The sequence below is a fragment of the Oerskovia sp. PE-21s genome, from assembly GCF_056158145.1.
On record NZ_JBUXJM010000010.1, the window covers coordinates 1 to 57,124 of the forward strand.

Annotated in this window: 50 protein-coding genes (1 of these 50 cut by a window edge); 29 read left to right on the forward strand and 21 right to left on the reverse strand. The window is 73.3% G+C overall.

Going from position 1 to position 57,124, the window contains the following annotated elements:
* Both ACZDYF_RS16935 and ACZDYF_RS16940 read right to left on the reverse strand, forming a co-directional pair.
* Window positions 1–366, reverse strand: a 366-nt coding sequence (locus ACZDYF_RS16935; protein ID WP_475060061.1) for an ATP-binding cassette domain-containing protein, incomplete at its 3' end; no start/stop codon positions are given.
* A gap of 89 nt (window positions 367–455) precedes the next feature.
* On the reverse strand, window positions 456–1,565 hold the full coding sequence (locus ACZDYF_RS16940) for an ABC transporter permease (RefSeq protein WP_475060066.1): 1,110 nt from the start codon (window positions 1,563–1,565) through the stop codon (window positions 456–458).
* Between the two features lie 174 nt (window positions 1,566–1,739).
* On the opposite strand from ACZDYF_RS16940, the gene ACZDYF_RS16945 reads away from it, so the two are divergent.
* The 7 genes from ACZDYF_RS16945 to ACZDYF_RS16975 all read left to right on the forward strand — a co-directional run bounded on the left by ACZDYF_RS16945 (window position 1,740) and on the right by ACZDYF_RS16975 (window position 9,270).
* A complete protein-coding gene (locus tag ACZDYF_RS16945) occupies window positions 1,740–3,098 on the forward strand; it encodes a sensor histidine kinase (RefSeq protein ID WP_475060069.1) in 1,359 nt (452 codons plus the stop codon).
* Window positions 3,095–3,739, forward strand: coding sequence for a response regulator transcription factor (locus ACZDYF_RS16950; RefSeq protein ID WP_475060074.1), 645 nt, complete (start codon window positions 3,095–3,097; stop codon window positions 3,737–3,739). Before ACZDYF_RS16945 ends, ACZDYF_RS16950 begins: the two co-directional genes overlap by 4 nt.
* A gap of 115 nt (window positions 3,740–3,854) precedes the next feature.
* Window positions 3,855–4,124: a 30S ribosomal protein S15 gene (gene rpsO / locus ACZDYF_RS16955; RefSeq protein ID WP_030150575.1), complete on the forward strand. Its 270-nt coding sequence runs from the start codon at window positions 3,855–3,857 to the stop codon at window positions 4,122–4,124.
* 224 nt (window positions 4,125–4,348) lie between these two features.
* A complete protein-coding gene (locus tag ACZDYF_RS16960; protein WP_475060079.1) occupies window positions 4,349–6,580 on the forward strand; it encodes a polyribonucleotide nucleotidyltransferase in 2,232 nt (743 codons plus the stop codon).
* A gap of 1 nt (window position 6,581) precedes the next feature.
* Window positions 6,582–7,907, forward strand: a complete 1,326-nt coding sequence (locus ACZDYF_RS16965; RefSeq protein ID WP_475060083.1) for a M16 family metallopeptidase — start codon at window positions 6,582–6,584, stop codon at window positions 7,905–7,907.
* Window positions 7,908–8,056: 149 nt separating this feature from the next.
* Window positions 8,057–8,809, forward strand: a complete 753-nt coding sequence (dapB, locus tag ACZDYF_RS16970) for a 4-hydroxy-tetrahydrodipicolinate reductase (protein ID WP_307824289.1) — start codon at window positions 8,057–8,059, stop codon at window positions 8,807–8,809.
* Entirely contained in the window at window positions 8,806–9,270 is a 465-nt protein-coding gene (locus ACZDYF_RS16975) for a hypothetical protein (protein ID WP_475060086.1), read from the forward strand. The genes dapB and ACZDYF_RS16975 overlap by 4 nt, the downstream gene beginning before the upstream one ends.
* Before the next feature lie 17 nt (window positions 9,271–9,287).
* On the opposite strand, the gene ACZDYF_RS16980 is transcribed toward ACZDYF_RS16975, so the two are convergent.
* The 4 genes from ACZDYF_RS16980 to ACZDYF_RS16995 are packed head-to-tail and all read right to left on the reverse strand — an operon-like array spanning window position 9,288 to window position 12,563.
* The gene (locus ACZDYF_RS16980; RefSeq protein WP_475060092.1) at window positions 9,288–9,797 is read right to left on the reverse strand and encodes an N-acetyltransferase family protein; all 510 of its coding nucleotides are present in this window, start codon (window positions 9,795–9,797) and stop codon (window positions 9,288–9,290) included.
* Between the two features lie 39 nt (window positions 9,798–9,836).
* Window positions 9,837–10,157 (reverse strand): AzlD domain-containing protein, encoded by a 321-nt coding sequence (locus tag ACZDYF_RS16985; RefSeq protein ID WP_138824775.1) that lies wholly within the window; start codon window positions 10,155–10,157, stop codon window positions 9,837–9,839.
* Complete coding sequence (locus tag ACZDYF_RS16990; protein ID WP_475060509.1) at window positions 10,157–11,047, reverse strand: AzlC family ABC transporter permease; 891 nt, start codon at window positions 11,045–11,047, stop codon at window positions 10,157–10,159. Before ACZDYF_RS16990 ends, ACZDYF_RS16985 begins: the two co-directional genes overlap by 1 nt.
* Before the next feature lie 37 nt (window positions 11,048–11,084).
* Window positions 11,085–12,563 carry an NAD-dependent succinate-semialdehyde dehydrogenase gene (locus tag ACZDYF_RS16995; protein WP_475060101.1) on the reverse strand — a complete coding sequence of 493 codons (1,479 nt, stop codon included), beginning with the start codon at window positions 12,561–12,563 and terminating at the stop codon, window positions 11,085–11,087.
* Between the two features lie 167 nt (window positions 12,564–12,730).
* On the opposite strand from ACZDYF_RS16995, the gene dapA reads away from it, so the two are divergent.
* Entirely contained in the window at window positions 12,731–13,675 is a 945-nt protein-coding gene (dapA, locus tag ACZDYF_RS17000) for a 4-hydroxy-tetrahydrodipicolinate synthase (protein WP_400275095.1), read from the forward strand.
* A 20-nt stretch (window positions 13,676–13,695) separates the two neighbouring features.
* A complete protein-coding gene (locus ACZDYF_RS17005; protein ID WP_475060108.1) occupies window positions 13,696–15,381 on the forward strand; it encodes a ribonuclease J in 1,686 nt (561 codons plus the stop codon).
* A 59-nt stretch (window positions 15,382–15,440) separates the two neighbouring features.
* Here the strand turns inward: ACZDYF_RS17005 and ACZDYF_RS17010 are convergent, their stop codons facing one another.
* Window positions 15,441–16,082, reverse strand: a complete 642-nt coding sequence (locus tag ACZDYF_RS17010) for a TetR/AcrR family transcriptional regulator (RefSeq protein ID WP_400275094.1) — start codon at window positions 16,080–16,082, stop codon at window positions 15,441–15,443.
* A gap of 111 nt (window positions 16,083–16,193) precedes the next feature.
* Here ACZDYF_RS17010 and ACZDYF_RS17015 point away from each other — a divergent pair, with 111 nt between their 5' ends.
* The 3 genes from ACZDYF_RS17015 to ACZDYF_RS17025 are packed head-to-tail and all read left to right on the forward strand — an operon-like array spanning window position 16,194 to window position 17,566.
* Window positions 16,194–16,604 (forward strand): hypothetical protein, encoded by a 411-nt coding sequence (locus tag ACZDYF_RS17015; RefSeq protein ID WP_354506331.1) that lies wholly within the window; start codon window positions 16,194–16,196, stop codon window positions 16,602–16,604.
* 48 nt (window positions 16,605–16,652) lie between these two features.
* Window positions 16,653–17,018 (forward strand): Imm51 family immunity protein, encoded by a 366-nt coding sequence (locus ACZDYF_RS17020; RefSeq protein ID WP_364073637.1) that lies wholly within the window; start codon window positions 16,653–16,655, stop codon window positions 17,016–17,018.
* An 8-nt stretch (window positions 17,019–17,026) separates the two neighbouring features.
* On the forward strand, window positions 17,027–17,566 hold the full coding sequence (locus tag ACZDYF_RS17025; RefSeq protein ID WP_475060122.1) for an SMI1/KNR4 family protein: 540 nt from the start codon (window positions 17,027–17,029) through the stop codon (window positions 17,564–17,566).
* Here ACZDYF_RS17025 and ACZDYF_RS17030 read toward each other — a convergent pair.
* Window positions 17,563–18,498 (reverse strand): MBL fold metallo-hydrolase, encoded by a 936-nt coding sequence (locus ACZDYF_RS17030; RefSeq protein ID WP_475060126.1) that lies wholly within the window; start codon window positions 18,496–18,498, stop codon window positions 17,563–17,565. The genes ACZDYF_RS17025 and ACZDYF_RS17030 overlap by 4 nt on opposite strands.
* A gap of 153 nt (window positions 18,499–18,651) precedes the next feature.
* On the opposite strand from ACZDYF_RS17030, the gene ACZDYF_RS17035 reads away from it, so the two are divergent.
* From ACZDYF_RS17035 to ACZDYF_RS17050, 4 genes are all read left to right on the forward strand, one after another.
* Window positions 18,652–21,447, forward strand: coding sequence for an FtsK/SpoIIIE family DNA translocase (locus ACZDYF_RS17035; RefSeq protein ID WP_191790626.1), 2,796 nt, complete (start codon window positions 18,652–18,654; stop codon window positions 21,445–21,447).
* Between the two features lie 476 nt (window positions 21,448–21,923).
* Window positions 21,924–22,523, forward strand: a complete 600-nt coding sequence (pgsA, locus tag ACZDYF_RS17040; RefSeq protein WP_475060137.1) for a CDP-diacylglycerol--glycerol-3-phosphate 3-phosphatidyltransferase — start codon at window positions 21,924–21,926, stop codon at window positions 22,521–22,523.
* Between the two features lie 10 nt (window positions 22,524–22,533).
* On the forward strand, window positions 22,534–23,025 hold the full coding sequence (locus ACZDYF_RS17045) for a CinA family protein (RefSeq protein WP_475060140.1): 492 nt from the start codon (window positions 22,534–22,536) through the stop codon (window positions 23,023–23,025).
* Window positions 23,026–23,350: 325 nt separating this feature from the next.
* Window positions 23,351–23,698, forward strand: a complete 348-nt coding sequence (locus ACZDYF_RS17050) for a helix-turn-helix domain-containing protein (protein ID WP_191790629.1) — start codon at window positions 23,351–23,353, stop codon at window positions 23,696–23,698.
* Window positions 23,699–23,706: 8 nt separating this feature from the next.
* Here the strand turns inward: ACZDYF_RS17050 and ACZDYF_RS17055 are convergent, their stop codons facing one another.
* Both ACZDYF_RS17055 and ACZDYF_RS17060 read right to left on the reverse strand, forming a co-directional pair.
* Window positions 23,707–24,558, reverse strand: a complete 852-nt coding sequence (locus tag ACZDYF_RS17055; protein ID WP_475060147.1) for a DNA-formamidopyrimidine glycosylase family protein — start codon at window positions 24,556–24,558, stop codon at window positions 23,707–23,709.
* A 42-nt stretch (window positions 24,559–24,600) separates the two neighbouring features.
* On the reverse strand, window positions 24,601–29,649 hold the full coding sequence (locus ACZDYF_RS17060) for an Lhr family helicase (protein WP_475060150.1): 5,049 nt from the start codon (window positions 29,647–29,649) through the stop codon (window positions 24,601–24,603).
* 174 nt (window positions 29,650–29,823) lie between these two features.
* Between ACZDYF_RS17060 and ACZDYF_RS17065 the strand changes: the two genes are divergently transcribed.
* From ACZDYF_RS17065 to ACZDYF_RS17085, 5 genes are all read left to right on the forward strand, one after another.
* Window positions 29,824–30,057, forward strand: a complete 234-nt coding sequence (locus tag ACZDYF_RS17065; RefSeq protein ID WP_204808554.1) for a DUF3046 domain-containing protein — start codon at window positions 29,824–29,826, stop codon at window positions 30,055–30,057.
* Window positions 30,058–30,146: 89 nt separating this feature from the next.
* On the forward strand, window positions 30,147–32,300 hold the full coding sequence (locus ACZDYF_RS17070) for a phage holin family protein (protein WP_475060154.1): 2,154 nt from the start codon (window positions 30,147–30,149) through the stop codon (window positions 32,298–32,300).
* Complete coding sequence (locus tag ACZDYF_RS17075) at window positions 32,297–33,190, forward strand: MBL fold metallo-hydrolase (RefSeq protein ID WP_475060157.1); 894 nt, start codon at window positions 32,297–32,299, stop codon at window positions 33,188–33,190. The genes ACZDYF_RS17070 and ACZDYF_RS17075 overlap by 4 nt, the downstream gene beginning before the upstream one ends.
* A gap of 294 nt (window positions 33,191–33,484) precedes the next feature.
* Complete coding sequence (gene recA, locus ACZDYF_RS17080; protein ID WP_204808558.1) at window positions 33,485–34,582, forward strand: recombinase RecA; 1,098 nt, start codon at window positions 33,485–33,487, stop codon at window positions 34,580–34,582.
* 23 nt (window positions 34,583–34,605) lie between these two features.
* Window positions 34,606–35,553 (forward strand): regulatory protein RecX, encoded by a 948-nt coding sequence (locus tag ACZDYF_RS17085; RefSeq protein ID WP_475060164.1) that lies wholly within the window; start codon window positions 34,606–34,608, stop codon window positions 35,551–35,553.
* Between the two features lie 125 nt (window positions 35,554–35,678).
* Here ACZDYF_RS17085 and ACZDYF_RS17090 read toward each other — a convergent pair whose 3' ends face one another.
* From ACZDYF_RS17090 to ACZDYF_RS17105, 4 genes are all read right to left on the reverse strand, one after another.
* Window positions 35,679–36,587, reverse strand: coding sequence for an amino acid ABC transporter permease (locus ACZDYF_RS17090; RefSeq protein WP_191790635.1), 909 nt, complete (start codon window positions 36,585–36,587; stop codon window positions 35,679–35,681).
* Window positions 36,584–37,273: an amino acid ABC transporter permease gene (locus ACZDYF_RS17095; protein WP_030150550.1), complete on the reverse strand. Its 690-nt coding sequence runs from the start codon at window positions 37,271–37,273 to the stop codon at window positions 36,584–36,586. The genes ACZDYF_RS17090 and ACZDYF_RS17095 overlap by 4 nt, the downstream gene beginning before the upstream one ends.
* Window positions 37,274–37,383: 110 nt before the next feature.
* A complete protein-coding gene (locus ACZDYF_RS17100; RefSeq protein ID WP_475060173.1) occupies window positions 37,384–38,244 on the reverse strand; it encodes a glutamate ABC transporter substrate-binding protein in 861 nt (286 codons plus the stop codon).
* Between the two features lie 227 nt (window positions 38,245–38,471).
* The gene (locus ACZDYF_RS17105; protein WP_191790637.1) at window positions 38,472–39,305 is read right to left on the reverse strand and encodes an amino acid ABC transporter ATP-binding protein; all 834 of its coding nucleotides are present in this window, start codon (window positions 39,303–39,305) and stop codon (window positions 38,472–38,474) included.
* A gap of 278 nt (window positions 39,306–39,583) precedes the next feature.
* On the opposite strand from ACZDYF_RS17105, the gene miaB reads away from it, so the two are divergent.
* Entirely contained in the window at window positions 39,584–41,152 is a 1,569-nt protein-coding gene (gene miaB, locus ACZDYF_RS17110; protein WP_475060514.1) for a tRNA (N6-isopentenyl adenosine(37)-C2)-methylthiotransferase MiaB, read from the forward strand.
* Window positions 41,153–41,198: 46 nt separating this feature from the next.
* On the opposite strand, the gene ACZDYF_RS17115 is transcribed toward miaB, so the two are convergent.
* On the reverse strand, window positions 41,199–41,702 hold the full coding sequence (locus ACZDYF_RS17115; protein WP_191790639.1) for a type III secretion system chaperone family protein: 504 nt from the start codon (window positions 41,700–41,702) through the stop codon (window positions 41,199–41,201).
* Complete coding sequence (locus tag ACZDYF_RS17120) at window positions 41,699–42,343, reverse strand: type III secretion system chaperone family protein (RefSeq protein WP_225227000.1); 645 nt, start codon at window positions 42,341–42,343, stop codon at window positions 41,699–41,701. The genes ACZDYF_RS17115 and ACZDYF_RS17120 overlap by 4 nt, the downstream gene beginning before the upstream one ends.
* Window positions 42,344–42,402: 59 nt before the next feature.
* Here ACZDYF_RS17120 and ACZDYF_RS17125 point away from each other — a divergent pair, with 59 nt between their 5' ends.
* Window positions 42,403–43,071: a hypothetical protein gene (locus tag ACZDYF_RS17125; RefSeq protein WP_475060185.1), complete on the forward strand. Its 669-nt coding sequence runs from the start codon at window positions 42,403–42,405 to the stop codon at window positions 43,069–43,071.
* Window positions 43,072–43,235: 164 nt separating this feature from the next.
* Here the strand turns inward: ACZDYF_RS17125 and ACZDYF_RS17130 are convergent, their stop codons facing one another.
* Genes ACZDYF_RS17130 through ACZDYF_RS17140 form a run of 3 tightly spaced genes read right to left on the reverse strand, consistent with a single transcriptional unit; the run spans window position 43,236 to window position 47,763 of the window.
* Entirely contained in the window at window positions 43,236–45,326 is a 2,091-nt protein-coding gene (locus tag ACZDYF_RS17130; RefSeq protein WP_475060192.1) for a hypothetical protein, read from the reverse strand.
* Window positions 45,323–47,272 (reverse strand): HSP90 family protein, encoded by a 1,950-nt coding sequence (locus ACZDYF_RS17135; protein ID WP_475060195.1) that lies wholly within the window; start codon window positions 47,270–47,272, stop codon window positions 45,323–45,325. Before ACZDYF_RS17135 ends, ACZDYF_RS17130 begins: the two co-directional genes overlap by 4 nt.
* Window positions 47,269–47,763: a type III secretion system chaperone family protein gene (locus ACZDYF_RS17140; protein ID WP_475060198.1), complete on the reverse strand. Its 495-nt coding sequence runs from the start codon at window positions 47,761–47,763 to the stop codon at window positions 47,269–47,271. The genes ACZDYF_RS17135 and ACZDYF_RS17140 overlap by 4 nt, the downstream gene beginning before the upstream one ends.
* A gap of 193 nt (window positions 47,764–47,956) precedes the next feature.
* Here ACZDYF_RS17140 and miaA point away from each other — a divergent pair, with 193 nt between their 5' ends.
* Window positions 47,957–48,910 carry a tRNA (adenosine(37)-N6)-dimethylallyltransferase MiaA gene (gene miaA, locus ACZDYF_RS17145; RefSeq protein ID WP_400275079.1) on the forward strand — a complete coding sequence of 318 codons (954 nt, stop codon included), beginning with the start codon at window positions 47,957–47,959 and terminating at the stop codon, window positions 48,908–48,910.
* Window positions 48,907–49,887: a diaminopimelate epimerase gene (locus ACZDYF_RS17150; protein WP_475060205.1), complete on the forward strand. Its 981-nt coding sequence runs from the start codon at window positions 48,907–48,909 to the stop codon at window positions 49,885–49,887. The genes miaA and ACZDYF_RS17150 overlap by 4 nt, the downstream gene beginning before the upstream one ends.
* A 74-nt stretch (window positions 49,888–49,961) precedes the next feature.
* Here the strand turns inward: ACZDYF_RS17150 and ACZDYF_RS17155 are convergent, their stop codons facing one another.
* Window positions 49,962–50,645, reverse strand: coding sequence for a class I SAM-dependent methyltransferase (locus ACZDYF_RS17155; protein ID WP_475060210.1), 684 nt, complete (start codon window positions 50,643–50,645; stop codon window positions 49,962–49,964).
* 235 nt (window positions 50,646–50,880) lie between these two features.
* On the opposite strand from ACZDYF_RS17155, the gene hflX reads away from it, so the two are divergent.
* The 3 genes from hflX (at window position 50,881) to ACZDYF_RS17170 (ending at window position 55,591) form a co-directional block, all read left to right on the forward strand.
* Complete coding sequence (gene hflX, locus ACZDYF_RS17160; RefSeq protein WP_191790646.1) at window positions 50,881–52,410, forward strand: GTPase HflX; 1,530 nt, start codon at window positions 50,881–50,883, stop codon at window positions 52,408–52,410.
* A gap of 91 nt (window positions 52,411–52,501) precedes the next feature.
* The gene (locus ACZDYF_RS17165) at window positions 52,502–54,559 is read left to right on the forward strand and encodes an ATP-dependent DNA helicase (RefSeq protein WP_307824049.1); all 2,058 of its coding nucleotides are present in this window, start codon (window positions 52,502–52,504) and stop codon (window positions 54,557–54,559) included.
* 78 nt (window positions 54,560–54,637) lie between these two features.
* Window positions 54,638–55,591 (forward strand): L-lactate dehydrogenase, encoded by a 954-nt coding sequence (locus ACZDYF_RS17170; RefSeq protein ID WP_318243733.1) that lies wholly within the window; start codon window positions 54,638–54,640, stop codon window positions 55,589–55,591.
* Between the two features lie 113 nt (window positions 55,592–55,704).
* Here the strand turns inward: ACZDYF_RS17170 and lexA are convergent, their stop codons facing one another.
* Window positions 55,705–56,454: a transcriptional repressor LexA gene (lexA, locus tag ACZDYF_RS17175; protein WP_475060226.1), complete on the reverse strand. Its 750-nt coding sequence runs from the start codon at window positions 56,452–56,454 to the stop codon at window positions 55,705–55,707.
* 312 nt (window positions 56,455–56,766) lie between these two features.
* Between lexA and ACZDYF_RS17180 the strand changes: the two genes are divergently transcribed.
* Window positions 56,767–57,124, forward strand: the 5' portion of a protein-coding gene (locus ACZDYF_RS17180; RefSeq protein WP_475060234.1) for a LysM peptidoglycan-binding domain-containing protein. Its footprint extends 20 nt past the window's final position; only the first 358 of its 378 coding nucleotides appear in the window; its start codon is at window positions 56,767–56,769; its stop codon lies off the right edge, out of view.

Sequence of the window (57,124 nt, forward strand, 5' to 3'; positions counted from 1 at the left end):
GCGCTCGCCGCGCAGGTGGCTCATGAGCTCGAGGTTCTCGAGCGCCGTGAGCGACGCGATGAGCTGCGGCTGCTGGAAGACGATCCCGATCCGGTCGCGCCGCAGCCGCGCCGCGTCCGCGGACACGGCCGAACCGGCCGACGACGCCGGTGCGTTGACGGCGTCGTCGCCGATGCGCACCTCCCCGGAGGTCGGGGTCGTGAGCGTGGCCGCCACGGCGAGGAGCGAGGACTTGCCCGAGCCGGACGGGCCGAGCACCGCGGTCGTGGTCCCGGCGGGGACGGTCAGGGAGACGTCGTCGACCGCGGTGACGGTCGACTCGCCGTCGGGGTAGACGAGGGTGACGTGGTCGAGGGTGAGGTCCATGGTGTGCCTTTCAGGAGCAGCTTTCAGGAGCAAGGGGGAGCGGTCGCGAGCGCCAACCCCGCCGCAGGAGCGGCGGGCAGGCCGTCGCCTCAGCGGGCCGCGAGCGCCGCGTGCGGGTCGATGCGGGTGATCCGCAGGATCGCCGCGACGGCGCCGACGGTCCCGAGCACCACGAGGATGAGCGCGGGCAGGAGCGTCGTGGCGGGGGAGACGACGACGGGCATGACCTGGGCCGCGAGGGCCCCGGCCCCGGCCGCGAGGGCGGTTCCGACGCCGACGCCGAGCACGAGCAGGACGAGCGCCTGGCCGATCGCGTCGCGCAGCAGGTAGGAGGTCGAGGCGCCGAGCGCCTTGAGCACCGCGACGTCGCCGGCCCGGTTGATGGTCCACACGGTGAAGAACGCGCCCACCACGAGGGCGGAGATCGCGAGCAGGAAGCCCTGCATCATCGTGAGGGACATGTTCTCGGCCGAGAACGAGCTGACGGCGGCGCGTGCTCCCATGGGGGTGAGCGTCGTGGTGCCGGTCTCATCAGCGGCCGCGGCGAGCGCGGAGTCGCTCGGGTCGCCGGTGATGGCGACGACGGTCGCGACCTCGTCACCGGACGCGCCGCCCCCACGGGCGCCGACGGTCTGCCAGTCGGTCAGGTCCATCCAGACGACGGGCGTGTGGGAGAAGTCGGCCTGGGTGTCGAGCACGCCCGCGACGGTCAGGGTCAGCGAACCCAGGGCGACCTCGTCGCCCTTCTGGGCGCCCAGGTCGTCGGCGGCGCCGCTCGACAGGAGCACGGTCCCGGGCGCTGCCTCGGCGCCGTCGGGCACGAGTCCTGAGCCTGCGCGCGAGCCGAACGCGGTGACGGCCGCGGTGGTGCCGGCCTCGCCGTCCGCGCCCGCGGTGACCGAGGCGCGCGTCGTCGCGATGCCCAGGGGTTCGGCGGAGTCGACGCCGTCCACGGCGGCGAACGCCTCCCACTGCGTGGCGTCGACCTGGGACTCGGTGAAGGAGGGCTTGGCGTCCCCGGTGACGGTGAACGCGAGCTGGTCGACCGGGAGGTCGGTGACACCTGACGTGCTCGCGCGGGCCAGGCCCGCGGTCAGCGAGGCCAGGAAGCCGACGAGGAACGTGATGAGGACGATGACGGTGGACATGAGGACGAAGCGTCCCCGGGCGAAGCGCAGGTCGCGCAGCGCGACGAACATCAAGAGCCTCCGGTGGTTGGCGTGGAATCGATCTGCGTCCAGCCTCCCGCCGAGGGGCCTCGCGCGGATCGGGCCCGTGGATGCTCTCCGGTGGCCGCGAGGTGGGTCCGAGGATCAACCTTTCGATGGATCGCGCGCGGCACGTCGCACCCGCCGCCTCGCTAGGGTGGCGATGTGAAGCCTCGCGCCGTGATCTCCGCCGCCCTCGGGCTCCAGATCGCGCTCGACGTGCTCCTGGTGGCCCTCGTGGGGCTCGCGGTCGGCTCCCGCTGGGCGGAGGCCCTGAGCGCCGGGGGACTGGACGCCGGGGCGTGGGCCGCGCTCGCGTGCGGCCTGGGGCTCCTGCTCGTCTACGGCGTGGGGCGCTCGCGGATCAACGTGCGCGACACCGCGGTCGACGCCCCGCGCGGCGCCTGGTGGCCCACGGGAGCGTGGGTCGCGGCGCTGATCGTGGGGTGGGCGCTGCTGCTGCTCCTGACCCCGGTCGCGCTGTGGATCGCGTTCCCCCTGATGTTCCTCGAGATGCACGTGCTCGGACCCCGCCGCGGGATCGTGGCCGTGGCGGCGACGACCGCGTGCGCGGTCGGTGGCGCCATCCTGGGCGGCCAGCAGCTCGTGGGCTCGATCCTGGGCCCGACGTTCGGCGGCCTCGTCGCGATCGCCGTCGTGCTCGGCTTCGAGACGATCGTGCGCGAGTCGCAGGGACGTCAGGAGCTCATCGACGACCTGGTCCGCACGCGCGCGGACCTCGCGGTCTCCGAGCGCGAGGCCGCGGTCGCGACCGAGCGCGAGCGCCTCGCGCGCGAGATCCACGACACGCTCGCGCAGGGCTTCTCGTCGATCGAGCTGCTGCTGCGGGCGGCGGACGCGGCGCTCGAGGAGGTCGAGGTGCCGGGAGCGTTCGCCCGGGGAGCCCCCGGCCCGACGGCGGCGCGCACCGCCCGCGGCTACGTCGCCCGGTCACGGGTCGCCGCGCAGCAGAACCTCGCCGAGGCCCGGCGCTTCGTGCGCGACCTCGCGCCCGCGGACCTCGAGTCGGCGACCCTCGTCGGTGCGCTCGAACGCGTCGCCGAGCGCACGGCTCTGGCCTCGGGCGACGACCTGCGCGTGACCGTCGAGGTGTCGGGCCGCCCGCGCCCCCTGCCCGTGCCCGTCGAGACCGCGCTGCTGCGGATCGCGCAGTCGGCGCTCGCCAACGTCGTCCAGCACGCGGGAGCCTCGCGGGCCGCGGTCACGCTCAGCTTCCTCGGGGACGCCGTCGCGCTCGACGTGGTCGACGACGGTCGCGGGTTCGACCCGCTCGCGTCCCCCGCGCCGCACCCGGGAGCGGACGGGGGCTCCGCCGTCGGGCACGAGGGCCGTGGCGACGGCGTGACGGGAGGGGCGACGCCTCCACCCCGCCCAGGGTTCGGCCTGACGGCGATGCGCTCGCGCGTCGCCGAGCTCGGCGGCACGTTCTCTCTCGAGACCGAGCCGGGCGCCGGGACGGCGCTCGCCGTCCACCTTCCGCTCGACCCCCAGGAGACTCGGTGACACAAGGACCGGCGACCATCCGCGTCGTGCTGACCGACGACCACCCCGTGGTCCGTGCGGGCCTGCGGGCCGTCGTCGACGCCGAGGGGGACATGGAGGTCGTCGACGAGCTCGCGACGGCCGAGGAGCTCGTCCGACGGGTCGGGGCCGGGCTCGAGGCCGACGTCGTGCTGCTCGACCTGCGCTTCGGCGAAGGCCGCATGGGCGGTGCGCAGGCCGCACGCGAGGTCACGCGCCTGGGCGGGCCGCCCGTCCTGATCCTCACGACCTACGACTCCGACCAGGAGATCCTCGCCGCGATCGAGGCCGGCGCCACGGGCTACCTGCTCAAGGACGCGCCGACCGACGAGCTGACCGCCGCGATCCGCGCGGCGGCGGGTGGGCAGGTCGCGCTCGGGCCGAGCGTGCAGCGGCGGCTCCTCGGTCGCATGCGGGCGCCGGGCGTCTCGCTGTCGCTGCGCGAGCTCGAGGTGCTCGGGCTCGTGGCGCGGGGGTGCTCGAACGACGAGGTCGCGCGCCGGCTGTTTCTGTCGAAGGCGACCGTGAAGTCCCACCTGGTCCACGTGTACGAGAAGCTCGGGGTCGACTCGCGCACGGCTGCGGTGGCCGAGGCACGCAGGCGGGGACTGCTGGGGGACTGAGCAACCCTGCTATACTATGGGCGCCGTCAGAACGGCCGCGGAGGCTGGCAAGCCTGCCGAAGAGCCCAGGGATCAAGCCCTGGCGCGCCGCGCAACGAACACCACAAGGAGAGCCGTGCCCCTCGACACTGCCACCAAGCAGCGCATCATGACCGAGTACGCCACGAGCGAGGGCGACACCGGTTCGCCCGAGGTCCAGATCGCGATGCTGACGCAGCGCATCAAGGACCTGACCGAGCACCTCAAGGAGCACAAGCACGACCACCACAGCCGTCGTGGCCTGCTGCTCCTCGTCGGCCAGCGTCGCCGTCTCCTCGGCTACCTGCAGAAGGTCGACATCAACCGCTACCGCAGCCTCATCGAGCGCCTCGGCCTGCGTCGCTGACACCCCCTGACTCAGCCCGGCCCCGGACGGGGCCGGGCTGGTCCGGTGTGAAGCACCCGTAAGAAAACCCACGCCGCCAGCCTTTCGTTCGGTCCTCGGTAGTGGCTCCCGGAACCCGCCTCGAGCGGGAAGACCGTGGGCCTCGATCGAAGACCGCCGAGCGTCGAGTGGATGCACCCTCGACAGGCACCGAAGGCGGCACTTCGAGAGTGAGGAGGGCACCCGTGGAGGGTCCCGAGATCGAATTCACCGAAGCAACGATCGACAACGGTCGCTTCGGAACCCGTACCGTCCGGTTCGAGACCGGACGCCTCGCGCGCCAGGCCGGTGGCTCCGCCGCCGCCTACCTGGACGGCGAGACCATGCTGCTGTCGACCACGACGGCCGGCAAGCACCCCAAGGACCAGTTCGACTTCTTCCCCCTGACGGTGGACGTCGAGGAGCGGCAGTACGCCGCCGGCAAGATCCCCGGTTCGTTCTTCCGTCGTGAGGGTCGCCCCTCGACCGAGGCGATCCTGGCCTGCCGCCTGATCGACCGCCCGCTGCGCCCCCTGTTCGTCAAGGGCCTGCGCAACGAGGTCCAGGTCGTCATCACCGTGCTCGCGATCCACCCGGACGACGCGTACGACACCCTGGCCATCAACGCCGCGTCGATCTCGACGCAGCTCTCCGGCCTGCCGTTCTCCGGCCCGATCGGCGCCGTCCGCGTCGCCCTGATCGACGGCCAGTGGGTCGCGTTCCCCAAGTACTCCGACAAGGAGCGCGCCGTCTTCGACATGGTCGTGGCGGGGCGTGTCGTGGGTGACGACGTCGCGATCACCATGGTCGAGGCCGAGGCCACCGAGGGTTCCTGGAACCTCATCAAGAACGAGGGCGTCGGCGCCCCGACCGAAGAGGTCGTCGCAGCCGGCCTCGAGGCCGCCAAGCCCTTCATCCGCACGCTCGTCGAGGCGCAGCAGGAGCTCGCGGCCAAGGCCGCCAAGCCCGTGCAGGACTTCCCGACGTTCCCGGACTACCAGGACGACGTCTACGCCGCGGTCGAGGCCGCTGCGACGGCCCGCCTGGGCGAGGCCCTGAGCATCGCCGACAAGCAGGACCGCGAGAACCGTCTCGACGAGATCAAGGCCGAGATCCAGGCCGAGCTCGCCGGCGACTTCGCGGGCCGCGAGAAGGAGATCTCCGCCGCGTACCGCTCGGTGCAGAAGAAGCTCATCCGCGCGCGCATCCTCACGGACGGCTTCCGCATCGACGGTCGTGGGCTCGCGGACATCCGCACCCTGTCGGCCGAGGTCGAGGTCCTGCCCCGCGTGCACGGCTCGGCGATCTTCGAGCGCGGCGAGACCCAGATCCTGGGTGTCACCACGCTCAACATGCTCCGCATGGAGCAGCAGCTCGACACGCTCTCCCCGGAGACGCGCAAGCGCTACATGCACAACTACAACTTCCCGCCCTACTCGACCGGCGAGACCGGCCGCGTGGGCAGCCCGAAGCGTCGCGAGATCGGGCACGGCGCCCTCGCCGAGCGCGCGATCGTGCCGGTGCTGCCGAGCCGCGAGGAGTTCCCCTACGCGATCCGTCAGGTCTCCGAGGCCCTCGGGTCCAACGGCTCGACCTCGATGGGCTCCGTGTGCGCCTCGACCCTCTCGCTCCTCAACGCCGGTGTGCCGCTGCGCGCAGCGGTCGCGGGCATCGCGATGGGTCTCGTCTCCGACACCGTCGACGGCGAGACGCGCTACGCGGCGCTGACCGACATCCTCGGTGCCGAGGACGCCTTCGGCGACATGGACTTCAAGGTCGCCGGTACGCGTGAGTTCATCACGGCCATCCAGCTCGACACCAAGCTCGACGGCATCCCCGCCTCGGTCCTGGCCGGCGCGCTGACCCAGGCCCGCGACGCGCGCCTGACCATCCTGGACGTCCTCAACGAGGCCATCGACGTGCCGGACGAGATGAGCCCCAACGCTCCTCGCGTCATCGCGGTCAAGGTCCCCGTGGACAAGATCGGCGAGGTCATCGGCCCGAAGGGCAAGATGATCAACCAGATCCAGGAGGAGACGGGCGCGGACATCTCCATCGAGGACGACGGCACCGTGTACATCGGTGCCACCGACGGCCCCTCCGCAGAGGCCGCCCGCGCGGCGATCAACGCGATCGCCAACCCGCACGTCCCCGAGATCGGCGAGCGCTTCGTCGGCACGGTCGTCAAGACCACGTCGTTCGGTGCCTTCGTCTCGCTGTCCCCGGGCAAGGACGGTCTGCTGCACATCAGCCAGATCCGCAAGCTCGTCGGTGGCAAGCGCGTCGAGAACGTCGAGGACGTCCTGTCGATCGGCCAGAAGGTCCAGGTCGAGATCGGCGAGATCGACCCGCGCGGCAAGCTCTCGCTGCACGCGGTCGTCGAGGGCTCGGACGACGCTCCGGCCGACGCCGAGGCACCTGCCGGGGACGACGCCTGACGTGCCCTGGAACCTTCCGCTCGTCCCCTCGGGTTCGCCCGAGGGTGAGCTGACCGCCGGGCAGGACGGGGCGACCATTCGTCGCTCGGTCCTGCCCGGCGGGGTTCGGGTCCTCACCGAGTCGATGCCGGGCCTGCGCTCGGCGACCGTCGGAGCATGGGTCGGCGTCGGCTCGCGCGACGAGACCGACGGTCACTTCGGCTCCACGCACTTCCTGGAGCACCTGCTCTTCAAGGGAACTGCCCGCCGGTCCGCGATGGACATCGCCGAGGCGTTCGACGCCGTCGGCGGTGAGGCCAACGCCGCGACCGGCAAGGAGCACACCTGCTACTACGCTCGCGTGCTCGACTCCGACCTGCCCATGGCGGTCGACGTCATCACCGACATGGTCACCTCGGCCCGTCTCGACGAGGACGAGCTCGAGACCGAGCGCGGCGTGATCCTCGAAGAGCTCGCGATGAACGACGACGACCCTTCGGACGTCGTGCACGAGGAGTTCGCGCAGGCCGTCCTGGCCGGGCACCCGCTAGGGCGACCGATCGGCGGTACGCCGGACACCATCAACGCCGTGCCGCGCAGCGCCGTCTGGGAGCACTACCAGTGGCACTACCGTCCGGAGACGCTCGTCGTCGCCGCGGCCGGTGGGGTCGACCACGACACGCTGTGCGAGCAGGTCGCGTCCGCGCTCACGACCGGTGGCTGGGACCTCGACCCGGCGGGCACGCCTCGCGCCCGCCGCGACAACGCGGACGTGCAGGGCGTGGGGATCGAGGGCGTCGAGCTCACGATCCGCCGTACCGTCGAGCAGGCCAACGTCATCATCGGTGGCACGGGCCTGTCCGCGACGGACGACCGCCGCTTCGTGCTCTCGGTGCTCAGCGCCGTCCTCGGTGGCGGCATGAGCTCGCGGCTCTTCCAGGAGATCCGCGAGAAGCGGGGCCTGGCGTACTCGACGTACTCGTTCGCGTCGGGCCACGGCGGCATCGGGACGTTCGGCCTGTACGCGGGCTGCGCGCCCTCGAAGGTCGACCAGGTCACCGAGCTCATGACGAGCGAGCTCGAGAAGCTCGCCGAGTCGGGCATCACGGCGGCCGAGCTGGACCGGAGCATCGGTCAGCTCTCGGGCGGGCTGGTGCTGGGCCTCGAGGACTCGGGCTCGCGCATGAGCCGCCTGGGCAAGTCGGAGCTCGTGTTCGGCGAGCTGCTGAGCGTCGCCGAGTCGCTCGAACGGATCCGTTCGGTGACGTCCGACGACGTGCGCAAGCTCGCGGAGGAGCTCGCCTCCCGCCCGCGCTCGACCGTGCGTGTGGGTCCTTTCGGGGACTGAGTCTCACAGCGTGAACGAGGAGGGCCGGTGCGCGTCACGCGCACCGGCCCTCCTCGCGTTGCGGCTAGGGTTGTCGGGTGACCTCGAACGACGTGAACCCCGGCCAGAGCGCCCCCCAGCCGTCCCGCGAGCCCGCTGCCCCGACGCCGATCAAGGTCGCCGTCCTCGGCGCGGCCGGGCGCATGGGCGCCACGGTGTGCGCGGCGGTCGAGGCCGCCGGTGACATGGAGCTGGTCGCCCGGATCGACGCGGGGGACGACCTCGCGCAGGTCGCCGCCGCGGGCGCCCAGGTCGCGGTCGACTTCACGGTCCCCGCAGTCACCGAGGACAACGTGCACGCGCTCATCGACCTCGGCGTGCACGCGGTCGTGGGCACCACGGGCTGGACGGACGTGAGCCGTGGGCGCCTCGTCGCGCACCTGGGGCGCAAGGCGGCCGAGGGCACGAGCGTCGGCGTGCTGATCGCCCCGAACTTCGGCCTGTCCGCGGTGCTCGCCATGACGTTCGCGGCCAAGGCGGCACGCTACTTCGAGTCGGCCGAGGTCATCGAGCTGCACCACCCGAACAAGGTCGACGCACCCAGCGGCACCGCGACGCACACGGCAGGGGCCATCGCCAAGGCCCGCGCGGAGGCCGGGCTGGGCGCGAGCCCCGACGCGACCGAGTCCGGCTGGGAGGCGCGCGGCGCCGACGTCGACGGGGTCCGGGTGCACGCGGTGCGCCTGCGCGGCCTGGTCGCGCACGAGGAGATCCTCTTCGGGAACGAGGGCGAGCAGCTGATCATCCGCCAGGACTCGTTCGACCGCGTGTCGTTCATGCCCGGCGTGCTGCTCGGCATCCGCGAGGTCGTCTCGCGCCCGGGCCTCACCGTCGGGCTCGAGAACGTCATGGACCTCTCGTGAGGTCACGCAAGGGCCTGGTCGGGGCCGTCGTCGTCACGGCCCTGCTCGCGATCTACGTGTGGGCGATCCTGGGCCGCGCGCAGGCGCTCGTGGGGACGGGCGAGCCCGTGGGGATCGCGATCGGGATCGGCGTCCTGCTCATCCCGCTCCTCGTGATCGGGCTCATCGCGTGGGAGTTCTGGCTCGCGGTCACGGTCCAGAAGATGGCCGACACCCTCGCCGCCGCGGGCGAGCTGCCCATCGACGACCTGCCGCGCTCGCCGGGCGGACGCATCGACCGCGCCGCGGCCGACGCGGCGTTCGAGGAGCACCGGGCCCACGCCAAGGAACGCCCCGACGACTGGCGGTCCTGGTACCACGTGGCGTTCGCGTACGACGCGTCGGGGGACCGCAAGCGGGCGCGCGCCATGCTGCGCAAGGCCGCGGGCATGTACCGGGCAGAGCGCAAGGCGTCCCGCTAGGACGGGACGCGCGGGCCTCAGATCGAGGCGCTCCACCGGTGCTCGACGACGTCGCGCACCCCGGTCGCGAGCGTCCGGGTCCGCTGGTCGGGACCCAGCCCGGCACCGCCCAGGAACTGCTCGCGCGCGGTGTCGCCGTCCAGGATCCAGGCCACGACCTCCTCGGAGCCGTCCTGGCGCAGCCGGTCGACGGCCGCGGACAGCAGCCGTGAACCGTGGCCCCCGCGCTGGTGGGCGGGCAGGACCTCGAGCGCGACGAGCTGCCCGGGCGCGACGGCCGCGAAGCCCACGACACGGTCCGCGGCGAGCGCCACGAGCACCGCGAAGCCGGGCCCCGGCGGGGAGGACACGGCCCCGGCCCACTGCTCCTGCATCCGGGGGACGTCGAGCGCGTCGAGCACGGCCGCGCCCAGCACGTCGGCGTGCGCTGCGCGCCAGGACTCGATCTGGATCGCGGTCATCGCGACCTCGTCGCCGGGGACTGCCGGACGGACGGAGACGTCCGCCGACTCGCTGAAGAGGGCCATTCGCCAGACCCTACCCGAGGCCGTGGCCCCGGCGGCCCGTCATGCGAGACCGAGCGCGCGCAGGCCCGCGGCCGTCGCGGCCGCGAGGATCACGACGACGAGGAACGGCGCCCGCAGGGCCAGCGCGACCGCCGCCACGCCGAGCGCGGGCAGGCGCGCGTCGAGCGTGATCCCCTGACCGTCCCCGACCGTCTGGACGGCCACGAGCGCGGCCAGCAGCGAGGCCGTGACGAGGGCCGCGGTGCGCGCGACGCGGTCGGACGCGAGCCAGTGCTCGGGGATCAGGTGCCCCGCGAGCTTGAGCCCGAGGCACACGAGCGAGGCCGCGATCACGGTGGCCCACAGGGCGGCGTCGGACATCAGGGCTCCTCGGTGCGGTCGGTCGTGGTGGGCGGGTCGGACGGGGTGGCCGGATCAGCGGGGCCCGCCGGATCAGCAGGGCCGGTCGGGTCAGTGGGGCCGGCCGGGCGCGCCGTGGCGGGCGGAGCCTCGGGCGAGCGAGCGGGCGAAGGGGGCGCGGCGCTGTCGGGCACGTACTCCGTGACCGTGACGGGCTGCCGCGGCTGCCGGGCGACCTGCCCGACCACGATGGCCACGGCCGCCGCCGCGAGCACGGGGACCCCGGGCGGCACGAACGGGAGCAGCGCGACCGCCACGACGACCGCGAGCGCCGCGGTGAGCTGCATGACGCGGCTCGCGAGGCGGGGCCACAGGAGCGCGAGGAACGCCGCACCCGCGGCGGCGTCGAGGCCCCACGCCTTGGGGTCGCCCATGGCGTCCCCGGCGAGCGCGCCGACGAGCGTGAGCAGGTTCCACACGACGAAGATCCCGATCCCGGTCCACCAGAACCCGGCCCGGAAGGCTGCCCTGCTGCGCTGCGCGGTCGCGACGGCCGTCGACTCGTCGATCGTGACGTGGGCCGCGAGGACGCGCCGCCAGCCGTGGAGCGCGAGCAGCGGTGAGAGCTGTGCGCCGTAGAGGGTGTTGCGCAGGCCGAGCAGGCCAGCGGTCGTGACCGCGGCGGCGGACGTCCCGCCCGACGCCACCACGCCGAGGAGCGCGAACTGCGACCCGCCCGAGAACATGAGCAGGCTCAGGACCATGGTCTGCGGCAGGTCCAGCCCGGCGACCACGGACAGCGCCCCGAACGAGATGCCGTAGAGGCCCGTGGCGATCGAGACGGACACGGCCTGCCGCACGGCGGCGCGCACCTCGGTGCGCTCGTCGGGCGCTGCGGGCACCGACGGCACGTCGGCGTCGGCCCCGGAAGAGGTCGTCACGGTGGGGTCAGAGCGCGACGTACACGGTCTCGAGGTACTCCTCGAGCCCCGCCTCGCCGCCCTCGCGCCCGAGCCCGGACTGCTTCATGCCGCCGAAGGGTGCGCTCGCGTCCGAGACCAGGCCGCGGTTGATCCCGATCATCCCGGCGTCGACCTCCTCACCCACGCGCACCGCGCGCGCGAGGTCCCGCGTGTAGGCGTAGGCCGCGAGGCCGTACTCGGTGTCGTTGGCCAGGGCGATGCCCTCGTCGTCGTCGGCGAACGCGACGATGGGGGCGACCGGGCCGAAGATCTCCTCCGTCACCACGCGCGAGCCGGCGTCGACACCGGTCAGGACCGTGGGGGAGTAGAAGTACCCGGTCGAGCGCGGTCGGTCACCGCCCGTGAGGACCTGCGCGCCCTCGTCGGACGCGACCGAGACGAGCTCGTCGACCTTGTCGACGGCCTTGGCCTCGATGAGCGGGCCCACCTGCACGCCCTCCTCGCTGCCCGGCCCGACGCGCAGCTCCCCGAACGCCCGGGCGAGACGCTGGCCGAAGTCGCGGGCGACGGCGTCGTGCACCAGGAAGCGGTTGGCCGCGACGCAGCTCTGACCCGTGTTGCGGAGCTTGGCGACGACCGCGCCCTCGACCGCGGCGTCGAGGTCGGCGTCGGCGAAGACGAGGAACGGCGCGTTGCCACCGAGCTCCATCGAGGTCCGCAGGACCTGGTCCGCAGCCCCCTTGAGGAGAGTGCGACCCACGCCCGTGGACCCCGTGAAGGAGAGCTTGCGCAGGCGCGGGTCCGCGAGCAGGGGAGTGGTCACGTCGGCCGCCGACGACGTCGGCACGACGTTGACCACGCCCGTCGGCAGGCCGCGGTCCTCCAGGTGCCCGCGGATGATCTCGGCGACCAGAGAGGTCGTGAGCGGCGTCAGGTGCGCGGGCTTGATCACGACCGTGCAGCCCGCCGCCAGCGCCGGGCCGATCTTGCGCGTGGCCATCGCGATCGGGAAGTTCCACGGCGTGATGAGCAGCGCAGGACCCACCGGGCGGCGCGAGACGAGCTGCCGGTTGGCCCCGCCCGGGGCCGTGCGGACCAGGCCGTCCGTGCGTACCGCCTGCTCGGCGTACCAGCGCAGGAACTCGGCGCCGTACACGACCTCGGCACGCGCCTCGGCGAGCGGCTTGCCGCACTCGGCCGTGATGAGCGCGGCGATGTCGTCGGCGCGGGCGGTCAGCGTCGCGAAGACCGCGCGCAGCAGCTCGGAGCGTTCGCGCGGGGCGACAGCACGCCAGGCCGGGGCCGCGTCGTGCGCGGCCGCCAGGGCGCGGAGCCCGTCCGCGGGGCTCGCGTCCGAGACGTCGAACAGGACCTCCTCGGAGGCCGGGTCGGCGACCTCGAACGTGCGGCCGCCCTCGGCGGGGCCCCACTGGCCACCGACCAGCAGCCCGGTCGGCAGGTGCGAGACCAGGGCGGGGGACAGGGAGCTCGTGGCGGGCGACATGGTTCGAGTATCACGCGCGGCGAGCAGGTTCGCATCGACGGGTCCACGTCCGCCCCCGACACGCCGGGCGCCTCCCGGCCCCGGGGAACCCGCAGGGCTGCCGCCCGAGGCCGCCGCGGCCGTGGACCGACACGCCGTTTCGGTCGCGCGCGCGGTAGTTTGTGCACATGGCACTTCCCCCCACGCAGGCCCGACCGTTCGGCGCCGTCCTGACCGCGATGGTCACCCCGATGACCCTCGCCGGCGAGATCGACCTCGACGCGGCGGTCAAGGTCGCGAAGCACCTCGTGGACAACGGGAACGACGGGATCGTCCTGAGCGGGACCACGGGGGAGTCGCCCACGACGCACGCACCGGAGAAGGCGGAGCTGGTCCGCGCGGTGGTCGACGCCGTCGGGGACCGCGCGCACGTGATCGCGGGCGCCGGCTCGAACGACACCCAGCACGCCGTCCGCATGGCCGAGCAGGCCGCGGAGGCGGGCGCCCACGGGCTCCTCGTCGTGAGCCCCTACTACTCGCGCCCCTCCCAGGAGGGGCTGTACCGCCACATCACGGCGGTCGCCGACGCCACGCCGCTGCCCGTCATGGTCTACGACGTGCCCGGCCGTGCGGGCGTCCGCATCGCCCCCTCGACGATCGAGCGCCTCGCCGCGCACGAGCGGATCGTGGCGAACAAGGACGCCTCGGGCGACGTCTACACCGCCGCCAGGCTCATCGAGTCGACCGGGCTCGCCTGGTACAGCGGCGACGACAGCATGCTGCTGTCGTTCCTCGCGCACGGCGCGGTCGGCATCGTCTCCGTGTCCGCCCACGCGGTCGGCTCGCGCTTCGCCCAGGTCGTCGCGGCGTTCGACGCCGGCGACCACGCGGGCGCGCTCGCAGCCTTCCGCACCGCGATCCCCACGATCGACGCCATCAACGGAGCGGGCTTCCAGGCCGTCATGGCCAAGGCCGCGCTCCAGCTCCTCGGAGTCACCGAGAACCGATACCTCAGGCTGCCGTACGTCGCAGCCACGGACGACGAGGTCGCCGTCGTCCGCGCCGGTCTGGAGGCCTCCGGCCTGCTGGACCCGGCGCCCCCCGCGGCCACGCTGAACATGCAGAACAGCTGAACTACAGGCCAGGAGGCCCCGTGAGCCACCCTCACCCCGAACTGTCCCTTCCCCCCGCGCTCCAGGCAGGTGCCCTGCGCATCGTCGCCCTCGGCGGGCTGGGCGAGGTCGGACGCAACATGGCCGTCCTCGAGTACGACGGGCGTCTGCTCGTCATCGACTGCGGCGTCCTCTTCCCCGAGGACAACCAGCCCGGCGTGGACCTGATCCTGCCGGACTTCGACTACATCAAGGACCGTCTCGACGACATCGAGGCGATCATCCTGACGCACGGGCACGAGGACCACATCGGTGCCGTGCCGTACCTGCTGCGCCTGCGCCGCGACATCCCCCTGGTGGGCTCGCAGCTCACGCTCGCGTTCATCTCGGCCAAGCTCAAGGAGCACCGCATCGCCCCCGTGACCCGCGTGGTCAAGGAGGACGAGACGGTCGCCTTCGGCCCCTTCAGCTGTGAGTTCGTCGCGGTCAACCACTCCATCCCCGACGCGCTCGCGGTCGCGGTCACCACGGGGGCCGGCACGGTCCTGCACACGGGCGACTTCAAGATGGACCAGCTGCCGCTCGACGGCCGCGTCACGGACCTGCGCGCTTTCGCGCGCCTGGGCGAGAAGGGCGTCGACCTGTTCATGGTCGACTCGACCAACGCCGAGGTCCCGGGCTTCGTGACCCCCGAGGTCGAGATCGGCCCCGTCCTGGACTCCGTCTTCGGATCCTCGGACAAGCGGATCATCGTCGCGTCGTTCTCCTCGCACGTGCACCGCGTCCAGCAGGTCCTCAACGCCGCGCACAACCACGGTCGCCGAGTCGCGCTCGTCGGGCGCTCGATGGTCCGGAACATGGGCATCGCGGCCGAGCTCGGCTACCTCAAGGTGCCCGACGGCGTCCTGATCGACCTCAAGAAGGTCGACTCGCTGCGCGACGACGAGATCGTGCTCATGTGCACGGGCTCGCAGGGCGAGCCCATGGCCGCCCTGTCGCGCATGGCCAACGGCGACCACAAGGTCTCCGTCGGCCACGGCGACACCGTGATCCTCGCGTCGTCGCTCATCCCGGGCAACGAGAACGCGGTCTTCCGCATCATCAACGGCCTCACGCGCCTCGGCGCGCGCGTCGTGCACGGCGGCAACGCCAAGGTGCACGTGTCGGGCCACGCGAGCGCGGGCGAGCTCATCTACTGCTACAACATCCTGCGGCCCAAGAACGTCATGCCGGTGCACGGCGAGGTCCGTCACCTCGTCGCGAACGGTGCGCTCGCGGTCAAGACGGGCGTCCCTGCGGACCGCGTGGTCCTCGCCGAGGACGGCGTGGTCGTGGACCTCGTCGACGGCAAGGCCTCGGTCGTGGGTGCGGTGCCGTGCGGCTACGTGTACGTGGACGGCTCGAGCGTCGGAGAGCTCACGGACGCCGAGCTCAAGGACCGTCAGATCCTCGGCGAGGAGGGCTTCATCTCGCTGTTCGCCGTGGTCGACTCCGCGACGGGCAAGGTCATCGCCGGCCCGCACATCCTCGCGCGCGGCTTCGCGGAGGACGACGCCGTGTTCGAGGACGTCCGCCCGCAGGTCGTCCAGGCCCTCGAGGACTCGATCGCGGGAGGTGCCACGGACGTGCACCAGCTCCAGCAGGTCATGCGCCGCGTGGTCGGGCGCTGGGTCTCCAACCGCCTGCGTCGCCGCCCGATGATCGTCCCGGTCGTCGTCGAGGCGTAGCCGACGGATCGTCCGAAGGGCCCTTCCTCCCGCTCTGCGGGAGGAAGGGCCCTTCGTCGTCAGGGACCGGCGAGAGAGGGAGCCGCCCGCAGCAGCGGGGGCCCGACGGCGAGGATCGCCTGCTCGTAGCGTCTCGCCGAAGTCTCGGGACCGCCGGGCAGCAGCCCACCGAGCTCGAGGCTCACGAGTCCGTGGACGAGGCCCCACAGGACCAACGAGGCCTCCTCGGCGGCAGCCTGCAGGGCACGCCGGGGCAGCGGGGTGCTGCTGCCCTCTCGTGAGGCGGCCTCGAGCACCCGCGCCACCGCCTGCCGCAGGACGTCGAACGTCGGCTCGGCGACGGCCGGGATCGCGCTGCCGGCCGTTGCGGGGCCCTCGAACATCACGCGGTAGAAGTGGGGGTCTGCCAGCGCGCTGGTCCGGTAGGCGAGGCCCAGGTTCAGGAGGTCCTCGGTGGGCGAGCCGGTCGTCGGTGCGGAACCCAGGTGCACCGCGAAGCGCCGGAAGCCCTCGATGCTCACCGCGGCGACCAGCTCCTCGCGGCTGCCGAAGAGCGCGTAGACCGCGGACGCGCTGGTCCCCGCAGCCTGCGCGACCCCACGGACCGTGACCGCCGACTCGCCGTGCTCGGAGATCTGTTGAGAGGCGACGTCGAGCAAGGACGCGCGCAGGGAGTCGTCGTGCAGTCGAGGTCTGGCCACGGAAGGAGTCTAGATCTCTTGACGCAGGTTTGCGAACGGTGTTCTATAACAGTGTTCATAAATTGAACGTCGTATCTGCCGAGACCGCTCGGCCGACCAGGGGAGGCCCTCGTGCTCGAGCTCACCGACGCCGTCCGCATCACCGCCGGGATCGTGCTCCTGACGATCGTCGGGATCGAGTCCGGCGGGTTCTTCCTCGTCAGGGTCGTGACCGGCAAGGTCCCGGCCACGTCGTTCCAGACGTCCTTCTTCCGGGCCGGGCACGCGCACGCCGGGGTGCTCGTGATCCTGGGCTTGTTGTGCCTCGTGCTGAGCCAGGCGACCGGGCTCACGGGCTTCTGGAGCTGGCTCGCAGGGGTAGGCGTCCTCGTCGGGGCGATCCTGCTGCCCGGCGGCTTCTTCCTGTCCGCGACAGGCGCGGGGCGTGAGGCGCCCAACCGGTGGGTCGTGCTGCTGCCGGTCGGTGCCGGGTTCGTCGCCGCAGGGGTCGTGACGCTCGGGGTGGGTCTGCTGGTCGCGTAGGTCCTCGGTTCCGTGCTCGTGTGGGTGCGGGTCGCTAGCATCGCGGGCATGGCAACCTCAGCAGACTTCGCCGACCTCGCCCCGGTCCTGCTCGTGACCCACGACGCGAGCTCGAGCATCATCTACTCGCCCGGCGGGCCCGAGTACCTCCAGCACAAGGACGCGCTCGAGCGTCACGGCGTCGAGGGCTCGGGCTACGACTTCGCGGGAGCCCTCCAGGCGGTGCTCACCGACGAGTCGCCCGCGACGCTCGACGCCGTCGGGTTCGACCCCGAGGGCGGGATGCTGAGCGTCTACGGCACGGATCTCGACGCGCTCCTGGTCGCGGCCCGGCACCTGTCGCGGATCATCGCCGACGACGCCGCCCTGGACGCCGCCCTCGCGCGGTCCGTCGCGCTCGGCCTCGACGACTGACGGTCCACGTGACCGACGCGCTCACGCTCACCGGGACGCCCGCCACCAGTGCGGTCGCGACCGATCTGCTGGACGGTTTCCGGTTCCCCGACGGGCACGGCTTCCCGCCGTCCTACCGGCGGCTCGTCCTGCGGGCGGGGTTCTGCCGCCTGTTCGGTCTCTGGCTCGTGTACCCGCCGGCCCGCGACGGGTTCGCCGACGGCTGGCAGCACCGCGCCGCGCACCTCACCGACCGCTTCCGTGCGGTCTACCAGGACGGCGAGGCCGAGGGGTTCGAGTGGATGGTCGAGCCCGACGGGGACTGGTCGATCGCCCGGCGGCTCGTCGTCTTCGCGTTCAGCGAGAACGGCGACGCGCTGCTCTGGGACACCGCGTCACGGACCGGTGACGGCGAGCTCGCGGTCTGGTCCAGCACGGGCCTCGATGCCCTGACGTACCTCGGTCGGTCGCTGACGGAGGCGCTGCCCGGGCTGCGCGGGTCGAGCGCACCGTTCGCGGAGCGCGCGGTCGCCGACCTCGAGTGCCTGACGCCCGCCCGTACCGCCTAGCGTGCACCGCGTAGGTGGTCGAGCTGCCTGCGGTGCTCGCCCACGACCCACTCACCGGTGACGCGGGGGTCGTCCGAGCCGTCAGGGCCGTCCGGGTCGCCGTCGGCAGCCGCCTCCAGGGCGTCCAGGTAGGCCCGGTCGGCGCCGAAGCGCTCCCAGATCGCGTCGCTGCCCGTGGCCACGTGCCCGTGGCCGGGGACGAGGGTGTGCACGCCGTGCTCGGAGACCGCGTGCTCGAGCGCGTCGAGGCCCGCACGGTACTCGCCCACGGGGTCGGGGGACTCGAGGTCCAGCAGGGGCACCTCGATGTCCGAGAGCATGTCTCCCACCACGATCACCCCGGCGCCCGGCAGGACGAGCGCACCGTGGCCGGGCGCGTGCGCCTGGTGCTGGACCACGAGCACGGCCGGTCCGTCGCCGGCCGCCGGCGTCGCGCCGGGTAGCGCTGCGGAGCCCGACGCCGACGCGCGGCCCCGCCCGTCCGGCCACGGCAGGTGCAGCGCGTCCCGCGGGTCGGCCTCCGGGGAGTCACCTGTCCCGGTCGGGGGAATCGGCGTGAGGCGACCGAACAGCGTGAGGTCGTGCCCCGGCGCCTCGCGCTCGACCTTCACGAGGTCCTCGGCGAGGCTCCGCTCCTGGGCGCGCACCGCCGTCGGGCAGGCCCACCGCGGGACGTCGCCCAGCGAGCGGGACCACAGGACGTGGTCCCAGTGCGGGTGGGTCGAGAACCCCGCGGTGACACGCCAGCCGCGGCGGACGATCGCGGCCGCGAGGGACTCGACCTCGGCGACCGTGATGCCCGGGTCCACGACCAGGGCTCGCCCGTCCGGGCCGACGACCACGGTCGTGAGGCTCGTCCAGATCTCGGCCGTCGCGACGTGGACGCCGGCGGCGATCTCGTGCAGCTCTCGTAGCGGGGAAGGGGTGCTCATGTCCCGATCCTGCCCCCGTTCCGCCGCCCGTCGCGACCGCTCCCGCGGGAACGCGCCCCGGGGGCGGGGCGGACGGATGCCGGATTCGTCACAGGACACGCACCCTCGAGGTGCGGGTCCGGCCTGGCGTGCACAGGTACGGTGGTGCGTACTATGGCGACCCGGACGTCCACCTCGACGAAACGGCCCGCGACCTCCCGCAAGACCACCTCGCGTGGTACGACGGGCAGATCGGGGGGATCTTCGAGCGCGTCCCGCGCTCCGCGGGGCTCGTCGGCACGCAGACCGGTCGCTCGGCCTGCACCGTGGCCCGTCCGCGCGGTGCGCGGTCTGTGGCTGGGGTGCGCGCACGCGATCGGCGCGGTCACCCGCAGCATCGGCAAGGGAGCAAGAGAGCTGGACCCCTCACATCGGCGCGACGGCGTCGCGTTCCTCCTCCTGGCACTCGCCGTGATCGTCGCGGCGCGCGAGTGGTGGGGGATCGCGGGCGCGTTCGGCACCGCCGTCCATGCGGTCTCGGCGGGCGTCTTCGGCGTCGCCGCGGTCGCCCTGCCCGTCCTGCTCATCTGGCTCGCGGTCCGGATCATGCGGCACCCCGAGCGCACCCAGGCGAACTCGCGCGTCACGATCGGGCTCTCGTTCATCGTCGTCTCGGTCTGCTCCCTGGTGCACATCGCCGAGGACCTGCCGGCCCCGCGGGACGGCTTCGAGGCCGTCCAGGACGCGGGCGGGGTGATCGGGTACCTGTTCGCGACCCCGGTCCACACGGGGCTCACCGAGTGGTTCGCCGTGCCCCTCTTCCTGCTGCTGGGCTTCTTCGGGATCCTCGTGGTCACCGCGACGCCCGTGCACGCGATCCCGAGCCGCCTGCGCGGCATCTACGACCGCCTCACGGGCAACCACCGCGAGGGCGAGGACGGCCGCGGTCCCCAGGACGACGACGGCCTGCAGCTCGCCGACGGCGTCTCGCGCCACGACGGCACCGACGAGGCGCCGCGCAAGCGCCGCGTCGGACGAGCCCGCAAGACCAAGGCCGAGCGCGAGGCCGAGGCGGCCGAGCGCGAGCGGCTCGACGGCGGCTACGTCGGCGACGAGGCCTTCGAGCGCGCCGCGATGCTTGAGGCCGAGGAGGAGGCTGCTCGCAAGAGCGCCCGCGGTCGCCGCGCGGGACCGGTCGGCCCCCCGCCGCCGCCCGACACGCACGAGGACGCGGCCGACCTGCCGACGCAGGTCATCCCGTCCGTCGGTCGGACGGCCCCCTCGCCCAGCGCGCCCCCGCCGCCGCCCAACAACCCGGTGCCCCGCGGCGTCCAGCCCATGCTCGAGGGCGACACCGTCTACGTGCTGCCCTCCGAGGACGACCTGGTCAAGGGCGCCCCGCACAAGGTGCGCTCCGCGGCGAACGACCGCGTGGTCGAGTCGCTCACGCGCGTCTTCGAGCAGTTCGAGATCGACGCCAAGGTCACGGGCTTCACGCGCGGACCGACCGTGACCCGCTACGAGGTCGAGGTCGGCCCGGCCGTCAAGGTCGAACGCATCACGAACCTGTCCAAGAACATCGCCTATGCGGTGGCCTCGGCCGACGTGCGCATCCTCTCGCCCATCCCCGGCAAGTCCGCGATCGGCATCGAGATCCCCAACACGGACCGCGAGACCGTGGTCCTGGGTGACGTGCTGCGGTCCTCCGTGGCGCGGCGCACCGAGCACCCGATGGTCATGGGCGTCGGCAAGGACGTCGAGGGCGGCTACGTCGTCGCGAACCTCGCCAAGATGCCGCACATCCTCGTCGCGGGGGCCACGGGCGCCGGCAAGTCGAGCTTCATCAACTCCATGATCGTCTCGATCCTCATGCGGGCCACGCCCGAGGAGGTGCGCATGGTCCTCGTGGACCCCAAGCGCGTCGAGCTCACGATCTACGAGGGCATCCCGCACCTCATCACGCCCATCATCACGAGCCCCAAGAAGGCCGCAGAGGCCCTCGAGTGGGTCGTGCGCGAGATGGACGCACGCTACGACGACCTCGCGATGTTCGGGTACAAGCACATCGACGACTTCAACACCGCGGTCCGGGCCGGGAAGGTCAAGCCGCTGCCGGGTTCGGAGCGCAAGATCGCGACGTACCCGTACCTGCTCGTGGTCGTCGACGAGCTCGCGGACCTCATGATGGTCGCCCCGCGAGACGTCGAGGCCTCGATCCAGCGCATCACGCAGCTCGCGCGCGCCGCGGGTATCCACCTGGTGCTCGCGACCCAGCGCCCTTCGGTCGACGTCGTGACCGGACTCATCAAGGCCAACGTGCCGTCGCGACTCGCGTTCGCGACGTCGTCGCTCGCGGACTCGCGCGTCGTCCTCGACCAGCCGGGGGCCGAGAAGCTCATCGGTCAGGGAGACGCGCTCTTCCTGCCCATGGGCGCCGCCAAGCCCATGCGTGTGCAGGGCGCGTGGGTCGCCGAGAGCGAGGTCCATGCGGTCGTCGAGCACGTCAAGTCACAGCTCAAGCCGTCCTACCGGACCGACGTCGCGGCATCGGCCGCGACGAAGAAGCAGGTCGACGAGGACATCGGCGACGACCTCGACCTGCTCCTGCAGGCCGCCGAGCTCGTCATCACCACACAGTTCGGCTCGACCTCGATGCTGCAGCGCAAGCTGCGCGTCGGCTTCGCCAAGGCCGGGCGTCTCATGGACCTGCTCGAGTCGCGCGAGATCGTCGGCCCCTCCGAGGGGTCCAAGGCTCGGGAGGTCATGCTCACGGCCGAGGACCTGCCCGCGACGCTCGCGATGCTGCGTGGCGAGCCCGGTGCCGAGGTGTTCGACGGCGAGGCCGGGGGCGGGGAGCAGTCGGCGGGGAACGGCCGGGACTACTCCGACGGCGCGGACGGGCACATGCCTCCCGTGGCCCAGGAGTACCACGACGACGCCGGCGACGAGGCGGACTGGCGCGAGCGCTGAGCCGTGAGCGCGGACCTCGCCCGCACCCGTCCCGGGACCAGCGGCTGCGCACCGCGACCCGAGGTCAGGTCCCTGCCACCGGCGTCCTGACGACGCCCCCCGCAGCCCGGGACGTGACGGTCGGTGGCGGCCCCGACGCGACCGGAGGAGCGACGCGCTCGGGGGCGGCGTCACCCACCGCAGCCCGGACCCGGTCGTAGCGAGCGGTGAGGTTGGCGGGGCTCAAGGTGCGCGTGCCGTCGCTCCACCTCTCCCGAGGCGGCGAGGGCCGTCGCGAGCCCGACCTGGTGCGGCAGGACGTCGCCTCCGCTTTCCGCGGGCGCGCGCGTGACGTTTCACGGCGCCGAGAGTAGCGCTCCGGCGAGCGCCGAGCGGCATCCTCTAACCTCCGGACGGGAGGTCTGTCCGATTGTGCCCGATCAGTCGGAATCTGGTCCTGGTCGGACGGGTGGGTGCACAGCGCCTACGCTTGTCGTGTGGTCACAGCCGTCCCGTCTCCCTGGAACTCCGCGAACGCGGTCACTCTCGCCCGGATCGCCGTGGTCCCCTTCTTCGCGTGGGCGCTGCTCGCCGACGGCGGGCACACGGTCACCTGGCGCCTGGTCGCGACGGCGCTGTTCGTCCTCGCCGCTGCGACCGACCGGGTCGACGGTTACCTGGCCAGGAAGTACGACCTGGTCACGGACCTGGGCAAGCTCCTCGACCCGATCGCCGACAAGCTGCTGATCGGGGCAGCGCTGGTGCTGCTCTCGGCCCTCGGCGACCTGCCCTGGTGGGTCACGATCGTCATCCTCGCTCGCGAGCTGGGGATTACGCTCATGCGGTTCGCGGTCCTGAAGTACACCGTGATGCCGGCCTCGCGGGGCGGCAAGCTCAAGACCGTCCTGCAGTCCGTTGCGATCTCGATCTTCCTGCTCCCGCTCGACCAGATGCCCGGCTGGATCTCGGTGGTCGGCTGGGTCGTGCTCAGCGCGGCGCTGGTCGTCACGGTGGTGACGGGCGTCGAGTACGCGTATCAGGGGTGGCGCCTGCGTCGCGACGCGCTGCGTGCGGCGAAGACGGCCGGCCAGGACTGAGCCGGTATCCGTGGCGAGCGTGGACCTGACGCCTGCGGCCGACGCTGCGGACCTCCTGGACTCGCTCGCGTCGCGGGGCTGGACGCTCGCGGTCGCCGAGTCGCTGACCGGCGGGCTCGTCACGGCCTGCCTGGTGGCCGTCCCGGGGGCTTCCGCCGTGCTGCGGGGCGGCGTCACGGCGTACGCGACCGACCTCAAGAGGAGCGTCCTGGGGGTGGACGCTGACCTGCTCGCCGAACGGGGCGCCGTCGACCCGGAGGTCGCTCGGCAGATGGCGCAGGGGGCGCGGCACCTCCTGGGTGCGGACGTCGGGGTCGCGACGACCGGGGTGGCCGGACCGGACCCGCAGGACGGCAAGGCCCCCGGGCTCGTCTACGTGGCCGTGTCGTCGCCCGAGCGGACCGAGGTGAGAGAGCTGCACCTCGCGGGGGACAGGTCCGCGGTCCGCGAGGCCGCGGTCGCGCAGGTGATCGGGCTCGCGCGACGCGTCGTCGCCGGGTGATCTCTGCGAGGTGCTGCGGCCGTCCGGACTTGCCCCGGGCTGGTCCGGACGAGGGCAAGCGCTGGTGAGTACGTGGAGAGTTCGTGAACTCCCGGCAAGGCCGTGGACGTCTCACCGGTGCGGGAACAACGCTGGGAGGAAGCGCGTTGAACAGCACGTGATCGCCAAGAGGCCATTCAACAGATCAGCGCATGAGACAACCCCGGGTGCGGGGTACGGTAGGACGATCCCCGCGCGAGGGGCGCGGGGAACGACAGGTCAGCGAACCACCACCGGAGCCAGGCAGGCTCCGACGGTCGCACGGGACACGGAAGGGGGCCGCCAGATGATTGTTCTTCGACGAGAGATCGGGGACGTGCTGCGAGACGCTCGCCAGCGACAGGGCCGCACCCTGCGAGAGGTGTCCTCGGCTGCACGCGTCTCCCTGGGATACCTCAGCGAGGTCGAGCGCGGCCAGAAGGAAGCGTCGTCCGAGCTCCTGGGCTCGATCTGCGAGGCGCTCGACATCCCCATGTCGATCGTGCTCCGTGAGGTCAGCGACCGGGTCGCCGTGGCCGAGGGTCTCATGATCCCGGACACGATCCCCGCGGACTTCGCCACGAGCCTCATGGGCCGCGGTGCTGCGGCAGAGAGCGCGCGACGCATGCGGGAGGACCTCCAGCCGGTCGGCTGACCGGGGTCTCAGGGCTTCTGACAGGTCGGACACCAGAAGATCGGTCGCTCGAACGGCGCCTCGTTCGCCCGAGCGACAGCGACGGGCGTGCCACATCGGTGGCACGCCCGTCGTGCTCTGCCGTGGACGTGGCGCCGCACGGTGCCCACGCCCTCCGCGACGCTGCGGAGCATGAGCCCTCGGGTCGTGCGCAGCAGGGCCTCCAGGTCGTGGTCGGAGACGTCGTCGACCGGGGTCCAGGGCCACATCCCCTGCGCGAACAGCCCCTCGGCCGTGTAGATGGTGCCGAGGCCCGAGACCCCCCGCTGGTCCAGCAGGGCGTCGGCGATCGGCAGCGACCGGGCAGCAGCGACCCGCGCCCTGCCGCCGCCCACCGTGACCTGCGCGGGGAACCCGCCCTCGGCCGCCGCCGCACGGAGGCGGTCCAGTGCGAGCTGCACGCCCGTCGAGGGGGCCGTGAGGAAGTCCTCCGCGAGGATGTCGGGGCCCAGGTGTCCCAGGAGCAGGTGCTCGTCGCGCGTGCGCACGACGTCGAGCATCCCGAGGCGCTCGCCCACGCACGTCCAGATCTCGTTCCCGAGGACGGCCCGCACGTCGCTTCCCCGAGCGGCCGCAGCGGCCGACCCGGTGCGGGCGATGCGCCACTGCCCTTCCATCCGCAGGTGCGTGTGCAGGGTCGTGCCGTCGTCGAGGCGCGTGAGGAGGTGCTTGGCATAGGCCAGCACCTCGGTCACCGTCCTGCCCGTCAGGTCGGTCCCGCCCGCCTCGGCCCAGCGCAGCTCGGCGCGGTCCAGCACCCGCCCGCTCAGCGCCGCGTCGAGGCGCTGAGCCGTGACCCGGACGACGTCGCCCTCAGGCACGGAGACCTCCCGTCCCGCGCGGGCGCGCGCCAACCACGGACCTCATGCGCGCAGCCCCCGCGGCGTGGGCCGGAACCCGGCCTCCAGGAGCGCGGCGGTGACCCCGAACGCTCGCGACGCGGTGCTGCCCGCTCCCGCCAGGGCGTCGATCCCGTCGATCCGCCCGATCACCGTCTTCCCGAGCAACCCGGCCCGCGAGGCGCGGGCGAGCTCTGCGCACGCCAGCGTGAGCCGACGGGCCGAGGACTCCGAGTCGTCGCCGAACGAGATGAGCGACCGTCCGCCGCGCTCGACGTACAGCACCAGGTCCCCGCCCACGAGCACGACGACGGAGCCCACCTTGCGTCCCGGGCGGTGCGTCGCCCGCGGGGCGGCTCGGGCCGTGCCCGCGGCGGGGGCGGACAGGACGGCCGTCGCGGTCGTCGCGCTCGCCGGCGCGGCGGTGGTCAGCGCAGGCGCCCTGCTCGCGGCCCCGGGCGAGCCCGGCACCCCGACACCGATCGGTGGCCCGCCCCCGGGTTCGTGCGGTACGCGGGGCTCTGGCCACGCCAGGGCTGCGCCGTACGGGTTGGCGGGGTCGGTCGCAGCGAGCAGCAGCGCGGCGAGCTCGCGGCGCCCGGGCGACTCCTCGGCGTGCTCGCGGTCCTGTGCGTCGGTGCGGAGCTGGTCGACCGCACCCGGCAGCGCGAACTGCGACCCGCCGAGGTGCTCGACGAAGTACCCGCGCCGGACCGTGCCCGTGGCCTCGAGCTCCGAGAGCACGCGGTAGACGCCGCGGAAGTAGTTGGTGACGCCCTCCGAGGGGGCCGCGCCCCGGGTCAGGACGCCGTGGCGGTCGAGCAGCACCCGGGTCAGGGCGTGCGTGCGGCGCGTGGGGTCCGGCTCGCGGGCCGGCAGGGCGGACCAGCGCCCCGAGCCGCCGCGCAGGTCGCTCTCGCCACGGGCCGCCCCGTTCGTCCCCGCCCCGAGCGAGGCGAACCGTCCCCTGGCCAACGGGCGGGCGCGGACGGGCGCACGGGGTGCGCGGTGCGCGCCACCCCCGGGGCCGAGGCGGCTGCGCAAGGCACCGAGACCGTCGTTGGTGACCCACCCCGCCCACACGAGGTCCCACAGGGCCTCGAGCGTCGCCGCCTGAGATGCCCCTGCCAGCTCGGCGATGCGCGGCAGGAAGAACCCTCCCGAGCCGGTCAGCAGGTCGACGACGGCCCGGTGCAGGTCGCTGTCGAGCGGGCCGTCCTCCTCGAGCGGTGACGCGTCGGGGAGGGTGAGGGGCGCGGCGTCCGCGAGGTGCAGGCTCACGAGCCCGTCCTTGCCGCCGGGCAGCGACGAGTGCCCGCACCACAGGACCTCGCCCGTGGTGGTCAGCTCGTCGAGCAGCGCGGGCGAGTAGTCCGTGACGCGCGAGGGCAGGACGAGCGTCTCGAGGGCCGAGGCGGGGACCGCCGCCCCGGAGAGCTGCTCGACGACACGCAGCAGCCCGTCGGTGCCCCGCAACGTGCCGATCCCGTGCCAGCGCGGCAGGAACACGCCCAGCGCCTCGGGAGCGACGGGCTCGACCTCGGCCCGCAGCGCTGCGAGCGACCGACGCCGCAGGGTCCGCAGCACCTCGGCGTCGCACCACTCCTCTCCCGTGCCGCCCAGCGACTCGGGGCGCAGCCGACCGCACACGAGCACGCGCGCGGCCTCGAGGCGGCGCAGCACCCCGGTGGCCACGGCCACCCCGATCCCGAACCGGGCTGCGACCTCGTGCGCCGAGAACGGGCCGTGCGTGCGGGCGTGGCGCCGCACCAGGTCGCCCAGCGGGTCGGGGACGGGCTCGGTGAACACCTCGGGGATCCCCGTGGGCAGGGCGACGCCCAGCGCGTCCCGCAGCCGCCCGGCATCCTCGACCACGGCCCACTGCTGCGCGGCGTCGTCGGGCACGCCGGCCAGACGCACCCCGATCACCCGGCGCGCCCCTTCCAGGGCCGTGAGCCATCCGGGCACCTCGTCGCGCACCTCCTCGCGTGTGCGGCGCGAGACCTCCGCGGCGGGGAGCGGGCCGAGCCTGCGCAGCAGGTCCCAGACGTCCTCCGCGTGCCGCGCCTGGCGGCCCGGCACCAGGGCGCCGAGCTCGGCCTCGGTCCGCTCGACCGACTCCGGGTCCAGCAGGTCCGCGAGCTGCGAGGCCCCGCCCTCGGTGCCGAGCAGCTCGGCGAGCAGCGTCGGGTCGAGGGACAGCGCGGCCGCGCGGCGCTCGGCGAGGGGAGCGTCGCCGTCGTACAGGAACTGGGCCGTGTACCCGAACAGCAGGGACTGCGCGAAGGGGGACGGGGTGGGGGTCGTGACGTCGACCAGCCGGACCCGGCCCGCGGCCAGGTCCCGCATGAGGTCGGTCAGCGCGGCGACGTCGAAGTCGTCCTGGAGGCACTCGCGCGCGGCTTCCAGGACGATCGGGAACTCGGGGTACTCGCTCGCGACCGAGAGCAGCTGCGCCGAGCGCTGACGCTGCTGCCACAGGGGCTGGCGCTTGTCGGGGCGTCGCCGGGGGAGCAGCAGGGCTCGCGCTGCGGCCTCGCGGAAGCGCGCCGCGAACATGATCGACCCCCCGAGCTCCGCGCGGACCTCGTCGAGGACCTCCTCCGGGGCGAGCAGCAGGTCCTCCGCCGTGACGACGGGCGACCCGGCGCCACCCGGCCCGGCAGCGCCGCCGGGGTCGTCGCCCCAGCCGCCGTCGCCCACGTCCGGCAGCCGGAGCACGATCCCGTCGTCGGAGTGCATCGCAGCGGCGTCCAGGCCGTAGCGGTCGCGCAGTCGCGCGCCCAGGACCAACGCCCACGGCGCATGGACCTTGGCGCCGTAGGGCGAGTGGATGACGACGCGCCAGTCGCCCAGCTCGTCGCGGAAGCGCTCGACGACGACCGTCCGGTCGTCGGGCACGCGCCCCGTGGCCTCGCGCTGGCCGGCGAGGTAGGCCATGAGGTTGTCGGTGGCCCAGGCGTCGAGTCCTGCGTCGCGCAGGCGCTCCGCGAGGGGTCCGTCGGTCGCGGCCAGCGTCTCGAGCTCGCGCACCCAGGCACCGACCGCCCGGCCGAGCTCGGCCGGGCGGCCGGGTGAGTCGCCCTTCCAGAAGGGCAGGCGTCCGGGGGCGCCCGGGGCGGGGGTCACGAGCACACGGTCCGGGGTGATGTCCTCGATGCGCCACGTGCTCGACCCGAGCGTGAACGTGTCGCCCACGCGCGACTCGTAGACCATCTCCTCGTCGAGCTCGCCCACGCGCCGCCCACCCCGCGCCCGGGAGCCCGTCGCGGCGCCCCCGGGCGGGTCGCCGACCACGCCGGCCGCGTCCTCGGGGCCTGCCGTGGCCGAGGAGTCCGTCGCGAGGAACACCCCGTACAGGCCGCGGTCCGGGATGGTCCCGCCGCTCGTGACCGCGAGCCGCAGCGCACCGGGCCGTCCGCTGAGGACCCCCGACGTGCGGTCCCACACGATCCGTGCCCGGAGCTCGCCGAAGTCCTCGCTGGGGTAACGGCCCGCGAGCATGTCCAGCACGGCGTGCAGCGTCGCGTCGCCCAGGGCGCCGTACGGCGCGCTGCGCCGCACGAGCGCCGCGAGGTCCGCGACGGTCCAGTCGTCGAGCGCGACCATGGCCACGACCTGCTGCGCGAGCACGTCGAGCGGGTTGGACAGCACGTGCAGGTGCTCGATCTGTCCGGTGCGCATCCTGTCCGCGATCACCGCGGAGGGCACCAGGTCGCCCCGGAACGTCGGGAACACCACGCCGTGGGACACCGCGCCCACCTGGTGCCCCGCGCGCCCGATGCGCTGGAGCCCGCTCGCGACCGACGGCGGCGCCCCGACCTGGACCACGAGGTCCACGGCGCCCATGTCGATGCCCAGCTCCAAGGACGACGTCGCGACCACCGCGGGCAGACGCCCGTCCTTGAGCTCGGTCTCGGTGCGGGTGCGCTCCGCCCGGCTCATGGAGCCGTGGTGGGCCCGGGCGATCACGGGCTCGGTGCCCGCGCTCGCACCGGACTGGGCCAGGACCTGCGCGGGCTGGAGCGTCCCGACGTCGGGCACGTCCTCGCCCTGCCGCTCGGCCCAGACCTCGTTCATGCGGGCCGTGAGCCGCTCGGCGCCTCGCCGCGAGTTGGTGAAGACCAGCGTCGAGCGGTGCTCCGCCACGAGGTCCACGACGCGCTCCTCGACGTGCGGCCACACCGAGGGGCGCGGCGGACGGGCCGTGGCCGGACCCGCGAGGTCGGGCTCGCCGTCGGGCAGGGGCGCGAGGTCCTCGGGGCCCGCTGCCCTGCCCGGCACCGGGGCGCTGCGCAGGTCGGCCAGGTCCGGGACGGGCACGACGATGTCGACCTCGATCCTCTTCTCCGAGGGCGGCTGCACGACCACGACCTCCCGCCCCTGGTCCTCCGGGCGGCGGTGCCCCGCGAGGAACGTCGCGACGGCCTCGACCGGCCGGACCGTCGCGGACAGGCCCACGCGCTGCGCGGGCACGGGGAGCAGGGCGTCGAGGCGTTCGAGCGAGACCGCCAGGTGCGCCCCGCGCTTGGTCCCGGCCACGGCGTGGATCTCGTCGACGATGACGGTCTGCACGCCCGCCAGGCCTGCGCGCGCCTGGGACGTCAGGACCAGGAACAGCGACTCGGGCGTCGTGATGAGGATGTCCGGGGGAGCGACCCCGAAGCGGCGCCGCTCGCTCGCAGGCGTGTCGCCCGTGCGGGTGCCGACCACGACGTCCGGGACCGTGGTCCCGAGCCGCACGGCGGCCTGCCGGATGCCTGCGAGCGGCGAGCGCAGGTTGCGCTCGACGTCCGCGGCCAGCGCCTTGAGGGGCGAGACGTAGAGGATCTTGCAGCGGTGCGCGGGGTCCGCGGGCGCCTCGTCCGCGGGAGGGGAGAGCAGCCTGTCGAGCGACCACAGGAAGGCCGCGAGGGTCTTGCCCGATCCCGTCGGGGCCACGACGAGCGCGTGCCGGTCGCTCCCGATCGCCTCCCACGCGCCGGCCTGCGCGGCTGTCGGACGCTCGAACGCGCCCTCGAACCAGGCGCGGGTCGGAGCGCTGAAACCGGCGAGAGGGTCGGGGGTCGTCACCCCGCCATTGTGGGCGCTGCCACCCACAACCGCTCCCTGCCCGGCACGCACGCGGCGCGGACCCCGGGTCGGCCGGGCACGGAGGCCTCGTCGACCGGTCGACCTCGGGGTCGACGGCGGCCGGCGAGGCTCCGTGATGACGGGCGAGGTCCCGGGACGTGGCAGGCTGTCCCCGTGCGGTATCGAGAGTTCTGGCAGCTGGTGGACGAGGTCTTCGGATCGGCCTACGGTCGCGCCCTGACCCGGGACCAGGTGCTCAACGCCCTGGACGACAGGACGGCGGTCCAGGCCCTCGAGGACGGCGTCGAGCCGCGCTACGTGTGGCACGCGCTGTGCGACGCGTTGGAGGTGCCGGACTCGCAGCGGTGGGGTACCGACAAGAACCGGCAGGCGCCGCCCGCGCGGTAGGTGCGTCGGGCCGTGGTCGGGAGGTGTGCTGCCAGGAACCGGCAGGCGCCGCCCGCGCGGTAGGTGCGTCAGCGCGGCATCATGGCCGCATGAGGCACCGTCTCCCGTTCTCCGTGCACGACCTGACGGGGGCTCTCTGGTCGCTCGTGTCGACGACGGCGGGCCTGGCGCTCGCGATCTGGATCGTCCCCGGGGTGCGGATCACGTCGTGGTGGTCGGTGTTCCTCGCGGCGTTCGTGGTCGGTGTCGGCGACGTGCTCCTGCGACCGCTGTGGCGTGTCGTCGCGGGTCGTGCCGGCGTCCTGGGGGCGCTGGTGTCGGGGCTGGCCGGTCAGGTGCTCGTGGCGTGGCTCGCCCTGACGTATCTTCCTGGCTTCGAGACCGACGACTGGGGCGCTGTGGTGGCGGTGCTGGTCCTGGCGGCGTTCTTCATGGCTGTCGGCCGGTGGGCGATCGGCGCGAGCGACAACGAGTACGTGATCGACCACCTGCTCCGGCGCGCGCGCCGTGCACAGCGTGCCGCGGCGCGTCGAGCGCGTCCTGGTGCCGGCGCGACGACCGACGGGCGTGCGTCCGGGCCCACCGACGGCCTGGCGGGCGGGCCGGGTGCACCGCGCGCGGGACTCCTGGTCGTCCAGCTCGACGGCGTCGCGCGCGAGACGTTCGACCACGCGGTCCAGGCGGGGCTGGCGCCGAACCTCGCACGCTGGCTCGGTTCCGGCTCCCACGTGCTCGAGTCGTGGTGGGCGCGCGTCCCGTCGACGACCCCGGCGAGCCAGGCAGGCCTGCTGCACGGGACGAGCGAGCACGTGCCGGCGTTCCGCTGGTGGGACCGCGCGCAGGGGCGTCTGGTCGTGACGAACCGGCCGGCGGACGCGGCCCAGGTCGAGGCGCTCATGAGCGACGGGCGGGGGCTGCTCGCGGACGGCGGGGTCGCGGTCTCGACCATGTTCTCGGGTGACGCCTCGACGAACCTGCTCGTCATGAGCCGGGCGGGTGCGGGCCTGGGGCCGGGGCAGCTCTTCGTGCACTTCTTCTCGAGCCCGTTCGTCCTGGTCCGGGCCCTCGTGGCGACGGTGGGGGAGTTCTTCAAGGAGCTCTACCAGGGGTGGCAGCAGGCCGTGCGCGACGTCGTGCCGCGCGTCTCGCGCCTGGGGGCCTACCCGGTCCTGCGTGCGGTCTCGAACGTCGTCCTGCGTGACCTCAACACCTCGCTCGTCGCCGAGCAGCTCGTGCGCGGGGCGCCCGTGGTGTTCGTCGACCTCGTCGACTACGACGAGATCGCGCACCACGCGGGGCCGCTTCGCCCCGAGGCGATGCGGGCGCTCGAGGGGCTCGACCGGGTCGTGGGCCTGTGGGAGCAGGTCGCGCAGGTCGCTGCGCGCCGCTACGAGATCGTCGTGCTGTCCGACCACGGCCAGTCGCTCGGCGCGACGTTCGAGCAGGTCGTGGGGCGTTCGTTCCTCGACGAGGTGCGCCGCCTCATGGCGGTCGTCCCCGCTGCGGGCGGGCGGCGCCGTCGGGCGGCCGGGGTGCGGTCGCCCGCCTCGGCGGACTCCGAGGCCTGGGGAGCGGTCAACACCGCGCTCAACGCGCTCGGGCGGGGTGGCGCCGAGGACGCGAGGGGCGGTCGCGTCGTGGTCGGCCCCGACCGCGAGCCCGAGCCTGCGGGGCAGGGCGACCTGCCCGAGGTCGCGGTCGTCGGCTCGGGGAACCTCGGCCTCGTGTGGTTCCCGCGTTCGCCGGCGCGGCTCGTGGGCGACGAGATCCGGGCGCGCTGGCCCGCGCTCGTGCCGGGTCTGGTCGCGAACCCGGCCGTGGGGGTCGTCGTCGTGCAGGAGAGCGGCCCCGTGCAGGGCGAGGTGCCCGACGTCGTCGCGTACGGCCCGGCGGGCAGCCACCACCTGGTCACGGGTGAGGTCCTCGGGCAGGACCCGCTCGCCCGGTACGGGCCGCGGGCCGCGCCCGACCTGCTGCGGGCGGCCTCGCTCGAGCACGCGGGGGACCTGCTGCTGGTCTCGAGCGTCGACGACGCGGGGCTGGTCCATGCGTTCGAGGGCCTCGTCGGGTCGCACGGCGGCCTGGGTGGTGCCCAGAACGAGGCCATGCTGCTGTACCCCGCGAGCCTGCGCGTCGCGGACGGTGCGCGGGAGGACGTGGGCGGGACCCGCATGCTCGTGGGTGCCGAGGCCGTGCACGGCGCGCTCGTCGGGTGGCTGCGGGAGCTGGGGGTCAGGACGTGACGGGGGTCGCGCCCGGGCTGCGGGTCACGTGGCTGGGGCACTCGAGCGTCGTGCTCGACGTCGCGACGCCCGACGGGGACGTGCGCATCGTGACCGACCCCCTGCTCCGGCGCCACGCCGGGCTGCTGCGTCGGCGCGGCGTACGACCCGCCGAGGTGTGGCGCGGCGCCGACGCGGTGCTCCTCTCGCACCTGCACCACGACCACGCGGAGCTCGGCTCCCTGCGCCTCCTGGGCGACGCCCCGATCCTGACGGCGCCCGCGAACGCGCGCTGGCTGCGTGCGAAGGGGCTCCCCGGCGTGGGCCTCAGCGCGGGTCCAGAGCACGACGACCGGCCCCTCGTGGGTCCCGTGCCGGGCCGCCCGCGCGGCCCCCTGTCGGTCGCCGCGGGCGGGGAGCACGGCACGTGGCACGACGTCGGGGCGCACGTCCGCGTCCACCTCACGCCTGCGGTGCACGGGCACCGGCCCATGCCGCACCGGCCCAACGCCGCGGTGGGGCACCTGGTGCAGACGGACCGCTGGACCCTGTGGGCCGTGGGCGACACCGAGGCCTACCCGGGCATGGCGCACCTGCCGGCGCTCGCGGGCGGGCAGGTCGACGTCGCGCTCGTGCCCGTGGCGGGCTGGGGGCCGCGGCTGTCGGGCGGGCACCTGGGGCCGGCCGAGGCCGCGCGCGTGTGCGCGGCCGTCGGGGTACGTGTCGCGATCCCCGTGCACTGGGGCACCCTGCACGCGCCGGGTGGCCAGAACCTGCCGCGCGGGTGGATGGACCACGCGGGGGCGGCGTTCGCCGCGGCGGTGCACCGGTGGGCTCCTGGGACGCGGGCGGTCGTGCTGCGGCCGGGGGAGTCGTGGGAGGGATCGTGGGAGGGATCGTGGGAGGGATAGGCGCGGGTCGCGGGGTGGGCGCCCGGGCCTGGACGTCGGGACGGCGAGGAGGGCGAGGGCAGCGAGGGCAGCGAGAGCGCGGCACGGGCGTCGGCGACACGCCGCACCGCGAGGGTTCTCTCGAACAGGTGTTCGGGTAGAGTTGTGCACAGCACGAGCTGACCGTCCGTCGTCCACAGGGGGGACCAGGGGGACGGTGGGTGTCAGTGGCGGCACGTACCGTCGGGACACGACACAGGCTTCCTGAACACACTCTCGGCACGGTTCCGTGCCCCGCACGCAAAGGTGAGCGACATGCCCGCACCCGCAGACCGCGAGAAGGCGCTCGAAGCCGCCCTCGCCCAGATCGACCGCAACTTCGGCAAGGGCTCGGTGATGCGCCTCGGCGAGGAGGGGCGTGCGCCCGTCGAGGTGATCCCCACCGGGTCGATCGCCCTGGACATCGCGCTCGGCATCGGCGGACTCCCGCGCGGTCGCGTCGTGGAGATCTACGGCCCCGAGTCCAGCGGCAAGACGACCGTCGCCCTGCACGCCGTCGCGAGCGCGCAGCGAGCCGGCGGTATCGCGGCGTTCATCGACGCCGAGCACGCGCTCGACCCCGAGTACGCGAAGAAGCTGGGCGTCGACACCGACGCGCTGCTCGTCTCGCAGCCGGACACGGGTGAGCAGGCCCTCGAGATCACGGACATGCTGATCCGCTCGGGCGCCATCGACATCATCGTCATCGACTCGGTCGCGGCCCTCGTTCCCAAGGCCGAGATCGAGGGTGAGATGGGTGACAGCCACGTCGGGCTCCAGGCGCGCCTCATGTCGCAGGCGCTGCGCAAGCTCACCGGAGCCCTGAGCCAGTCCGGCACCACCGCGATCTTCATCAACCAGCTCCGCGAGAAGATCGGCGTGTTCTTCGGCACGCCCGAGACGACGACCGGTGGCAAGGCGCTCAAGTTCTACGCGTCGATCCGCCTCGACATCCGCCGCATCGAGACGCTCAAGGAAGGTACCGACGCCGTCGGCAACCGCACGCGCGTCAAGGTCGTCAAGAACAAGATGGCCCCGCCCTTCAAGCAGGCCGAGTTCGACATCCTGTACGGCGTCGGCATCTCCCGCGAGGGTGGTCTGATCGACATGGGCGTCGAGCACGGTTTCGTGCGCAAGTCCGGGTCCTGGTTCACCTACGGCGGCGACCAGCTCGGCCAGGGCAAGGAGAACGCGCGCTCGTTCCTGCGCGACAACCCGGACCTCGCCAACGAGCTCGAGAAGCGCATCAAGGAGAAGCTCGGCGTGGGGGCCAAGGTCGACGCGCCTGCGGACCCCGCAGCCGCAGACGCACCGGCAGTGCCCGCAGCCCCGGCGGCGGCTCCGGCCGGTAAGGGCAAGAAGGCCGTCCTCTGATCGTCGACGACCCGCTGGACCGCATGCCCGAGTGGGCGCGTCCCCTTCCCGGAGAGGAGGGGGACGCGCCCGTCGGTGCTTCCGGTGCAGGGGCTGGGGGACGTGGTGCGGAGGGGAGCCCGTCGCCTGCGCGCGGTGCACGATCGCGCCGAACGGACGGCGGCCGTCCCGTCGGCGACGGGGGCGCGTCGGCTGCGTCCGGGTCCGGGGCGAGCCGGCTCGGCGCGGGCGGCTCCTCGCGGTCGCGGGACGAGAACGGCGGGTCGTCGGGGCGTGGTGGGTTCGGGCAGCGCAGCTCGTCCGGCTTCGGCAGCAGCGGGCTGAGCGGCGGGTTCGGCTCGACGTCCTCGAGACGGAGCACGGGCGGGGGGCGCCGCAAGGAGTACTCGGGGGAGCGCAAGGAGCGCAAGCCGCGGCCCACGGTCGCAGACCGCATCGAGTCGGGGGCGCTCGCCGGGGCCGAGCTCACCGAGCACGCGCGCGAGGCGATCCTGCGGACGCTGACGGCAGCCCCCAAGAGCAGGCGCCAGCTCATGGACGCCATGACCCGCAAGGGCTACCCGCCCGAGGTCCTCGAACCGATCCTCGAACGCTTCGAGGAGGTCGGCCTCGTCGACGACGCCGAGTACGCCGGGATGATCGTCCGTACGCGGCACAACGAGCGTGGGCTCTCACGCCGCGCCATCGCCCAGGAGCTGCGGCGCAAGGGCATCGACGACGACACCGCGACCGGCGCCCTCGACCAGGTCGACGAGGACGACGAGGCCGACGCCGCCCGCGACCTGGTGCGCCGGCGTCTCGCTCGCACGACCGGGCTCGACCGCGACGTCCGCACCCGACGTATCGTCGGGATGCTCGCCCGGAAGGGGTACAGCCCTTCGCTCGCGCTCGGTCTGATCCGTGAGGAGCTGGCCCGCGAGGGAGAGTCGTCGGGCGAGGACGAGCCCTTCGGCGGGTTCGACGACCTCTGAGGGTGAGCGCCGTCGTCGGGCCGCTTCCCTGAGCGCTGGGACCGAGCACACGCCCTGACGCGAGCCAGCCGTCCCGGCCGTGGTGGGCCGCGACGGCTGGCGCGCGTTCGCGCCGTGGCGGGAGCCTACTTCGGTGCAGACGGGACGACGGGAGCCGTGCCCACCGGGGCCGCACCGCGCGCCCCGACCGCGAGGCCAGGGGTCGCCGCCCGGACGGGCCCTGCGGTACGCCCCTTGAGGCGACGCGCGAGGATCTCGGCGACCTTCGACAGGACGTAGTTGATCGTGATGAACAGGATCGCCGCGACGAGCAGAGACTGCAGGATGTTGCCGTACGCCGACCCCAGCCGGCGCGACTCCTGGAGCAGCTCGGTGTACGTGATGATGTAGCCCAGCGCGGTGTCCTTGAGGACCACGACGAGCTGGGAGACGAGCGCCGGGAGCATCGCGATCAGCGCCTGCGGCACCTCGACCGACCGGAGCGACTGGCCCCGCGTGAGGCCGACCGCGAGAGCCGCCTCGCGCTGGCCCGTGGGCAGCCCGTACACGCCCGAGCGGACCAGCTCCGCGACCACCGAGCCGTTGTAGAGGATCAGGGCGATCACGACGGCCCAGAAGGGGGCGTCGGGCACCGTGAGCTGGGCCAGGAACAGCCAGAAGAAGATCATCATGAGCAGCACCGGGACGGCGCGGAAGAACTCGACGACCAGCCCCGCGAGCCATCGGACGAGCCGGACCGACGAGAGCCGCCCGATGCCGAACAGCAGGCCGAAGACGATCGCCCCCACGATCGCCACGCCCGCGGCGCGCAGGGTGTCGACGAGGCCCGGGAGATAGAAGTTCTCCCACGCGTCGGCCGTGAAGATCGGCTGCCACTTCTCGGCGGTCAGCTGTCCCTCACGACCCAGCAGGACCAGGGCGTAGGCCGCGATCCCCGCGACCACGACCGCGCCGACCACGTTGCCGACCACGATGGTCCGGCGCCCCCGGGGGCCCGGGGCGTCGAACAGGACCGTCTGCTGCTGCGCGCTCATCGCTTCACCGCCAGGCGGCGGGACAGTGCCGTCGTCGCGAGGCCCACCGGGATCACGAGGATCACGTAGCCGATCGCGAACGTCAGGAAGATCGCGATGATGACGTCGGAGTCGAACTCGATCATGGTCTTCATGAGGCTGGAGGTCTCCGTCGCGACACCGGCCGCGGCGGCCACGGTCGAGTTCTTGATGAGGGCGATGAGCACGTTGCCGAGCGGGGCGACCGACCCGCGGAACGCCTGCGGCAGGATGACGATCCTCGCGGCGGGCAGGAACGACAGGCCGATCGCGCGCGCCGCCTCGGCCTGACCGATCGGCACGGTGTTCACGCCCGAGCGGATCGCCTCGCACACGAACGCCGCGTGGTAGACCGCCAGGCCGAGCACGGCGAAGCGGAAGAAGTTCGACGGGAAGTCGTCGGCGAGCTGGATCTTGAGCTGCCCCCAGACCCCGAGGGTCAGGAAGACCATGATGATCGTCAGCGGGGTGTTGCGGAACAGCGTGACGTACGTGGCGCCCGCCCACTGCAGGCTCGGGATCGGGGAGATCCGCATGAGGGCGAGCACCGTGCCGATGACGAGCGCGAGGATCGCGGCCCAGAACGTGAGCTGGATGTTGACCCAGAACGCGCCCAGCACGTCGTAGGACTCGAAGAGTCGCAGGAACTGAGAGAGGTAGTCACCCACTACGGGTCACCCTTCGCGAGGTGCGGCGAGTGCGCCGCACAGGACCGGACAGGGACGGGTGCCGGGCCGGGCCCGCGCCTTGACGCGGACCCGGCCCGGCAGCGGACCTGTCAGGCGCAGGCGTCCGGCGTCGGCGGGTTCTCCGAGGCGTTCGGGGTGTACCCGGTGCCCTCGGTGTTGGCCGTGATGGCCTCCTCCCACGACCCGTCCTCGATCATCTCGGTGATCGCGGCGTTGATGTCCTCGCACTTGTCGCTGCTCTGCGGGATCCCGACGCCGTACCGCTCGGTCGAGAACGGCGCCCCGACGACCTTGACCTTGCCCTTGTTCGCGGGCTGCGCCGCGAGACCGGCCAGGATGATGTCGTCCGTGGTGACCGCGTCGACCTGGCCCGAGAGCAGGGCCGTGACGCACTCGGCGTAGCCCGGCTGCTCGAGGAGCTGGACTCCCGCGGCGTACTCGTCCTTGATCCGCTGGGCCGACGTCGAGCCCGTGACCGAGCAGAGGTTCTTGCCCTCGAGGTCCTCGGGTCCCTTGATGTCGGTGTTGTCCTCGGCGACGAGCAGGTCCTGCCCGGCGACGAAGTACGGGCCGGCGAACGCGACCGTCTCCTTGCGCTTGTCGGTGATCGAGTAGGTCGCGAAGATCATGTCGACCTGGTCGGTGCTCAGCAGCGTCTCGCGCTGGGCCGACGGTGCTTCCTTCCACTCGATCTGGTCCTCGGAGTAGCCGAGCTTCTCGGCGACGTAGCGAGCGACGTCGGTGTCGAACCCTGTGTAGGTGTCGCCCTCCTTGAAGCCGAGGCCGGGCTGGTCGAACTTGATGCCGATCGTGATCTTCTCTCCGCCGGCGCTGGCGGACGAGCCCTCGGTCGAGCCGCCGCCGTCGTCGCTGCCCCCGCACGCGCTCAGGGCGAGTGCGGCGGTCGCGGCGAGTGCGACGAGTCCTCCGGTACGGGTGCGTGTGCGCATGGTGTCTTCCCCTTCGTCGGTGCCGGGCCGTCACGGGAGTCCTGGTGGTCACCCGCTGCGGCCGGCGGTCGGTGCCGGTCGAGCTGTTCGGTTGCTGCAGGTGGGCCGGGCTCGTCGGTGAGCCCGGGGACCGTGGGGCGTGCGTGCTGCTGGGGACTGCTGGTCGAGAGACCGGGTAGTGGGGGCTGGTCGGGCGGACGCGTCGGTGCGTCCGCGGTGCGAGGGTGTCAGTGGGTCAGGATCTTGGACAGGAAGTCCTGGGCGCGGTGGCTCTTCGGGTTCGTGAAGAACTCCTCGGGCGGTGCCTCCTCGACGATCTGGCCGTCCGCCATGAACACCACGCGGTGGGCGGCCTTGCGGGCGAAGCCCATCTCGTGGGTCACGACGATCATGGTCATGCCCTCCTTGGCGAGGGCGACCATGACGTCCAGGACCTCGTTGATCATCTCGGGGTCCAGCGCCGAGGTCGGCTCGTCGAAGAGCATGACCTTGGGGTGCATGGCCAAGGCCCGCGCGATGGCCACGCGCTGCTGCTGCCCACCCGAGAGCTGGGCCGGCATCTTGTCGGCCTGGTTGCCGATCCCGACGCGGTCGAGCAGCGCCAGGGCCTCCTTCTTGGCCTCCGCGGGCTTGGTCCGACGGACCTTCACCGGCCCCAGCGTCACGTTGTCGAGGATGGTCTTGTGGGCGAAGAGGTTGAACGACTGGAACACCATGCCGACGTCGGCTCGGAGCCTGGCGAGGTCCTTGCCCTCCTCCGGCAGCGGCTGTCCGTCGATCGCGATCGTGCCGGTGTCGATGGTCTCGAGCCGGTTGATGGCGCGGCACAGCGTGGACTTTCCCGAGCCCGAGGGGCCGATCACGACGAGCACCTCGCCGCGCCGGACCGTGAGGTCGATGTCCTGCAGGACGTGGAGGTCCCCGAAGTGCTTGTTGACCCCGTGGAGCTCGACGAGCGGAGCTCCGAGCTCGTCGTCACGCGAGGGCGCGTCGGGTGGTGGCGAAGGTGCGGTGGGCGACGCGTCGGGAGCGTCGCTCGGGGTGGTCGGTTGCGCGTCCATTTCATGAACCTAGGGGGCTTTTGTTGCGCACGCCACTGTTTCCGGCAACAGTTCGGCAACGGACGGGCAACAGATGCCCGGCTGGCGGCGAAAGAGAGTTTCGGTCCGGTGCCCGGCGCGCCGTACCCTTGACGGTGATGTTCTCCACCGCCCTGCGCCCCGAAGACAGCCCCGCAGCGGGTCCCGCCGACGTGCTCGCGGTCGACCCGCCGGGGGTCGTCGAGCCCGCAGCCGCGGATCCCGGCGGAGAGGTGCCCGCTGCGGCGCAGCGGACCTACATGGTCCGCACGCTCGGCTGCCAGATGAACGTCCACGACTCCGAGCACATGGCGGGCATGCTCGAGCAGGCCGGGTACACGCGGGCCGAGGCTGCCGACGAGGCCGCGCACCGCGCCGACGTCGTCGTCATCAACACGTGCGCGGTCCGGGAGAACGCGGCCACGCGCCTGTACGGCAACCTGGGGCAGCTCGCGTCGATCAAGGCCAAGCGGCCGGGCATGCAGATCGCGGTCGGTGGCTGCCTCGCGCAGAAGGACCGGTCGGGGATCGTCGAGAAGGCGCCGTGGGTCGACGTCGTGTTCGGCACGCACAACCTCGACGCGCTGCCCGTGCTCCTGGAGCGCGCCCGGCACAACGAGGCCGCGCAGGTCGAGATCGCCGAGTCGCTCCAGGTCTTCCCCTCGACCCTGCCGACCAAGCGCGAGTCCGTGTACGCGGGCTGGGTGTCGATCAGCGTCGGCTGCAACAACACGTGCACGTTCTGCATCGTGCCGCACCTGCGCGGCAAGGAGCGCGACCGGCGACCGGGCCAGGTCCTGGCCGAGGTCCAGGCGCTCGTCGACCAGGGCGCGATCGAGGTGACCCTGCTCGGGCAGAACGTCAACAGCTACGGCGTCGAGTTCGGCGACCGCGGCGCGTTCGCCAAGCTCCTGCGTGCGTGCGGCGAGATCGAGGGGCTCGAGCGCGTGCGCTTCACGTCCCCGCACCCGGCCGCCTTCACGGACGACGTCATCGCGGCCATGGCCGAGACCCCCAACGTCATGCCCCAGCTCCACATGCCGCTCCAGGCCGGGTCCGACCGCGTCCTGCGGGCCATGCGCCGCTCCTACCGGTCGGAGAAGTTCCTCGGGATCCTCGACCGGGTGCGGGCTGCCATGCCCGATGCGTCGATCACCACGGACCTCATCGTGGGCTTCCCCGGGGAGACCGAGGAGGACTTCGCCGAGACCCTGCGGGTCGTCGAGGCCTCACGCTTCTCCTCGGCCTTCACGTTCCAGTACTCGCAGCGCCCGGGGACCCCCGCGGCCACGCTCCCGGACCAGCTGCCCAAGGAGGTCGTGCAGGAGCGCTACGAGCGTCTCCAGGCGCTCCAGGACCGGGTCAGCGCCGAGGAGTCGGCCCGGCAGGTCGGTCGCACGGTCGAGGTCCTCGTGGCCGAGGGCTCGGGGCGCAAGGACGGTGCGACGCACCGTCTGACGGGTCGTGCCGCGGACAACCGTCTGGTCCATCTCGCCGTCCCGGACGAGGTCGTCGCGCTCATGGCCGGACGCTCCGACGCCGACGTCACGGCCGACGACCCGCGCCTCGCCGACGACCTGGACCCTCGGCTGCCCCGCCCCGGCGACATGGTCACGGTCGAGGTCACACGCTCCGCGCCGTACCACCTCGTCGCGGACTCGGTGCTCGACGGCAGCGTCTACGCGGTGCGCCGCACGCGCTCGGGCGACGCCTGGGTCGCGCGCGAGAAGACGCGCCTCGGTGGCGGCGACGACCACGGTCACTCGCACGGAGCGCCTGCGGCGGGCGGGCCCGTGAGCCTCGGGCTGCCGAGCCTGCGCCGCCCCTGAGCCGCCCCCCAGAGCTCGCGGGGACCCGGCAGCGGCGCACCCGGGCTCAGGTGGGCGGGAGCTGGCCGCCGATCGTCCCGAAGAGCTGTACCGCGGTGCCCAGCCCGCACGACACGATCTGGCCGAGCTGGTCGTCGGTCGCGCCCTGCTCGAGGTCGACCGACACCTCGGCGTAGACCGCGAGGCCCTGGCTCTCCTCACGGACGTAGACCTTGGGCCAGATGCGCTCGCGGTTCCAGTCGTTGACGGACTGCAGGAGAGCGAGCCGGGCCGTCACGGGCACGGTCGTCGACCAGCGTCCGCGGACCTGGAGGATCTCCTGGTGGTCGCCCAGGAGCAGGAACCAGAACCGGTTCCCGTCCCACGTGCCCGTGACGTCGCCGTCGTCGTCGATGCGGAAGTGGTAGCCGCGCCGCGACAGGTAGTCGCCGATGCGGCGGGTGGACAGCGGTGAGGGCACCTCGGCGTCGACGGGCACGTCCTCGACGGGCTTGGGCCGGTGGTTGCCGAACAGGCGCGCGAGCCAGCTCGTCCGGGGGGCGGGGCTCACGGTGCCGACCTCGCGGGGTCGGGGTAGAACTCGTCGAGGGCGTCGAAGAACATCGACCCCGTCGACAGGCCGCACTGCAGGAGCTGGTCGAGCTGGTCGTCGTTCACGCCGTGCTCGAGGTCGACCGTGACCTCGGTGAACACGTGCACCATGCCGTTGTCCCGCACGCGCGTGTATGCCTTGGGCCAGATGCGGTCCGCGTTCCACTCGTTGCAGAACTCGAGGATCTCCTCGAGGCGCTCGATCGTGATGTCCCGGTTCCACTGGCCGCGGACCTGGAGGATCTCGTGGTGGGAGCCGAACAGCAGGAAGTAGAACAGCCGCCCGTGCCACAGCCCGCCCACGTCGCCCTCGGCGTCGATGAAGTAGCTGTACCCGGCGTCGGCGATCCACTCGAGGACGCGGGCGCGGTGCAGGGGGGTGGGGATCTTGTCGTGCTCGATGTCGGCGATCATGGTGCCGCCGAGCTCGCGGAGCAGGAGGCTCTCGACCGAGGCGTGCAGCGCGGCGTCGTCGAGCGGGGTGCCGGACGTCCCGCCGGCCTCGTCCCAGGCGTGCTCGTCGGGAGCGTCCTTCCTGCCCTGGTCGCCCGAGTCGTCTCGTCCTGCCTGGTGTCCCCGTCTGCCGCCGAAGAACCTCATGGGCCCACCCTACCCGCGCCCGCTGGGGATCGTCCTGCTCGCGGGGTAGCGTGGCGCGCGTGATCGTTCGCGCCGTCGCCCTGCCCGGTACCCCGTTGCTCGTCCCGGGCGTCGCGGGCGCCGCCGAGGTCCTCGCCGAGTCCCGCGCCCAGGCGCTCGACGCGCTCCGCGAGGTCGTGCAGGGCGCGCGGCGCGTCGTCGTCCTGGACTGCGGGGCTCGCCGGGCGGGGGACCGGCGAGGCGAGATGCGCCCAGGTCTGGAGGCGGCCGGGGTCGACCCGCGCTGGTGGGGCTGGGCCCCGCGAGCATCGGCCGCCGCGCTGCCCGCCGCGGGAGTCCCTGCCTCGGTCGCTCTGCTGGCCCTCGCCGCGGCGGGCTGGGAGGGCCCGGTCGAGGTCGTCGAGCTCGGCGCCGCGCCCGCCGCGGCCGCCGTCGGGCTCGTGCGCGACGTCCTGGCGGAGCCGGGCACCGGACTGGTCGTCGTCACCGGTGCGCGGCCCTCGCTGCCCGACGGCGCCGCGTACCCTGCGAGCGCCGGTGCGGCAGGCGGTTCCGCCGGGGGCGCGAGCGTGGCGGACGGCACGGCAGAGGACGCGGTGCTCCGGGCGCTCGGCGAGGCCTGGGACCGCGAGGTCCGGCATGCGACGGGGGAGTACGAGGGACGCCTCTACGAGGTCGTCGGATTCCGGGTCCCCGCGGACGAGCAGGTCGCTACCGTGCCCCGGTGACCACACCGCGGCCCGTCGTCCAGGGCGCAGCGGCGCGCCGCGCAGGCGTCCGGCCGACGTGAACGCGCCCCCGGAGGTGCACCCGTGCGACGTTCAGGTGCACCCGTGGAACGTACGGGTGTGCCGACCCGTCCGGGACGACCGGACCGGTCGGCACACCGGGGTCAGCGGCGGCTGACCGCGTCCGCCACCTGGCCTGCCTCGTCGTCACGACCCAGGCGGCGCAGGGCACCGACGAGCTCGTTGCCCACGAGCGCGCGAGAGGCCTGGTCGTGCGCGAGCCGGAAGCCGTCGAGAGCCGACTCGAGCGCGAGGACCGCGCTCTCGAGGTCGCCCGCGTCGGCACGTGTGGTCCCGGCCAGCCAGAACGCGTGCGCCGCGCCACCCAGGTCGCCCGCGCGGGCGTACTCCTCGGCGACGGCCTCGGCGGCCGAGGACGCACGGTCGTGCTCGCCGAGCGTGGCCAGGAGCCGGGCTCGCGTGTCGAGGAGCTCGCGGCGCTCGCGGGCGGCCCGCTCCTCCTCCGCCGCGGCGACCGCTCCGTCCGCAGGGCCGGTCCCGACGCCGGCGAGCGCGGTGCCCGCGACGCCCGCAGTGCCCGCAGTGCCCGCGACGCCTGCGACGCCTGAGCCCCCCGAGGTCCCGTCGACGACCGCGTCACCGGCCTCCGCAAGAGCCCTGTCGACGGCCGCGAGGCCCGCGGCCGCGGCACCCGCCCGTGCGGTGAGCCGGGCGTAGGCCCGTACGACCGGCCCCCGGTACGTGGGCCCGACGCCACCCGCACGCAGGAGCGCCACGGCGCGAGGGAAGGCCGCGAGGGCGCCCTCGACGTCCTGCTCGTCCGCCGCGAGCTGCGCGGCCTCGGCCAGCGCGAAGCCCGCCTCGTCGAGCGCGCCCTCGGCCTCGAGCAGTGCGGCGGCCTCCTGGTACAGGCCGGCGGCCCCCGCTGGGTCCTCGGACCTGACGTCCTCGGCCTGGGCCACGAGCGCCTGCGCGTCACCTGCCCGCGCGTCGTCGTCCTCGGAGGTGATCGCGGTGCTCGCGGTGAAGGCCGAGATGTCGGCGGGGCCGCCCGTCGCGGGGGCGGGCTCGGTGCTCCTCACCGGGGCCGCGGAGGTCCGGCTCGTCGCCGGGACGGGCGCGTCGGCCTGCGTGGTGCCGAGCACGCTCAGGCTCACGGGCAGGAGCGTGGGGGCGCTCGCCCACACCTCCTCGGTGCGTCGCGTCGTCGCGTCGGTGCCGTTGCGGGCGTCGAACGCGGCGGCGATCTCGCGGGCCTCCGTGCGCACCCAGGCGTCGAGCCCGGCGACCGTGGTCACCGGGACCTCGCGCAGGGCCACCCGGCGCTCGCCGTGCTCCGCCACGAGGATCGACGTCGCGGTCCCGACGCTGAGGAGGAACGACCAGCGGCCCCGCGGGGAGTCCGCCGTCACGAGGTGCTCCTGCTGCTCCACGATCCGGGTCAGGGCGCGCTCGACGTTGCCCGTCCGTGCGAGGAACTCGATGTGACGGCCCTGCGGCCCCTCCATCGAGACCCCGTTGTCGAGGTGCCGCAGGCCCCTGCGGTGGGTCGCGGCCGCCTTGTCGGCGTCACCCGTCTCGAGGTAGGCGAGCTGGAGCCGGGAGAGCATGTCCCCCGGCTCGGTCGCGCACTCGGGCGAGCCCGCGAGGACGTGCTCCAGGAGACGGATGCCCTCGTCCAGGCGCCCGGCGTCGAACAGGTAGGCGGCGCGGTCGCCCGGTTCGCACGCCTCGCACTGCGAGAAGTCGTCCCGGGGGGTCGCGACCCACGCCTCGTACGCCGTCGCGGTGTCCTGCGTCCCGCGGGCACGAGCCCACTGGAAGCGAGACATCGTCACGGCGTTCATGCCGTTGCCCGCCACCGCGTACCGGCGCTCCATGTCGTCGAGCGTCCGCTCGATCTGCGCGGCCGGGACGGCGGGGAAGTCCATGAGGTTGCCGACCATCCACTTGAACGACCAGAACAGCGAGTGCGTGTCCTGCTCGTCGAAGTGCTCGGGGTGCTCGTCCCACCACCGCAGGAGCTGGGTGAAGGGCAGGTACGCCTTGGTGACCTCGTTGCCCCACACGTAGGACTCGACCAGCACGAACAGTGCGTACGCGCGGGCCTCGGCGGGGCCCTCGGCCGTGATCCGTTCGAGCTCTGCGGCGGCGGTGGTGCTCCGGGCGATGCCGTAGGGCATCTCGCGGACGTGGAACAGCGCTTCGTTGGCCTCGTGGACCGAGCGGGTCATCGGTTCTCCTCCAGGTGGGTCGTGCCGGGGCGCAGCGCACGGTCGAGCAGGACGCCGAGCGAGCCGTTCATGAGGGTGGCCTCGGAGGCCCGCAGGGGCCTGCCGGACAGCAGCAGGGCGGTGACGTACAGGGACTGGGCGCCGGCCTCGAGGACCTGCGGGTCCGTCGTCGCGAGCAGCGACCTGACGGTCTCGTTGGTGTCGTTGAGCACGAGCCGCCGGGAACGGGCCGGACCCGTGAGCCCGGCGAGGACCTGGCCCCAGACGTCGTCCGCCGCGTCCGCGGTGGCCTGCGCCTCGCGCTCGTGGTCGCCGTCCCGGTCGTGCAGGAGCATCGCGGGCAGGGCCGAGGGCTCGAACGCGCGCACGATCGCCTCGCAGTCGTGCGGTGCGAGCGCACCGTCGACGGCCCGGACGGCGTCGGCGACCTCCAGCTCGCGCAGCGGGTCGACCTCCAGGAGCGCCTGGGAGACGTCGGTCGAGGTCACGGGGGCGAGGCGCCACTGCGGGAAGCGCCGCGAGATGCGTTCGAGCAGGTCCGCGTCGTAGACGTACCCGCCGTTGACGAGCCCGAGCCCCTGGGCCGCCGCGACCGGCGCGACGCGCCGGAACTCCTCGACGCTCGGGGTCCATAGGAGGCGGGCCCCCTCGGGCAGGGTGGCGGCCAGGTCCGTGAGCGTGCCCGTCCCTTCGGTGGTCTCGAAGGGAAGGACCCGGGCCGCGAGGTCGAGCATGTCGTCGTCCTGGAGGGCGAGCGCCCGGACGGCGAGGTGGTGCACACGCAGGAACGCACGGCTCGTGGGGGAGTGCTCGGCCAGCGTGGCGAGCGCCCACGCCCGGACCTGGGCGCCGAGGGCCTCGCGCGTCGCGAGCAGCACCTCGTCCTCGTAGAGCCCCTCGCGCGACGCGGTGGGGCGCAGCGCGGAGGCGTCCAGGACACAGCGGACGAAGAAGGCCCACGGGGGCAGGAGGTCGTCGACCCGCGTCCCCAGGAGCATGCGCTTGAGGTACACGCGGTGGCTCGACGGGGTCGTGGGCGAGACCGCGGCGGGCAGGACGTACGCGACGCCGGTCAGGCCTGCGAGGGGCAGGTCGAGGTCGATGCGCGCGAGCGGCGTGAAGCCGAGCGTCTGCTCGGCGTACCGGGTCAGGGCCGCCTCGCGCTCGGCGGGCGTCCCGTGCTGTTCCTTCCACGGGAGGTCCTTGCCGCTGAGCCGGCGCCAGACCGTGGGGGAGTCGACACCCGTCGCAGGGGTGGCCTCCGCGGCGACCGGGTCGACCCCGGACCCGGGGGACCCGTCCGTACCGTCGGTCGGGTCCAGGTCGAGACGGACCTCGACCTGGAGGTCGACCGGGAGCAGTGACCCGAAGTCCTGTGCGAGCGCCGTGACGGTCTCCGGGGCGAGCCAGTGCTCCATGTCGCGGCGCGGACGCAGGCGGACGATGCTGCCCGGCCCTTCCGGGACCGCTGAGTCCTCGCCCAGCACCTCGGCCAGCTCGTAGCTGCCGTCGGCGAACCCGCGCCAGCGCACCGGGGCGGGGGCTGCGCCGTCGGGCAGGGGGCGCGCCGAGCGGGACGTGAGCTCGATCTCGTCGGCGACCATGAACGCGGACAGCAGTCCGATGCCGAACTGGCCCAGGAACTCCTCGCGGCCCGTGCCGAGCTCGACGTCGCGCTTGGAGCTGCGACCGATCGTGGCCAGCAGCTCGCCGGCCTCGGCGAGCGTCAGTCCCACCCCGGAGTCCGCGACCTCGAGCCCGCCGTCGGGCAGCGGCCGCAGCCGGATCGTCGCCGGGGCGTCCTCGCCGGCGAGCCCGCGGCGCGCGGTGATCGCGTCCACCCCGTTCTGCAGGAGCTCGCGCAGGTAGACGCGCGGGCTCGAGTACAGGTGGCGTGCCAGCAGGTCGACGACCCCGTGCAGGTCGACCTGGAACGTGCTCGTCACAGCGGCAGGTCCTCGACGAAGACGTTCGCGTCGGCCGCGTCCGGGTTGGGGAAGCGCTCGTCGAGCTGCTCGAAGAACTGCAGCCCCGAGTACAGCCCGCACTCGACGAGCTGGCCGAGCTGGTCGTCCGCCGCGCCGTGCTCCAGGTCCGTCGACACCTCGGTGTAGACCGCCACGTGCTCGCCCTCGACGCGCGTGTACACCTTGGGCCAGATCCTGCTCTGGTTGAACTCGTTGGCGACCGAGGTCACCCGGGCCTCGTCGGCGACCGGGAGCGTGCGGTTCCACCGTCCGCGGACCTGCAGGATCTCGTCCTTGCTCCCCATCACGAAGAAGTAGAAGACGTTGCCGTCCCAGCCGCCGCCGAGGTCGCCGTCGTCGTCGACCCCGTAGTTCCAGCCCTTGCCCGCCAGGAAGGCCTCGACCCGGTCGCGCGACAGCGGAGCGTTGGGGGTCTGGGTCGTGTCGCCGGGCTTGGTGAAGTAGCTCATGTCTCGTTCCTCGTCGTCGGTTGCCGCTGCGGTGCGGCGGCGAAGGCCGTGCGGGCGGGGTGCCTGCCCCTGTCCGCCCACCCTGAGGAGCCTACGCACGTCCACCCACACCGGGACAGGGTGGATTTGTCCGACCGGGCCGAGCACCCCGGCCGGTCGGGGGGCGGGCAGGATCGCCGGGTACGGTTCTCGGATGCTCATCGTCGCCGTCGTCGGCCCCACCGCGACCGGGAAGTCGGACCTCGCCCTCGACCTCGCGCAGGCCCTGGCCCCTGCCGAGATCGTCAACGCCGACGCCTACCAGCTCTACCGCGGCTTGGACGTCGGGACCGCGAAGGTGCCCGTCGACGAGCGGCGGGGGATCGTCCACCACCAGCTCGACGTGCTCGACCCCACGAAGGACGCGTCGGTCGCCGACTACCAGGCCGCGGCCCGCGCCGACCTCGACGCGATCGTCGCGCGCGACGCCCGCCCGGTCGTGGTGGGCGGGTCGGGGCTGTACGTGCGCGCACTCCTCGACGAGATGAACTTCCCCGGCACGGACCCGGACGTCCGCGTCCGGCTCGAGGAGCGCGCCGAGCGGGAGGGGACCAGGGCCCTGCACGCCGAGCTCGCCCGGCTGGACCCCGCGGCCGCGACGTCGATCGGCCCGTCGAACACCCGGCGCATCGTGCGGGCGCTCGAGGTCATCACGATCACGGGCGAGCCCTTCACGGCGAACCTGCCGCGCCAGGAGTACGTCCGCCCGGCCGTGCAGATCGGGCTCGACTGCGACCGCGAGACGCTCGACGCACGCGTCGCGGGGCGCGTCGAGCGCATGTGGGAGCAGGGGCTCCTCGAGGAGGTCCGGGGGCTCGCGCCACGGCTCGGCCGCACCGCGGCCCGCGCGGTCGGTTACGCGGAGGTGCTCGCGCACCTGCGCGGGGAGATCTCGGCCGACGAGGCGCGCGAGCAGATCACCGCGAACACGCGCCGGCTGGCGCGCAAGCAGATGGGGTGGTTCGGCCGCGACCCGCGCGTGCACTGGCTCGACGCGCAGTCGCCCACGCTGCTCGCCGACGCGCTCGAGATCGTCCGGGCCGCCGACGACGGCACCCTGGACGCGCGCACGGACGACCGGCCGACGCGCCGTAGTCTGGGCTCATGAGCCCCACGCCGCCCCGTGACAAGACCCGTTTCGCCAAGGGCCACGGGACCCGCAACGACTTCGTCCTGATCGCCGACCTCGAGGGCAGCCGCGACCTCGACGCCGACCAGGTCCGGGCGCTCGCGGACCGCCGGTCCGGGATCGGCGGCGACGGAGTGATCCGCCTCGTCCCCACGGCCTACGTGCCCGAGTCCGCGCAGGTCCTCGCGGAGGACCCCGACGCGATCTGGTTCATGGACTACCGCAACGCCGACGGCTCGATCGCCGAGATGTGCGGCAACGGGGTGCGGGTCTTCGCGGCCTTCGCCGAGCGGCTCGGGCTCGTGGACCTCGCCGCCGAGGCCCGGCCCGGGGCCGACGACGCCCAGGAGGCGCTCTCCGCTTCCCGCGTCCTCGCGGTCGGCACCCGCGCGGGCGTCAAGTACGTGCGCAAGGAGGCGAACGGCTGGTACGCCGTGGACATGGGTCCGTGGTTCCTGCCGGGCGGACGCACGGCGCTCGACGAGGGCTTCGACGCCGCGGTCGCGATCTCGGGCTGGGAGGTCCCGCGCCCCGCGCTGAGCGTCGACCTGGGCAACCCGCACACGGTCCTCGCGCTGCCGCAGGAGGACGAGCTCGAGGCCGCCGACCTCACGCAGGCACCGACCGTCTCGCCCGAGCCCCCGCACGGCACCAACGTCGAGCTCGTCGTCCCGCTCGGCGAGGAGGTCTCGGTCGACGGGACGGTCGTCGGTCGGCTGCGCATGCGTGTGCACGAGCGCGGCGTGGGCGAGACCGAGTCCTGCGGGACGGGTGCGTGCGCCGCGGCGCTCGCGGTCCGCGCGTGGGGTGGGCCGTCCTCGCCCGACGTGTGGCTCGTGGACGTGGCGGGCGGCACGGTGCGCGTGACCGCGCTCGAGGGTGGCCGCGTCGAGCTCGCGGGCCCGGCCGAGATCGTGTTCGGGGCGGAGATCGACCTGGCGGCCTTCTCCCGCTGACCGCGGCGCTGGCCACGGCACCTCCGAGCACCGTGACGGGGCCCGACGGCGTCGCGCACCGGTGCGCTCGGCGCTCAGCCGGCGCGCGCGACCTCGAGGACGCGGAACCCCTTGGCGCTCGCGAGCTTGCTCACCGACAGCTCGTCCTCGAGGTGCTCGTCGAGCCAGGCCATGAGCGAGTCCGCGCCGAGGTTGCGCTGCACCACGAGGTAGGCCTCGGCGCCGGGCTCGAGGCGCGGCAGCCAGTGCAGCAGCATGTCGTGCAGCACGTCCTTGCCGACCCGGATGGGCGGGTTGGACCAGATCGCGGCAAACCGGACGTCCTCGGGGACGTCCTCGGGGCGGACCGCTCGCACGTTCTCCAGGCCGAGGCGGGCGGCGTTGCGTCGCACCAGGTCGAGCGCGCGCTCGTTGACGTCGACGGCCCAGACGGTCGCGCCGGGCGCCTCGAGCGCCATGGTCAGTGCGACCGGGCCCCAGCCGCAGCCGAGGTCCAGGAGGTGAGCGGCGCCGTCGGGCCCGGGCGTCACGGGCGGCAGGTCCGGGACCGAGCGCAGGAGGACCTGCGTGCCGAGGTCGAGCCGCCCGGGCGAGAAGATGCCGGACGCGACCTCGACCGTGACCTCGCGACCCGCGAGCCGGACCGTGAGCTCGCGGCGCTCCTCGGCGGACGCGGGCTGCGCCGTGAAGTAGTGGTCGGGGGAGGGCTCGGGCGTCGTGCCGGGCGTCGCGTCGGCAGGCAGATCGGGTGGCGTCACGAGGACAGATCCTATCGGCCGGTCCCCGGCCGCCGTGGTGGCCCGTCCTCCCGGGCGGCCGGTCGGCGCTGCGCCGTGAGACGAAACGCGGCCACGCAGGGCGAATTGGTTCGCGTCGGGACGATCCGGCGTGCCACGCTTGTTGTACGACATGCCGACCGGAGCGACTCCGGTCGGACCGACCGGCCCAGGTCGCACGGACCCGGTGCCCGGACCCTCAGCTGAAAGGCGGCCCATGACCCAGACCCCCGCGAACCCCACCCCTGAGACCGAACCGGAGACCGCGCGCCCCGAGCGCGACATCGCCGGGGACGTCGTGGCACGGGTGCTCGCACGGGCGGGTACCGCGCGCGCCGAGGGAGGCACCCAGCACTCCGTCTACGACGGGGAGCAGCTCGAGCTCGCCGAGCGCACCGCGCTGCGACGGGTCGCCAACCTGTCGACCGAGCTCGAGGACGTCACCGAGGTCGAGTACCGGCAGCTGCGGCTCGAGAAGGTCGTGCTCGTGGGCCTGTACAGCGGCAGCGGCGAGGCCGCGGCGACCGAGGCCGAGGTCTCGCTGCGCGAGCTCGCGGCTCTCGCGGAGACGGCGGGCTCCCAGGTCCTCGACGGCGTGCTCCAGCGCCGGCAGAAGCCGGACCCCGGCACCTACCTCGGCTCGGGCAAGGCCGAGGAGCTCGCGTCCGTCGTGGCGGTGAGCGGCGCGGACACCGTCGTGATCGACGGCGAGCTCGCCCCCTCGCAGCGCCGTGCGCTCGAGGACATCGTCAAGGTCAAGGTCGTCGACCGGACCGCGCTGATCCTGGACATCTTCGCCCAGCACGCGAAGTCCCGGGAGGGCAAGGCGCAGGTCGAGCTCGCGCAGCTCGAGTACCTCCTCCCGCGTCTGCGTGGATGGGGTGAGTCGATGTCCCGGCAGGCCGGTGGCCAGGTGGGCGGGGCGGGCGCAGGCATGGGCTCGCGCGGCCCCGGTGAGACCAAGATCGAGCTCGACCGGCGCCGCATCCGCGACCGCATGACCAAGCTGCGCCGCGAGATCGCCGCGATGGCGCCGGGCCGCGAGACCAAGCGGTCCTCGCGCAAGCGCCACGCCATCCCGTCGGTCGCGATCGCGGGCTACACCAACGCCGGCAAGTCGAGCCTCCTCAACGCCCTCACGGGCGCGGGCGTGCTCGTCGAGAACGCCCTGTTCGCGACCCTCGACCCCACGGTCCGCCGCGCGCAGACCGAGGACGGGCGCGTGTACACGCTCGCCGACACGGTCGGGTTCGTGCGGTCCCTGCCGCACCAGCTCGTCGAGGCGTTCCGCTCGACGCTCGAGGAGGTCGGCCAGGCCGACCTGCTGCTCCACGTCGTCGACGCGTCGCACCCCGACCCCGAGGGGCAGATCGCGGCCGTCCGCCACGTGCTGGCCGACATCCCCGGCATCGACCAGGTGCTCGAGGTCGTCGTGCTGAACAAGGTCGACGTCGCGGACCCTGACGTCGTCGCACGCATCCGGGGGCGCGAGCGCCGCACGATCCTCGTCTCGGCGCACACCGGGCAGGGGATCGAGGACCTGCTCCAGCTCATCTCCGACGAGCTGCCGCGCCCCGACGTCTCGATCGACGTCGTGGTGCCCTACCACCGCGGCGACCTGGTCAACCGCGTGCACCTCACGGGCGAGATCGACCTCGAGGAGCACGTCGAGACCGGGACGCGCCTGCTGGGCCGGGTCGACGAAGGGCTCGCGCTCGAGCTCAACGCGGTCGCGGTCCGGGCCTGAGGTCGCGTCCGCCGGACCGGGCACGCGCCTGGCCCGGCGGAACCACGGGGGCGCGCCCGGCCGTGTCGGTGGCCCCACGTAGACTTCCGGGGTGCCCGAGGAGACCACCACCACCCTGACCACGGGCCCCGCGACCCCCGACGTCGAGGAGCTGCTCGACCTCGCCGTCGGCGCGCTGGGCGGCGGCCGCCGCGCAGGCCAGCACCAGATGGCCGTGAACGTCGCGCGGACGATCGACGGCTCGGGCGGCCCCGACCACCTGCTGGTCCAGGCCGGGACGGGCACCGGCAAGTCGCTCGGTTACCTCGTGCCCGCCGTCCGCCACGCAGTGTGCGAGGACGAGCGCGTCATCGTCTCGACCGCGACCCTCGCCCTCCAGCGTCAGATCATCACGCGCGACCTGCCACTCGTGGCCCAGGCGGTCGCGGACCGGTTGCCGCGTCCACCACGCATTGCGCTCCTCAAGGGCTGGCACAACTACCTGTGCCAGCACAAGATCGAAGGCGGCTACCCGGCCGACGAGCCCACGTTGTTCGACCTGCCCACGGGCGGCGAGCGGGCGGGCGTCGCCGAGCACCCTGCACCTGGAGCGGCGTCGGGGGCCGCGGCTCTGGGAGAGCAGGTCGTGCGGCTGCGCGAGTGGGCGCAGGAGACCACGACCGGGGACCGGGACGACCTCGTCCCGGGCGTCTCCGACAAGGCCTGGCGGCAGGTCTCGGTCACGGCGCTCGAGTGCCTGGGCGCCAAGTGCCCCCTCATCGACGACTGCTTCCCCGACCAGGCGCGCACGAGCGCGCGTGAGGCCGACGTCGTCGTGACCAACCACGCGATGCTGGGCATCGCCGCGTCGGGATCGCCCGGTGTGCTGCCCGAGCACGGCGTCGTCGTCGTCGACGAGGCCCACGAGCTCAGCGACCGCGTCACGGCCGCCGCGACCGCGGACCTGTCGGTGCCCATCATCGAGCACGCCGCTCGCCTCGCCCGCCGCCACGGAGGGGTCCAGACCACCGACCTCGACCTCGCGACCGGGGCGTTCGGGACCGTCGTGACCTCGCTCCCCGCGGAGCGCTTCCCCGACGGCCTGCCCGACGACGCGCGCTCGGCCGTCGCGGCCGTCCGTGACGCGGCCCGCACCGTGCTGAGCGCGCTCAAGCCCGACACCTCGGGGGGCCCGGGGGCCCAGCCGGACACCGGGATGAAGATGGCCCAGGCGACCATGCTCCAGGTCTTCGAGATCGCCGAGCGCATGGCCCAGGACCCCACGGGGCACGACGTCCTGTGGTGCTCGCGCGCGGGCGACGACGGACGGTGGAGCGGGGACGGCGTGAGCAAGCTGCACGCCGCGCCCCTCGCGGTCGCAGGCCTCATCCGCACGCACCTCCTGACCGAGCGCACGGGCGTCTTCACGTCGGCGACGCTCGCACTCGGCGGCACGTTCGACCCCGTGGCCCGCTCGCTGGGCCTCGACGACGACGGCGCCACCTGGACCGGCGTGGACGTCGGCAGCCCGTTCGACTACCCCCAGCAGGGCATCCTCTACATCGCCAAGCACCTGCCGCAGCCCGGCCGGGAGGCCGCCACGGACGGACAGCTCGACGAGATCGCCGACCTCATCACCGCCGCAGGCGGCCGCACCCTCGGGCTCTTCTCGTCGCGGCGAGCGGCGCTCGCGGTCGCGGAGGCCATGCGCGAGCGCCTCGACGTCCCGATCCTGTGCCAGGGCGACGACCAGCTCCCGACGCTCGTCAAGGAGTTCGCCGCGGACCCCGCGACGTGCCTGTTCGGCACGCTCTCGTTGTGGCAGGGCGTGGACGTCCCCGGGCCGAGCTGCCAGCTCGTCCTGATCGACCGGATCCCCTTCCCGCGGCCCGACGACCCGGTGAAGTCGGCCCGCGCGAGAGCGGTCGAGGCCGCGGGCGGCAACGGCTTCATGCAGGTCTCGGCCAACCACGCCGCGCTGCTGCTCGCGCAGGGCGCCGGACGGCTCATCCGGTCGACGGCCGATCGAGGCGTCGTCGCTGTCCTCGACCCGCGTCTGGCGACCGCTCGCTACGGCTCGTACCTCACGAAGTCGATGCCGGACTTCTGGACCACGACGGACCGACGTGTCGTCCTCTCTGCGCTCGAGCGCCTGTCCGCCCTAGGCTGAGACCTGGTAGTCCACGCGACGGACGTCGTGACGCTCGTGCAGCGACCGACGTCCGGTGCTCAACGTCCAGGAGGCACAGTGCCCGCCCGTACCACCAAGCTCGCGATCGTCGGCGCAGGTTCCGTCGGATCGACCCTCGCCTACGCGGCGCTCATGCGTGGAGCCGCTCACACCGTGAGCCTGCTCGACATCAACCGGACCAAGGTCGAGGCCGAGGTCCTCGACCTCCAGCACGGCATCCAGTTCATGCCCATGGCCAAGGTCGAGGGCTCCGACGACGTGGCGGTGTGCGCCGACGCGGACGTCGTGGTCTTCACCGCCGGGGCCAAGCAGAAGCCCGGGCAGACACGGCTGGACCTCGCCGAGGCGACGATCTCCCTCGTGCGCAAGATCCTGCCCGGCCTCGTCGAGGTGGCGCCCAACGCCGTCTACATCATGGTGACCAACCCGGTCGACGTGGTCACGTACGCGGCCCTCAAGTACTCGGGACTGCCGCCGAACCAGCTCTTCGGGAGCGGCACGGTCCTGGACTCCTCGAGGCTGCGGTTCCTCGTCGCGCAGCACTGCGGCGTCGCGGTCCAGAACGTGCACGCGTACATCGCCGGAGAGCACGGGGACAGCGAGATCCCGCTCTGGAGCTCGGCGACGATCAGCGGGGTGCCGCTGCTCGAGTGGCAGGGGCTCAAGGGTCGGGGACCGCTCACGGCCGAGGTGCGCGAGGACATCGCGCACGAGGTCGTGCAGTCGGCCTACCGCATCATCGAGGGCAAGGGCGCCACGAACTACGCCGTCGCGCTCGCCGCGACCCGCATCATCGAGGCCGTCCTCGACGACGAGCACCGGGTCCTGCCGGTGTCCTCGCTCCTCGAGGACTTCCACGGGATCAGCGACGTCTGCCTCTCCGTCCCCTCGCTGCTCGAGCGGCGTGGCTGCGGTGAGCGGATCGAGGTCCCGCTGTCGGACCACGAGCTCGCGGGCCTCCGGGCGTCCGCGGACTCGGTGCGCGCCGTCGCCAAGAGCTTCGGACTGTAGTCGTCCCCCCGGTGCCCGTGACGGGCGCCGGGCACGACGAAGGGGACGGCCCACCGGGCCGTCCCCTTCGTCGTGCTGAGCGCCGGTCCCTGGGGGCCGGCGGGACGCTGTGCTCAGAGGCTCCGCAGGACCGAGACGACCCGGCCGAGGATCTGGGCGTCGTCCCCCGAGATGGGCCGGTACGCCGCGTTGTGCGGCATGAGCCACACGTGCTTGTCGATGCGCTTTAACGTCTTGACGGTCGCCTCGCCGTCGATCATCGCGGCGACGATCTCGCCGTTCTCGGCGACGGGCTGGCGACGGACCACGACCCAGTCGCCGTCGCAGATCGCGGCGTCGATCATCGAGTCACCGGCCACGCGCAGCAGGAAGAGCTCGCCGTCGCCGACGAGCTGGCGGGGGAGGGGGAACACGTCCTCGACGACCTGCTCGGCCAGGATGGGACCACCGGCGGCGATGCGTCCCACGACGGGGACGTACGACGGCGTGGGGCGCTCGGGTGAGTCCTCGGTCGTGTCGATGCCCTCGACGCGCGGGAACGCGCTGCCGGGAAGCGCTGCGATGGACCGCGCGTCGTCGTGCTGGACGACCTCGATCGCGCGGGGGCGGTTGGGGTCGCGACGCAGGTAGCCCTTGCGCTCGAGCGTCGTGAGCTGGTGCTTGACGCTCGACGGGCTCGTCAGGCCGACGGCCTCGCCGATCTCGCGCATGCTCGGCGGGTAGCCCCGCTGGTCGACCGACGCGCGGATCGTCTCGAGCACGAGCCGCTGGCGCGGTGTGAGACCGTCCCCGCCCGTCGTGCCGTCGGGCAGCTCGTGCACCTTCGCGAGCCTGCCCGTGGTGTCGGCCACCCGTCCCGCCATCGTCGTCTCCGCCCTGCTCGGCCGTCTCGGTCCCTGTCCTGCGGAGGGGCGCCGCGAGCGGCACCGGCTCCTGAGCGTGGCCGCGGCGATCTCGTCAGCCCGGGGGCGAGACGTCCCACCCCCAGGCGTCCGACATATCGGACGACCAGTACTCGAACAGCGTAGGTCACGCGGCGACACGAATCAAACACATGTTCGAGCATGTCTCGACACCGGCGCCCGACGGTGATAGAAATCGTACAGATGTTCGACGAACAGGTGTTCGAAGCGACCGGGGAAGGCGGTTCGGGCGCCACGGACGAAGGAGTGGCTATGAGTGCGATCACCGCGATGGGCGCGACGGACGGGTGGCGTGTCGAGCGTCGTCCTCAGGGTCAGGCCGAGGCTCCGCTGCGGCTGACCACGCGAGGCCGTGTCGTCCTGGTACTGCTCGTCGCGACGGCCCTCGCACTCGGGGCCCTGTGGGGCGCCCGTGCGGTGGCGTCCGGCCCCGGCGAGCCGGTCGAGGTCCGGATCCACGTCGTCGAGGCGGGGGAGACCTTGTGGCAGCACGCGTCCGCCCTGGCATCGGGCGGCCGGGACGTGCGAGACGTGATGGCGGAGCTCGCCGAGCTCAACAACCTCTCGTCGACCGGGCTCCAGGTCGGGCAGCAGCTCCTGCTGCCGGTCG

What these genes read in the sequence shown, in the direction of transcription:
- ACZDYF_RS17100 (WP_475060173.1), bottom strand. Translation starts at nt 38,244, where the DNA reads ATGCGCACACGCACCCGTACCGGAGGACTCGTCGCACTCGCCGCGACC.
- dapA (WP_400275095.1), top strand. Translation starts at nt 12,731, where the DNA reads ATGGCACTTCCCCCCACGCAGGCCCGACCGTTCGGCGCCGTCCTGACC.
- ACZDYF_RS17035 (WP_191790626.1), top strand. Translation starts at nt 18,652, where the DNA reads ATGGCGACCCGGACGTCCACCTCGACGAAACGGCCCGCGACCTCCCGC.
- ACZDYF_RS16980 (WP_475060092.1), bottom strand. Translation starts at nt 9,797, where the DNA reads ATGGCCCTCTTCAGCGAGTCGGCGGACGTCTCCGTCCGTCCGGCAGTC.
- ACZDYF_RS16940 (WP_475060066.1), bottom strand. Translation starts at nt 1,565, where the DNA reads ATGTTCGTCGCGCTGCGCGACCTGCGCTTCGCCCGGGGACGCTTCGTC.
- ACZDYF_RS17120 (WP_225227000.1), bottom strand. Translation starts at nt 42,343, where the DNA reads ATGAGGTTCTTCGGCGGCAGACGGGGACACCAGGCAGGACGAGACGAC.
- ACZDYF_RS17090 (WP_191790635.1), bottom strand. Translation starts at nt 36,587, where the DNA reads ATGAGCGCGCAGCAGCAGACGGTCCTGTTCGACGCCCCGGGCCCCCGG.
- lexA (WP_475060226.1), bottom strand. Translation starts at nt 56,454, where the DNA reads ATGGCGGGACGGGTGGCCGACACCACGGGCAGGCTCGCGAAGGTGCAC.
- ACZDYF_RS17085 (WP_475060164.1), top strand. Translation starts at nt 34,606, where the DNA reads ATGCCCGAGTGGGCGCGTCCCCTTCCCGGAGAGGAGGGGGACGCGCCC.
- miaB (WP_475060514.1), top strand. Translation starts at nt 39,584, where the DNA reads ATGGTCCGCACGCTCGGCTGCCAGATGAACGTCCACGACTCCGAGCAC.
- miaA (WP_400275079.1), top strand. Translation starts at nt 47,957, where the DNA reads ATGCTCATCGTCGCCGTCGTCGGCCCCACCGCGACCGGGAAGTCGGAC.
- ACZDYF_RS16985 (WP_138824775.1), bottom strand. Translation starts at nt 10,157, where the DNA reads ATGTCCGACGCCGCCCTGTGGGCCACCGTGATCGCGGCCTCGCTCGTG.
- ACZDYF_RS17030 (WP_475060126.1), bottom strand. Translation starts at nt 18,498, where the DNA reads ATGAGCACCCCTTCCCCGCTACGAGAGCTGCACGAGATCGCCGCCGGC.
- ACZDYF_RS17140 (WP_475060198.1), bottom strand. Translation starts at nt 47,763, where the DNA reads ATGAGCTACTTCACCAAGCCCGGCGACACGACCCAGACCCCCAACGCT.
- ACZDYF_RS17130 (WP_475060192.1), bottom strand. Translation starts at nt 45,326, where the DNA reads ATGACCCGCTCGGTCCACGAGGCCAACGAAGCGCTGTTCCACGTCCGC.
- ACZDYF_RS16995 (WP_475060101.1), bottom strand. Translation starts at nt 12,563, where the DNA reads ATGTCGCCCGCCACGAGCTCCCTGTCCCCCGCCCTGGTCTCGCACCTG.
- recA (WP_204808558.1), top strand. Translation starts at nt 33,485, where the DNA reads ATGCCCGCACCCGCAGACCGCGAGAAGGCGCTCGAAGCCGCCCTCGCC.
- ACZDYF_RS17020 (WP_364073637.1), top strand. Translation starts at nt 16,653, where the DNA reads ATGGCAACCTCAGCAGACTTCGCCGACCTCGCCCCGGTCCTGCTCGTG.
- ACZDYF_RS17105 (WP_191790637.1), bottom strand. Translation starts at nt 39,305, where the DNA reads ATGGACGCGCAACCGACCACCCCGAGCGACGCTCCCGACGCGTCGCCC.
- hflX (WP_191790646.1), top strand. Translation starts at nt 50,881, where the DNA reads ATGACCCAGACCCCCGCGAACCCCACCCCTGAGACCGAACCGGAGACC.
- ACZDYF_RS17070 (WP_475060154.1), top strand. Translation starts at nt 30,147, where the DNA reads ATGAGGCACCGTCTCCCGTTCTCCGTGCACGACCTGACGGGGGCTCTC.
- ACZDYF_RS17050 (WP_191790629.1), top strand. Translation starts at nt 23,351, where the DNA reads ATGATTGTTCTTCGACGAGAGATCGGGGACGTGCTGCGAGACGCTCGC.
- ACZDYF_RS17150 (WP_475060205.1), top strand. Translation starts at nt 48,907, where the DNA reads ATGAGCCCCACGCCGCCCCGTGACAAGACCCGTTTCGCCAAGGGCCAC.